The sequence below is a fragment of the Proteiniphilum sp. genome, assembly GCF_034927365.1.
Classification (GTDB): domain Bacteria; phylum Bacteroidota; class Bacteroidia; order Bacteroidales; family Dysgonomonadaceae; genus Proteiniphilum.
Genome location: NZ_JAYFQD010000005.1, coordinates 57,672 through 115,342 on the forward strand (window position 1 = coordinate 57,672; position 57,671 = coordinate 115,342).

Below are 57,671 nucleotides of genomic sequence, written 5' to 3' on the forward strand. Positions count from 1 at the left end.
GAAAAAGTCCAACTTAGCTGCTTTTAAACTCCATGCTGCCGACTCTATATTTTTTACGGCAACCAGCAAATCGCTGTTTCTTAAAAATGCCGTATCAAGCAATGCTAACAAGCCTATATTCCTGAAGAAGCCGTGGGGAGGGTGGATAACGGTATCTTTTTCCATTTCCACCAAGGCATTGTTCCTGAATGTGCCGGGTAAGTCCAGGTTGGGACGCTGATAGTTCTTCCCTATAGAACAGGAAAAAAATACTCCGGTAAGGAAGATATAAATAACATATTTGAGTTTCATCGATCAATCATTATTAGTTGCCAAAATTTTACCGCCGTGATGTTTACTTCCTGCAATTTTTTCATGCAATTGTCGGAATAAAATAAACAAAACAGGTATAAATATTAAACCAATCACGACTCCCACGAGCAGGCCAAAAATTGCCGTAAAACCGATGGAGTGGTTTCCTACGGCAGTCGGGCCGGACACAAATAACAGAGGGATCAGTCCTATAATTGAAGCTAAAGAAGTCATCAGGATCGGCCTGAACCTTTGTTTTGCCCCTTCGAATGCAGCCTGGGTAATTGACATGCCTTTTTTACGTGCCTGAAGGGCAAATTCAACAATCAGGATGGCATTTTTGGACAACAGCCCTATCAACATAATTAATCCGATTTGCACATAAATATTGTTGGATATACTTGCTAACCCTATTGCCGAATATACGCCCAACAAACCGGTAGGAACAGAAAAGATCACAGCCAGGGGGAGTATATAACTCTCATATTGGGCGGATAGTAATAAATAGACAAACAGGATACTAAGTGCCAAAACAAAAAGTATCTGGTTGGATGATTCCTTCTCTTCCTTACTCAATCCCGTCCATTCATACCCAAACCCGGTGGGTAGCGTTTTAGCAATTTCTTCCGCCGCATCCATCGATTGGCCGTTACTATAGCCGATCGCCGGAAGTATATTCACCGAGATACTGTTATACAAATTATAACGTCGTACGGATTCGGGACCATATACTTTCATTAATTTGACTAATGTACCGACGGGAATCATATCTCCCTGCGCACTTTTCACAAACACCTGGCTCAATGATTCTTCATCCATGCGGAATTGCCCTTCGGCCTTTATATTGACACGATAAAATTTCCCGAACCGGGTGAAATCGCTAGCCTGGCTACCGCCGTAAAATAACTGCAGGGTATTTAATACATCCCGTGGCGTCGTACCCAACTGATAGGTCTTGTCCTCATCTACCTCCACCTCAAATTGAGGGTAATCGGTTTTAAATGAAGTAAATGATACGGATATAGCCGGATCGGCATTCAATTTTGAAATAAGTTCCTGGGTTATCTGGCTGAACTGGTCTAATTCCCCTCCCAATTTATCCTGCACAATCATCTCAGAGCCGGTAACATTCCCAAATCCTTCAACGGGAGGCTGGCGGAACAGGAAAAGCTCGCCTATCCTCACAGGTTCCAACCGCCTGTACATGGCTTCAATTATCCTGTTCATATCCTTTATCTCTCCTCTTTCCTTAGGGGATTTCAGGCGTATGAAGCCTGTACCGTAAGAAGAACCTGAGTTACCGCTCAACATGCCGAATCCGGATACACTGGTTACGATATCTACTTCGGGCATCTCTTTTAAAACGCTGTCAATCCTCGTTATGACATCTGTTGTGTATTGCAGGTTTGTGCCGGAAGGAAGCGTTAAAGCATAGACCATGAAGCCGTCGTCTTCCCCGGGGATAAAGTCTTTAGGCGCCCTGTTCATCAACCAGAACGCTACCGCTATTATGGCGACAAGCGCCAGCATCATTCCGGTTTTATGTTTGGAGGTGAAGATTACCAGTGTACTGTATTTATTCCTTAATGCTTCAAAATTCACATTGAATACGCGAAAAATATTATCCTTTATTTTATAGTATCCGCTCCGTTCTACCTTGTTGCCTTTCAAAACCAATGCACTCATTGCCGGGCTTAACGTCAATGCATTAAAGGCAGAGATGATAATTGCCGCAAGCAGCGTAAAGGCGAATTGTTTATAAAAGACACCGGATGTTCCTCCCATGAATCCGATCGGCAAAAACACGGCAACCATAACCAAAGTGGTAGAGACAATCACTCCCGTAATTTCACGCATGGCCTCTTTGGTTGCGGTCTTGCCGTCCATTCCCCTTTCAACTTTACTATATACTGCTTCCACCACGACTATTGCGTCATCAACTACAATGACAACCGCAAGGATCAAAGCAAAAAGTGTCAGCACGTTGATGGAAAATCCGAATAAGAACAAGAAGAAAAAAGAACCGATGACCGATACGGGGATTGCAATAGTGGGGATCAGGGTAGAACGGAAATCCTGGAGGAAGACAAAGATAACCAAGACAACCAGTAAGAACGTTTCCAACAATGTCCTGATAAACTGGGAGGTTGCACTGTCCAACCGATCTTTGGTGCTTTGCATTATGTAATAGTCCATACCTTCGGGAAAATCTTTGCTCATTGTTGTCAACAAACCCCGTATTTCCGTTTCGATGGCATTCGCATTGGAGCCGCTTGTTTGTTGAATGGCAATGGTTGTCGCAGGCATCCCGTTTTCTTTATTATCGCTATCATAAAACGACGCTCCGAATTCGACCCGGGCAATATCCCTTACGCGAAGTGTAGCACCGTCTGAATTCGATTTGATCACAATTTTTTCAAATTGTTCCGCCGTGTTGAATTTCCCTTTATATTTAATGGTATATTGCATGGGGGCATTCGATTCCGCCCCTAACTTACCCGGGGAAGCTTCAAAACTGGCATTTTGTATTGCCGCCTCGACATCGCCTGGTGTAAGATTATTCACCGTTAATTTCTGAGGATTCAGCCAAACACGTATCGCGTAATTTTTCACACCGAAAACCATCACATTACCCACACCCTTTACCCTCTTTAAGGCGGGTATTATGTTTATCTGTGCATAGTTCTGAAGGAAAAGTTCATCATACTTCGTCTCATCATTACTTTTGAGGTTGAACATCATTATATTGCTGTTCTGACGCTTAACCGTAGTAATGCCGGCTTGCAATACTTCCGAAGGCATTTGGCTGTTTGCCTGCGCCACACGGTTCTGGACATTTACGGCTGCCTGGTCGGGATCTGTGCCGAGCTTGAATATAATTTCAATGGTAAAGCTACCGTCGCTTGATGCCGATGAGGAAATATAATCCATTCCTTCCACCCCGTTTATCGCTTCTTCCAAAGGTATGATAACCGAACGCGTTACGCTTTCACTGTTTCCTCCGGGATAAGAACCGAACACAAACACTGTCGGCGGCGCTACATCCGGGAATAACGAACTTGGAAGCCTGTTAAGCCCTAGAAGGCCCAATAGTATGATAATGATAGATGCAACTGTGGCAAGAACCGGTCTGTTTATTATTTTTTGTAACATGTTTAGTTCATCTTAGGGGTTATTACTTCTCCCTCTACAATTGTGCCGATTTCTTGAGAAACAATTTTATCGCCTTCTTTCAATCCTGTCCTCACAATATAATAATCGCCTTCTTTGCCTGCGATGTTCAACGGGATACGCTCTGCGCGATTGTCTTGGGTTAAACGGATTGCAAATATTTTGCCTTGCACATCCATAGTAGAAAGTACCGGGATAGCGAAAACATTATTTTCGATCCTCGGGACAATAATACGTCCCGTATTACCCGTACGCAAAAGCAAGCTAGGGTTGTCGAATGTCGCACGGATACTGATTGCCCCCGTATTGACATCAAACTCTCCGTTTATCATTTCTATCTTTCCGGGTTGAGGATATATGCTTCCGTCTGCCAAAACAAGTGTTACCTGCGACATGTTTTTAATTTTCTCTTCTATGGTTTTACCCTGGTACAACTGGTTAAAAGCCAGAAAATCCGTTTCACTCATTGAGAAATAGGCATATACCTGGCTGATGTCCGACAAAGTAGTCAAGGGTTGTACATCACCACGTGATACAAGATTCCCTATACGTTTGGGTATTCTCCCGATATAGCCGCTGACAGGCGATTTCACTAATGTGAAACCGAGATTTATCTTTGCGGTTTCCACCGCCGCTTTTTGTTGTTCAACATTGGCTAAAGCGCTTTCATATTGTGCCTGGGCTGTACGTAACTGGAAATCGGAAGTCACATTGCTACTGCTCAACAGGCTGTATTTTTCCACTTCCAGCCGGGCATTGCTTAAAGCTGCATTTGCCGCCCTCAGATTGGCTTCTGCCGTATTTAACTGTTCCAGATATGTACGGTCGTCTATTTTAAACAGATTTGCGCCAGCTTTTACAAAAGCGCCCTCTTCCACATAGATCTTGCTGATATACCCTTCTACCTGCGCGCGAATATCCACGTTTACTTTCCCTTCAATACGCGCGGGATAATCGGTGTTTATGATCATTGAATCCCGTTGAAGAGTAATAACCGGCAATTCCTTTGTCCCGGCATGCTCCTGATTTGCTTTGGGATTACAACTGTAAAACCCAACAAAAAGAAGCAATAATATGTTGTAAATTAGTTTCTTTAAGTTCATATTCTGTTAACTTTTGATTGTAAATATCTTAAAATTAAACCTATGGTTTTCTAACTTTTTCTCACTCAACTCTTTGTCCCGACACAAAACGTTTTACCAATAAACCGATAATCGAAAATTTTATCGATCTGAGAACCTCTTTTTTACGACGCAAAGTTAGTCCCAATAAAATTTTCAGGCCAAACCACCACAAAGGATTATTACTGAAACGGATAAATTGGGCATTGAAGTGTTGACAGGAGGTATCTGAATCGTCAAATCATAATAAGTGATAAATCTCAAATAAAATATCCCCATTTTTAGGTATTGACTTAAAAAAAAGTATCCTTTATATTTGTCGACCAAAATTCGCTTTTAATTTAATGAATGAAAATATAATTCCATTACATACATTCAGTAATGATGATTTTGTCCATATTTTAAGAATTGAAGATGCGGAAGAGTTTTATTTTGAATCTTTTCATCGCCATGATTTTTATCAAATCCTTCTATTTGACAATATCGCAGAAAACGGACAAATATTTATTGATACAAAGCAATTTCCAATTCTCGAAGAGAGGGTTTATATAATTTTACCGGGACAAATCCATTCAATGCGTCCTGCAAACAAAAAAGGATGGGGAATATCCCTTTCTAAAGATTTCTTCTTTTCAACAAGTACGCCTAAACTCCAAAGAGCGCCATTCGTTCCCATGAGTTCTTCCCTTAATTCAACCGTAATGCAGGCGATCAGTGGTTTGGTTCAATTGATTGTGAACGAATATCGGAATAAAAACCGATATCAATTAATGGATATATATTTGAAAGCATTCTTTTTCCAGGTATGTCCGTTTATGGTTATAAATGAATCGAAAAACGTAAATGATCTCCGCATCTTACAGTTACTCGACTTGATAGAGCAGCATTATGTCGAACATAAAGATTGTGCTTTTTATGCGGATTGTTTGTCTGTTTCAAAAAAAAGGGTAAATGAACTCACAAAAACTTCTGTGGGGAAAACAGTGAAGCAATTGCTGCAGGAACGGTTAGTTTCCGAAATCAAGAGGGAAATAATGTTCGGCCAATGTTCTTTAAAAGAAATCTCTTATCAATTAGGATTTAATGAGCCATCCTATTTTACACGGTTTTTTAAAAAACATACTTGTCTAACCCCTGAAGAATACAAATCGTCTAAAACATAAAAAGAGAATTATACCCAAAAGCATATAATATACATTTCTAAATGATTTAAATGATAATCCTGTCTTTAAAAAAATTCAGTGATTTAACCGAATAACAATCTATTGACTTTTGATATATTTTTTTTAAAATAAATATATTGTAAAACAAAGTAATAAGATAGCTGAGGATTCCCCCTTAATAAAAACACAGATATTGAACAAAACCCATTTTGTTAAAGTGAAGGTGTAAATAGTATAAGTAAACCATATTTTCTAACAGATACCTTTGTACTGTTTTTTTAATTCAAGTAAAATTTAAATTATGAGTAATAGAATAATTATGTGTTTATTTTTACTGTTAGTAAGCGGACATTTTTTCGCACAAGAAAGTGTGTCCAGTATTTCGGGAGCAGTAAAAGACATAGATAACCAGCCGGTTACCGGCGCAGTCGTCTTTTTAGACAAAATTGATCTCACCATAACAACAAAGCCTGACGGGACTTTTGCATTCAAATCCGTTCCCTATGGTGATTATACAATTACAGTATCTTCGCTTGGATACAAAAATAACAGCGTATCCGTTTCGGTTAGACAGAAAAAACCTGAATATGTGAATATTATACTTCAGTCGAAAACGATCTCCCTTCAGGAAGTAGAAGTGTTCGGTGTAAGGGGTAAACAACCCGAAGGACTTGAGTTTATCACCCGTATGCCTTTGCTGCCGAAGGAGCAGATTCAGACAATTTCCGTCATTTCCGACAAGTTGATCAAGCAGCAGGATAACCAGACACTGATCGAGGCAACCAGAAATGTTCCCGGGGTATATACCTATGCCACTTATGGGAATACGTCTCAAAGTATTTCATCAAGGGGTTTCAGGGGGATACCTATTTACAAAAACGGGGTGCGCCTGCATAGCGATCAACGGGGCTACGGATTTATAAACGACATGCAGAGCGTGGAAAGCATACAGGTGCTGAAGGGTTCCAGTGCCGTTACGATGGGAGCTGCCACCGACCTGGGAAGTCCCGGCGGTATTATCAATGTAGTATCCAAAACGCCTCATTTCGAAAATAAGGGGGAAGTAGCGTTCCGTATCGGTTCATTCGGGCAATACCGGCCTACTTTCGACGTCCAGCAAGTACTTAACAGGAATACGGCCATAAGGGTGAACGGCGGTTATGACAATTCGAGAGACTACCGCAGGATTCAGAATATAGGGATTGAGAAATTCTTCATCAATCCGTCCCTGGCATGGCAACCGGACAGTAAAACGTCTATCATACTGGAATTGGACTATCTGGATGACAGCCGGACAGCCGATGTAGGTACGGTGAACCTGGATCCGACCAATGAAACCAACCGCATATACGAGATGCCAAAGGATAAATTCCTTGGATTTGACACGGACCGGCAATTTGTGAAAACATTGAGTTACGGAGTAAGGATCAAACGCGATTTGACGGATAAATTATATTTGAGGGCTGCTTTTGTCACGAATAAACTGGATGTTTCGGGAGTAGCCAGCCAATTGAGTCCGGTGCGGGATCATCCCGACAACAGAGATACAAATAACATCTTCGCGCGCGCCATCGGAAGTTCGGGTGAACGAACCGAAAAAAACAATACAATCCAGTTAGACCTGATCGGCAAAGATCTGGCGACAGGCGCACTGAAACACACATTCATGATCGGTATGGATTACAGCCGGTTGAACATGAGTGCCAAAAGCGCTCCCAGACGGGGGCCGGGAGCGTCAATCGCCATCGATACGATCGATATACGGAAACCGGTATCAAATAAACTGGCATTACCAGGGCGGACAAGCCCTAATTTTACCCTTGACCTCCTCTCCAACCGTACGACAAGAAACTTCGGCATCATCGTGCAGGATGTGATCAGCCTTACCGATTGGGCCAAAATTTACGGTGCATTGCGCCTTACGCGGGTGGAAAGCACAAGTGAAGCAACAACCGGCGCCAATGATTACCGCTCAACTTTCATAAACCCGTTAGCCGGATTCATGATTTCCGCCACACGCAATATCAATATTTTCGGGTCATACACGAATAATACACATTCGGCCTGGAAATTTGGGCGGAACGGTTTGGACAAGGATGGAAACGAATTGGACGACGAGCACAGCAACCAGTTCGAAGTAGGTATCAAATCGGAATGGTTCGACCACCGTTTGCGTTTTAACGTTACCGGATACCTGATCAATAATAAAAACATGATCATGCAGGCCGTCGAACGGAATCCCGAAACTGGCTTCCTCGAATACAAAGACTATAACATCCAGGGAGGTAACGATGAACGAAAAGGCATAGAAGTCGAATTGTCAGGACGGATATTGGAAAACCTGGAGATAATAACCGGTTATGCTTATATTGATGCGAAATACAAAGAAAGTACTACTTTCGTCGAAAATTCGTCACCTAACAATACTCCAAAACATACATTCAATGCATGGGCGAATTATATTGTCGACTCAGGGTCACTGAAGGGATTGAGTATCGGCGCAGGGGTTTATCACTTAGGAAAACGGCCCTATAATGATTGGACAAAAGAAGGCTCAGATTTTCACGATATCCAACCGATGTTGAAACCCTGGTATAACAAAGCATATACTATTGTAAACGCCCAATTGGCTTATCCGGTTAAAGACAAATGGAATTTACAACTTCTGTTCAACAATATATTCGATGCAAAAGGATATGATGCTTACAGGACGGTCAATATTGACCGGATTACCCCATTCAATTTTGCCGGTATTGTAACCTATAAATTCTGATAAACATTATTTATTACGTACAGATTTCTAAAGAAAGGGGCCGGTCATGTTTTATCATGATCGCTCCTTCGCTTATTTAAACTTTTATTTAGGAAACTCAGGTCGTATTCATATTAAATTCAAGAGTTATGGTGAGATTATTAATAGATCTTTTGAACCTTTTGATGGATTATATACCATTAATAACATCGGTAACCGTTTTTACCGTAATATCTGTTCTGTTATCCAAATCAATAAAGAAACACGCCGAAACCTATTATATCGTCTTCGGTATTCCTTTCTTTTTGTGTGTTATTGATTTTATCTTAACGGCATTCGGGATTCAATTTGTCGAACTTTATATGTCAGTGTCTATGTCGTAACCTCTGTCGTAAAGCCAAATATAAAAGGCTTCCTGTTCGTTTCCGTTCAAATATGAAACAGCTTCAATCACATCGAGAATGTGGTCAGAAATCCAACTTTCACCGATTAATCCTGACGGAATATTTTCCCAATCCTGAAACATATATTCGGCATCCGTTTCGTCGCCATGTAATTCCTGGCAAGTTTCGTAAAATTCTTCTTTATCGGAATAATCCGAAAGATCTAACCACTTCCCGGAAAGGGAACCGTTGTTATATTTGGAGTAAGTACCTACATAAACCAATGCTTCTGATAAATTTTCCATAATCTGACTTTTTTTGCCAGCACTTCCGCCGGTTATTTAATTTTTTAAGGGCTTTTCGCTGCAGGGAATAGGGTAGTCAAGTTTTCCCCCAATAAAATACGCTCGCCCGGATAAACTGGTAAGGGAAATAGGAAGATTTTCTTTCAAACGCAAAGCACTTGACCTTGGATGGTTTCAACAGAAATTACCTTTGCACACGAAAAAATCAAAATGTACCCCGACTTCAGTACGCTTTGATAAAAAGGGAAGAAATTATGGAAATTCGATTCGGCTTTCCGTTTGTTTTAAACAAAATGGAACGGAGAGGAATGGAGCTTTAAAACAAACGATATGCCGTGACCAGAATAAAAACAAAGATGGTTGGTAAAAATTGTTCGAACTTGTTCGCAATTCTGCCATCGGTCTTTGGATAAATCGTATTGAGTTTTCTTGTAATTAACATCACGATTGCTTCAATTTTGTGGGAAAATTTTATTTTCGAGTGGCTAAAAGACGGCAGATTAGTTAAAAAAAATAATTCTGAGACCTTTTATTTTTGCAGATGTGGGGAAAATATGGGGAAATTTTCAAAAGAAAAGCCCTAACTGATTAGTTTTCAGTTAGAGCTTGAATTGACGAGTACCCAGAGCCGGGATCGAACCGGCATGGAAGTGAATCCACTGGTGTTTGAGACCAGCGCGTCTACCAATTCCGCCATCTGGGCATTTCCAAAAAGTGAATGCAAAAGTACATATATTTTTGGTATTTTAAAATAAGTTGCCATTCTTTTTTGCGGAATTTGTGCAGTTCTGCACTTTTTCTCTCTAAGGTGATGAAGATGGGGATGTTTCCGATCACTTTCGATGCTGTTTCAGTTTTGTTTTGTATCTTTAAGGACGAAATTGCGGGGATCATAAACAAATTGTTGAGAAGGGATGTTATTTAACTAATAAGCACTTCTAAAATGGCAGGTATGAACCAACTTGAATTTTATTTAATATACATATATAATCTTAGTAATGAGAAACAATCATAATTATTGCGTCATCATGAGCGGTGGAGTAGGAAGCCGCTTCTGGCCCTTCAGTAAGGAGGGAAAACCCAAACAGTTTCTTGATTTCTTTGGGACGGGACGGTCGTTATTGCAGAGCACTTTCGACCGGTTTAAACAGATCGTTCCGGTAGAGAACATATACATTGTGACTAACGATGCATATGCTGAAATGACAAAGAGGCAGTTGCCCGAACTGAAAGATAAACAGCTACTGCTGGAGCCGATCAGGCGAAATACCGCTCCTGCCATTGCTTATGCTTCTTTCAGGATAAATGCGATCGACCCGGATGCTAATATAGTCGTGGCTCCTTCGGATCACCTGATCGTGAATACGGATGAGTTCGTGGCGGATATTCAGAAGGGTTTGGATTTTGTGAACAGAAATCCAGTCTTATTGACGCTGGGAATTAAACCGAGTCGCCCCGAAACAGGCTATGGTTATATTCAGGTGAGTGAGGAGGAGACAAACGGGATTCACAAAGTAAAGGCGTTTACTGAAAAACCCAATCTGGAACTGGCCCGGAAATTTGTCGATAGTGGCGAGTTCGTGTGGAATTCCGGTATCTTCCTATGGAATGTCAATACCATTTTGGATGCTTTCAGGAAGTATCTTCCGGATATCAACCAGAAATTCAGCGAGGGAAAAGATCTGTTCAACACGCCCGAAGAGAAAAAATTCGTCGATGCCAGTTTTCCGTTCTGTCCCAATATTTCCATCGATTACGGTATCCTGGAAAAAGCGGATAACGTCTATGTGAATATCTCCAATTTCGGATGGAGCGATTTGGGAGCCTGGGGCGCCCTACATGAAGTATCGGATAAGGATGGGGAAGATAATGCCAGTCTGCACTGCAAAACCCTGTTCGTGGAGAGTACCGATAATGTCGTTGCGATGAGTGAGGACAAACTGGTCGTCTTACAAGGCCTCGATGGTTATATAGTGGCTGAGTCGGATAATGTGTTGATGATCTGTAAGAAAAGCGAAGAACAGCGGATCAAACATTTCGTGACGGATGTGAAATTCCGTTACGGTGATGAATATGTTTAATCCGCATTTAGTATAAAGCCGGGTTTCCCAAATGCTTAATGCACCTGCAGATACCCGTGTTCATGTACCTGGCCGACCGCTCTACCTGAGGGGTCGGCATTTTTTTTGAATTGTTCATCCCATTCCAAAGCGACAGGCGTGCTGCATGCAACCGACGGTACCGATGGCACACACTTTGCCGCGCTGTCCGATGGGAAGAGGTCAGAATAGATACAGCGGTACATATATTCCTCTTTTGTCAATGGCGGATTGATGGGAAAACGATGATGCACGTTGGCCATCTGCTCGTCCGTCACTTCGTGTGCAGCCATCTCTTTTAATGTATCAATCCAGCTATACCCCACGCCGTCGGAGAATTGCTCTTTCTGCCGCCAGGCTACTTCTTCGGGAAGATACTCTGCAAACGCCTGCCGCAGGATATACTTTTCAATTTTTCCGTTCCCTGCCATCTTATCTTTCGGATTGAGACGCATGGCTACATCCATAAATTCCTTGTCTAGGAAAGGCACACGTCCTTCCACTCCCCACGATGCGAGCGATTTGTTGGCACGGAGGCAGTCGTATTGGTGCAGTTTACTTAGTTTCCGGACGGTTTCCTTATGGAACTCTTCTGCATTGGGGGCTTTGTGGAAATAAAGGTATCCTCCGAAGATCTCATCGGCGCCTTCGCCGGAAAGTACCATCTTCACCCCCATCGACTTGATAAAGCGGGCAATGAGATACATTGGCGTACTGGCGCGAACTGTCGTCACGTCATAGGTCTCGATATGATAGATCACATCGCGGATGGCATCGATCCCTTCCTGGATGGTGTAATGGAGCTCGTGATGTACCGACCCGATATGGTTTGCGACTTTCCTTGCTGCTACCAGGTCGGGTGATCCTTCCAGGCCGATGGCGAAGGAATGTAGTTGGGGCCACCAGGCATCCTCACTATTGTCGCTTTCCACCCTTTTCGCAGCGAATTTCTTGGCGATGGCGGAGATGATGGAGGAGTCGAGACCCCCTGAAAGCAGTACCCCGTAAGGTACATCACTCATCATCTGGCGTTGTACTGCGTCTTCCAGCGCTTGTTTCAGCACTTGTATATCCGACACATTCTCTTTCACATTGTCATATTCTGTCCATTCACGGGTGTACCATTGATACGGTTGATCATCGGCGCTGTAATAATAATGTCCGGCCGGGAATTCTTCAATGGTGTTACAATATCCCTCCAATGCTTTCAATTCGGATGCCACATAATAGGCACCGTCCCGATCCCATCCCTGATAGAGAGGGATAATCCCGATATGGTCCCGTCCGATGAGAAAAACATCTCTTTCGGTGTCGTACAGGGCAAAGGCAAAGATACCGTTCAGGTCATCCAAAAAGGCGGTTCCCTTGTCCCGATACAATGCCAGGATCACTTCGCAATCAGACTGGGTAAGGAATTCATACTTGCCTTCATATTGTTTCCGGATCTCGCGGTGGTTGTATATTTCGCCGTTCACTGCCAGCACCAGTTTACCATCCTTACTGTAAAGCGGTTGTTTCCCCGATGCGGGATCGATAATTGATAGGCGTTCATGTGCCATGATCGCTTTGTCGGAGGAGAAGATACCCGACCAGTCAGGTCCACGATGACGCAATTTACGCGACATTTTCAGTAATTGGGGGCGCAACTGTTCTTCCGGTCTCTTTATATTGAATGTACAGACTATTCCACACATATTGTTCGCTGTTTTTGATGATTGAATAATGGATGTTATCTTGATAGGAGGGAGGCTTGGGATGATACGGTGAAGAGACGGTTCTCTTGCGGCATAAGCATCTTATGTATATTCTCCGCGGTCTTTCTGCCCGAAGCGATGGCTTTTACCACTAGGCTTGCGCCCATCACGGCGTCGCCGGTGGCGAAGACTTTGTCGATGGAGCTTTGATGCTGTTTGTCGACAGCCACATTCCCGCGTACATCGTAATTGACGCCCAATTCATTGAGCAATCCTTCCTGGACGGGGTGGACAAAGCCGAGCGCGAGTAATACCAGATCAGCCTTTAAAACCTCTTGCTTGCCGGTGGGAACCATACTGAAACGACCGTTCGCATCTTTTTCCCAACTTACTTCTTCTACCAGCGCCTCTTTTACCTGCCCGTTTTCCCCGCTGAACTTCAGTGTGTTGAGAAGCCATCGGCGTTCGCAGCCTTCTTCGTGGGAAGAGGACGTTTTTAATACCTGCGGATAGGGACTCGGCCAAGGAGTTGCCGGGTTATGCCCCTTAGGTGGTTTGGGCATGATCTCGATCTGGGTCACACTCAAAGCGCCCTGCCGTACCGATGTACCCACGCAGTCGGATCCGGTATCACCGCCACCGATTACCAGCACATGTTTTCCTTTTGCAGAAATTATTTCGGCAGTCTCAGATTCTTCTTTCTGCAGGATACGGATTTGTTGTGACAGGAAATCCATGGCAAAATAGATTCCTTTCAAATCACGTCCTTCCGGTGTGATATTCCTCGGTTTTCCCGCACCTACGGCCAGACAGATAGCATCGTATTCCCTCATGATCTCTGCTCCGGAGATATCCTTTCCTACTTCCGTATTGGTCTTGAATTCAATGCCTTCTTCGATCAACAACGCCAGTCGCCGGTCGATCACCTGTTTGGCCAGTTTGAAGTTTGGAATACCGTACCGGAGCAATCCGCCCGGGGTATGATCCTTCTCGAAGACGGTGACAGAATGTCCTTTCCGGTTCAACTGCTGTGCTGCAGCCAGTCCTGCCGGACCGGAGCCGATAACAGCTACTTTTTTACCGGTTCTTCGCTTCGGCGGATGGGCCTTGATCATTCCTTCCCTGAATGCTACTTCGGTGACCGATGCCTCGTTTTCACGTATGGTTACCGGCGCCTCGTGAAGCGCCAGTACGCACGATTTTTCGCAGGGTGCGGGGCAAACCCGACCGGTAAATTCGGGGAAGTTGTTGGTCTCCATCAATACGTCGACACCCTTCTTCCAGTCGCCTTTGTAGATAAAATCCTGCCATTCGGGCATCTTGTTGCCGAGGGGACAAGACCAGTGGCAGAAAGGGATACCGCAGTCCATGCACCGTGATGCCTGTAACTTACGGTCTTCCCGGTTGAGGGTCTGTTCTACTTCGCTGTAATCATATATTCTGTCGCTTACGGGACGATAGCCGGCATCTTTCCGGGGGATCGTCATAAATGCTTTTGGATTTCCCATCTTGTTTTCTGTTTGCATCCAAATCATGGAAAGTTCGCAATATGCTCTTTCCGATTTGGCGTAGAGTTTTAATAATCTCTTTCGACTACGGCGATCTTTTCGTTCAATGCCGCCATCTTCTTTTCCTGTAGCACTTTCTTGTATTCAATAGGTACTACTTTGATGAATTTAGTCACGTAAAGTTCCCAGTTATCGAGGATACGTTTGGCAATCTCGCTGTTGGTATATTGGGCATGTTTGGAGATGAGGTTTTTCAACTCCCTGACGTCGGACATCTCTTCCAAGAGCGTCAGCTCCACCATTTCCATATTACAGTAAAAGTCGAAATCGCCTTTCTCGTCCAGTACATAGGCCACGCCGCCGCTCATCCCGGCTGCGAAATTCCTTCCGGTGCTGCCCAATACGACCGTGCATCCGCCAGTCATATATTCGCAGCAATGGTCGCCGGCTCCTTCCACCACAGCAGTAGCCCCCGAGTTCCTTACACAGAAGCGCTCGCCCGCGATGCCGCTGATAAACACTTCGCCCGCAGTGGCGCCATAGAGTGAGGTGTTACCGCAGATAATATTTTCTTCCGGCCGGAAGTTACTTCCTTTATGCGGTGCGACGATGATACGTCCTCCTGACAAACCTTTACCGAGGTAATCGTTACAATCGCCATGAAGATAGAAAGTAATACCTCCTGCCAAAAAGGCACCGAAACTCTGTCCTGCCGATCCTTCAAAATAGGCCGAGATAGTATGCTCCGGCAACCCTTTTTGTCCGTACCGCATGGCAATAGTGCCTGAAAGCATGGCGCCGACCGCTCTGTCGGTATTTTTGATGGTCGCCTTGACGCCGACCGACTGTTGGTGTTCAATGGCCGGAAGCGCTTCGGAAATCAACATACGATCCAGTACATCATCGATCTTGTGATGTTGGATAGTCATTTTTCTAATCGGAAGCTGGGTTGCTTCTTTCGGGAAGTAGGTGATCTTTGCCAGATCCACCTTTTCGGTCTTGGGCAGTTCCGGATAATGTTTGCGCTTGAGCAGGTCGGACCGACCGATTACTTCGTCGAGCGACTTGAATCCCATTGCTGCCAGTTGTTCGCGGGTGTCTTCTGCCAGGAAGCGGAAGAAGTTGACGAGGTATTCATGTCGTCCCACGAACCGCCGCCGCAATTCTTCGTTTTGGGTGGCAACTCCCACCGGACAGGTGTTAAGGTGGCATTTGCGCATCATCACACATCCCAGTACGATCAATGCGCTGGTGGCGAAACCGAATTCTTCGGCACCGAGCAGTGCAGCCATGATAATATCGCGCCCGGTTTTCAGTTGACCGTCGGTCTGCAAGGTGACCACTCCGCGCAGGTTATTTGCTACCAATGTCTGCTGGGTTTCCGCCAGACCGATTTCTAACGGCAATCCCGCGTGTTTGATAGAACTTGAAGGACTTGCGCCGGTGCCACCTTCGGCACCGCTAATCACGATCAGGTCGGCTTTGGCTTTCGCTACGCCGGCAGCGATCGTACCTACACCGCTTTCAGATACCAGTTTCACGCTGATCTTGGCATTCGGGTTTACGTTCTTGAGGTCGAAGACAAGCTGTGCCAGGTCCTCAATGGAGTAAATATCGTGGTGGGGCGGGGGAGAGATCAGGGTGATGCCCGGGATGGAATGACGTGTGCGTGCGATAATTTCGTCCACCTTAAATCCGGGTAACTGTCCTCCTTCGCCAGGTTTTGCTCCCTGAGCGATTTTGATCTGTAGTTCATCCGCATTGACGAGGTATTCTGTAGTGACACCGAACCGTCCGGAAGCGATTTGTTTGATAGCACTCCGACGCGACAGACCATCCGCCTGTGGGTGGAACCGTTCCGGATCTTCACCTCCTTCACCGGTATTGCTGCGCCCGCCGATGGTATTCATCGCGATCGCCATTGCTTCATGAGCTTCCTTACTGATAGAGCCATAGGACATGGCTCCGGTACAGAACCGTTTCATGATGTTTTCTGCCGGTTCCACTTCGGAAATATCGATGGGATTGCGTTCGTAATCGAGCAGGTCGCGGATAAAAGCAGGTTTTTCCTTGTCGTTCACCAACGCTGTATAATCCTTGAACACAGAGTAGTTGTTTGTCCGGGTGGCTATCTGCAACCGTGCGATAGTTTCCGGGTTCCAGGCGTGATACACCCCATCGTTCCTGTATGCATAATTGCCGAGATTTTGGAGGTGGAAGGGTTCACTGCCGTCGTTATAAAACGCTTCGAAGAATGGTTGCAGTACCTCCAAGGCGACATCTTCAATATCGATCCCCTCTATTTTTGAAGAAGTCCCTTCAAAGTAGGTGTTCAACAAGGAAGAGGAAATACCGATCGCTTCGAAGATATGTGCGCCGCGGTAGCTTCTCAAAGTGGAATTACCCATCTTGGAAAGCACTTTCAGTAAACCTTTATTGACCGATTTGATATAGTTCTTCTTGGCAGTGGCGAGATCGAGTGCGATCTCTCCCGCTTTTATTTTCTCTGCGATGATGGCGAAAACCATATAGGGATTGATGGCGTTGGCGCCAAAACCGAACAGCAGGGCGAAATGCATCACTTCGCGTGGTTCGGCACTCTCTACCACGATATCGATCTGCATCCTTTTGCGTTTCTCCACCAGGTAGTGATGTACAGCCGAAGTGGCGAGTAGCGAGGGGATAGGAGCATGATCCACATCCACGCCTCTGTCGCTTAGTACGATATAATTCTTGCCTTCATCGACTGCTTTTTCAATTGAAACGCACATCTGTTCAATCGCCTTTTTCATCCCTTCCGCACCGTTTTTCGGGTCGAATAGCATCGGGATAATAGCGGAGGAAAATCCTTTGTACCTCAGGTTCAACAGGATGTCGAACTGGGTGTTGGTCAGTATCGGGCTTTTTACCTTCACGATCCCCGATAGTGCTGGTATGTCTTGAAGGATATTTTGGTGTACTGCGCCCAAGTAGCCGGTCAGCGACATCACCAGTTCTTCCCGGATCGGGTCGATCGGAGGATTGGTCACCTGTGCGAACTGCTGCCGGAAATAGTTGAAAAGCCGTTGTGGCTTGTCGGATAACGCTGCCAGCGTCACATCGTTGCCCATGGAGGAAACCGGTTCTTTCCCTTCTAGCGCCATCGGCCTGATCAGGATATCGATATCTTCCACTGAATAACCAAATGCTTTCAACAGATTTTCGTAGTTGGCTACATTGTTGTTCACGCTTCGTCCTGAAGAGATATCATCCAGTTTGAGGCAGTTTCTACTCAACCATTCACGGTAGGGGAAAGCATCTGCCAATGTTCCTTTTAACTCTGCATCGGAATAGATGGTGCCGGTGAGCGTGTCGATCATCATCATCTTTCCCGGTTTGAGCCGGCCCATCTGTTTGATATCGGATGGGTCGAAAGAGAGGGTTCCTGTCTCGGAAGCCATGATCATCATGCCGCTGTGGGTGATGGTATAGCGTGCCGGCCGCAATCCGTTACGGTCGAGCATTCCTCCCGCATACCGCCCGTCACTGAAGATAAGTGTCGCCGGACCGTCCCAAGGTTCCATCAACATGCTGTGATATTCATAGAATGCTTTTACTCCGTCTGGAATTGGGTTCTTCTCATTGAAACTTTCCGGAACCAGCATCGCCATGGCGTGCGGGAGTGATTTGCCAGACATCACCAGAAATTCCAGTACATTGTCGATGGAGGCACTGTCGCTCATATTAGGCTGTACTACAGGATAGAGTTCCTTCATATCGGGGAACAGGTCCGATTGTAATACGCTTTCACGGCTCTGCATCCACTGGCGGTTACCACGGATAGTGTTAATTTCGCCGTTATGCGCCAGCATCCGGAACGGTTGTGCCAGATCCCATGTAGGGAAGGTGTTGGTGCTGAACCGGGAGTGAACTAATGCCACGCGACTGGTGAAATTGGGATTGGTGAGATCCGGAAAATATTGACGGAGTTGTATCGAAGACAACATCCCCTTGTAGATCATCTGCCGGGTGGAGAGGCTTACGATGTAAAAACTCCTTTCTTCGGCTATTTCAGAAGCATAGATCGTTTTTTCCACTCTTTTCCGCAGGATATAAAGTTTTCTCTCCAGTTCATTGGGCGGAAAATGGCCGGAGACAAACAACTGTTTGATCACAGGTTCGTTGGTAAGGGCAATCTCTCCGAGGCAACTACTGTTGACCGGCAGATCACGGACATGGAAGAGCGAGAGATCCTCTTCATAGGCTTTTTCCTTGATTACGGAGAGGCAGTATTCCATTTTCTCGTCTTCCCTCGGCAGGAAGACGAGTCCTGTGCCATACCTTCCTTCTGCCGGAACCGCAATTCCCTGCAGAAGAATAAACTCATGCGGGATCTGTACCAGTATCCCTGCCCCGTCTCCGGTGATATTGTCGGAGCTTTCGGCACCCCGGTGTACCATGTTCTCTAGCACTTGCAGCCCTTTTTCCACAATGTCGTGCGATTTCTCGCCCGTCAATGTCATTGCGAGGCCGACTCCACAAGCATCATGCTCGTTCTGAAAGGAGTAGAGCGACTCCTTTTCGAATTGCCGGAGGTTCCGGAATATATTTTCTTGTCCCATTTTATGTCGTTTTAGTTTTGAGCCAAAAAAATAGCAGATAATCACTTACCTGCTATTCAAATAAATGTGAAAATTACATTTGAAGTTGTGAGGCTTAACTTATGAATAACAGTTCTCTGTATTTCGGCAGGGTCCACATCTGATTATCCACGATCAGTTCCAGTTTATCTACATGATAGCGGATCACATTGAAATAGACCTCCACCTTGTCGTGGTAAGCGACGGCTTTCTCGCGGGCATCCTCTAATCTATTAGCCGCTTTCCGGGCTTCCACCATATCGTCTACATTCGTCTTTATCGCCGAGATATGGTCTGCGATCTCCTCAATGAGCGCAGCATCTTCCTTCGACAGCCTGTCGGCTTTTTCCTTGTCGAAGACGGCGTACATTTTATATATATTGTCGAGCAACATCGACTGGTATTCGGTAGCGACCGGGATGATATGGTTCATACAGAGGTCGCCCAGCACACGTGCTTCTATCTGCAGTTTCTTGGTGTAGGTCTCCCATTTCACCTCGTTGCGGGCATGCAGTTCCTTTTCGCTCAGTACACCAATGCTTTCGAACATTTCAACTGAAGTTTCCGATGTATATCTGTCGAAGATTACCGGAACGCTGGTCTCGCAGTCGAGTCCACGTCTTTGGGCTTCCTCTTTCCACTCATCGCTATAACCGTTACCGTTGAAACGGATGGGTTTCGACTCCTTGATATAGAGACGGAGTGTATCGAAAATGGCCTCTTCCTTCTTCATTCCCTTTTTCATTTTCGTATCGATCTCTTTCTTGAAATCGATCAACTGGGCAGCCATCGCAGAGTTCAGTGCAGTCATTGCCGATGAACAGTTGGCCAATGATCCCACTGCCCTGTATTCAAAACGGTTGCCGGTAAAGGCGAACGGTGATGTACGATTCCTGTCGGTGTTGTCTATCAACACTTCGGGAATATGAGCGATACCCAACTTCATCTGTTTCAATTCGTCCACAGTGATATCGTCATCCTCGGAGCTCTGTTCGAGTTTGTCGAGCACAGCCGAAATCTCTGTTCCCAGGAAGATGGAAATGATGGCGGGCGGCGCTTCGTTGGCTCCCAGGCGATGAGCGTTGGTGGCCGACATGATGGAGGCTTTCAGCAAGCCATTATGTTTGTATACTGCCATTAACGTGTTCACCAGGAAGGTGACGAACAGCAGGTTCTCATTGGCGGTTTTTCCCGGGGTGAACAGTCCTATTCCCGTATCTGTACCCAGTGACCAGTTATTGTGTTTGCCTGACCCGTTTATGCCGGCAAACGGTTTCTCGTGCAGCAGCAGTTTAAAATGATGTTTGGCGGCAATCTTATGCATCAGCGTCATGATCAGCAGGTTCTGGTCGACTGCCAGGTTGGTCTCGCCATAAATGGGGGCCAATTCGAACTGATTGGGTGCCACCTCGTTATGACGGGTTTTTAACGGGATACCATATTTATAAGCCTCCAGTTCCACCTCGCGCATAAAAGATGCCACACGTGGGGGAATTGCCCCGAAGTAGTGGTCTTCCAACTGCTGGTTCTTGGCACTCTCATGTCCCATAAGGGTGCGTTCTGTCAGGCTCAGGTCGGGCCGGGCGGCGTAAAGTGCCTGGTCTACCAGAAAATATTCCTGTTCCCATCCAAGGTATGAGTATACCTTTTTTACATCGGGATGGAATAGTTTGCAAACATCTACTGCGGCTTTGTCGACTGCCAAAAGCGATTTCAATAGTGGTGTCTTATAATCCAGCGCCTCTCCCGTATAGGAGATAAAAACTGTAGGAATACATAATGTGTCGTCAATAATAAAAGCGGGAGAGGAAGGATCCCATGCAGTATATCCCCTTGCTTCGAAGGTATTGCGGATACCGCCACTGGGAAAACTCGACGCATCGGGTTCCTGTTGTGCCAGCAGTTTGCCGGAGAACCTTTCGATAATGCCTCCGTCAGGTCCGTCTACGTAATCAATAAATGAGTCATGTTTCTCGGCAGTGCCCTCGGTCAAAGGTTGGAACCAGTGTGTATAATGGGTGGCACCCATCTCCATGGCCCACATTTTCATGCCGGCCGCCACGTGATCGGCAATCCCCCTGTGCAACGTAGTGCCCCGGTCGATCGCTTCCAGTACGATATTCATTGTCTCTTTGGAGAGATACTTGGACATCTGTGTCCTGTTGAATACATATTTGCCATAATACTCCGAAGGGAGCTGCGATGGAGCCGGTACTTCTATGGGCGTTCTCTTTGATGCTTCTTCTACTGCTTTAAAACGTAATGTTGACATAATAGCGCTTAATTTGATAAATGGAGGTTTTTACACCCGCAATTTTATATTTGAGTAAATAATCTGGTGCAAAAATAATCAATTTGTTTTACAATCCAAACAAAATCGATAAAAAAGTTATATTTTTCGATAAAAATTAACTTTATGACGTTTTTATCAGCTTTTTAGTATCAAAAATATACAAAAGATGCTGTTTTGAATCCCGTTTTATATTGAATGACGGAAATTCATAGCAAAAGTAACCTTTTTGAAAATGAAATCAGGAAGAATAGGTATGGATACTTTGTTGTGCCGATGGCAGATAGTTGACGCCGTACCAACAAATCTGTAACAGGATGAATGCGATGATAAGGAGTATCATCGAAGTTTTGTCTGAAGAGCTTTTCTTTAACCGGTAATGGATATATAGCAGATATCCTATCCAGGTAGCGGCAGCCCATGTCTCTTTCGGGTCCCAACTCCAATAGTGCCCCCATGCTATCTTCGCCCAGATGGCTCCCATCAGCATGCCCAATGTAATGCAGGCGATACCGGCATATACCAGACTATCGGTCATTTCCATCAGTCGGACTTTGTGGGTGATCTTTTTTTCCCTGACCAGATAGTAGATGGCGACGAGTGTTGCAGCACCCAGAATGGCATACGAGAACATATAGATGATCACGTGGGGGGCGAACCAGGGACTTTGTAATGCCGGCATCAACACTTTGTTGTGGATATCGGGCTTTACGATATTCACAATGATAAAGACCGTAGAGAGGACAGTGGTGAATGAGAGTATCCATTTGTAGTTCCAGCGCAGGTAGGTGAGCAATCCGGCTATGGGGAGGAAGAAGGAGTACCAGAGCCGGGTTTCGCCCATCGTACGCAGAGGTGGGCGTTCGAGCGACATCCATAGTCCGGCAATGAAAATGGAGAATATAACCAGGCCGGTGGCAGTCAGTATTGCTGGCCATAACTTGCGTTTGCTGACATAGGCAAGGATTGCGCTGCTGCCCCAAAGCAGTACAGCGGTTATGGCAAAATATATAAATGAGTCCCAGGTCATGATGCTTTCCTTTTAGGTCCGGCAATAAACAGGAAGAGCGCCCCTGCAAGCAGCATAAAGATGCCAGCGTAGACTACGTTCAACCATGGATCGCGGACCAGTTCAAAGACGGATGTGTCGGAATATTTACCTTTTGTATCGTCGTAACTGTATTGATAGATCATCCAGTCTTCCACCTGCAACGGTTTATTGACTTCAATCACCGCCTCTTTTGTCATTCCGGCCTTCGTGAAAACGGTCACATGCGAGCTATATTTTTTTACTTCCTGCATCGGCATGGCTATACTGATCTCTTCATCGATCTCCAAAAAGATATGCGGAAAGAGGTAACTCCCATTGCTAATCCATCCCTCTACAGGTTGATCGAGGCCCGGTTTGTGGGCCTTCACCTTGATGGCGGTAGTGGCACCCTCCATCATCATGGGAACCACATTCATGAAAGTGGAATCCCTGAAGATGGCCGCGTGTGGCAGCCAATCGGTTATCTCCAGGGTTATACCTGCCAATTGGGTGGTTTTTCCTACTCCTTCAAACATATAAGTTTCGGGACGGGAAACGGGTAACATCTTTCCCGTTTTGTTTTCGATAATGGCTAATTTTGGTTCATATTCCTCTATCATAAAGCTGTCCAATTGGATGGCTACCGGCAGTTCCTTTATTTCTCCTGTCTTTCCGGCTCCACGCCATTCTACCTGTCCCTCCTGGACGCTTATTGTGAACCGTTCCATATCGGCGCTACCCAGTATTCCACCTAAAAGGGCGATAAATAGTCCGAGATGGTTCAGGTAAAATCCGATATCGCGCCAACTCTGCTTTCTGGTTGTTCTTCTCAATGTGGTAAGTCCGAGAATGGTCAGATTGTAAAAACAAAGCAGTACGAACGACCATGAAATAGTCATCCGATTCCAGCCGAGAGAAGTGAAAGGATGGTGTGGCAGTTGCTCTCGGGCTGTACCGGAGGCAAATTGGGGGATTAATCCCAGTATGATAGTGAGCAGGAGTAGGACGGATAGCGCCGGAATGGTAGCATATACACTCGACATCCATCTGGTTACTCTCCCTTTTCCCGATATAAAATGGACAAGAGGAAGCCCTGTAATGAACAAGGCTCCAATGATAGTATTGACAGGAAAAGCAAAAAGGGCGGTTTCGATATTTCCGGAGGAAAGTTGCAGGAGTATTCCCGACAACAGAACGCCTGCCGCGACGATGAGACCCTCTGCATATCCCCATGGGTGCTCCCAAATCTTACGGGAAGTACTCTTCATCAATTCAGGCTGACGAGACGGTTATTGGCTCTTGCTGTTTCAAGCCATTTGGGGACGACAGTCTCTTGAAAATTCTTTTTGTTGGCCCTTTCCTTTTGCATGTCGAGTCCGATATAAGCTTGTGCTTTTTCCTTGGTGGAGATATCCGGCAGGGGAACATCACCTGTAAAACCGAGCTGTGCTAATACTTTGGATATCTCGAAGCGGGCTTTGTATGCTCGATCCAGTCCCATGGAGAGGATACGCTGGAACTCTACCGGCGAGTGGAATGATCCTCCGTGCGAAGCGACTGCATAGTCCCACCGCCATTGAGCCTGGCGGATCAATTGGAGTGCCTGCTTCATTTGTCTTTCGGTAGCACCTTTGCCCCATGCGAATTGTGCTTCGAGATGAGCTTTCGCCAGCTCTTCTTCTACCAGGTTTCGAATTTGGTTTGCACTGCGTTGCCTTTCATAAACGGCGTTCCTGAGATCTTCTTCCGACTCCCTGTGACATACCTGGCAGGTGTTGTTGATATTGGCAAGAGGACTGATGATATGGTGGTCGCTGTATTTTACACCTCCTTCGGAGATATAAGGCATATGGCAATCGGCACATGATACGCCTCTTTGAGCATGTATGCCTGTCTTGTATATTTCGTAATCGGGGTGTTGTGCCTTGATGATAGGTGCTTTGCTCAATGCATGAGTATAATCGGCAAACCCGATGTTATCGTAATATTGTTCTGCTCCTTCCATGGTGAGCCCGTTATGCCAGGGGAAGATAAGGTACTTGCCTTCGGGTGTGAAATAATATTCCACGTGGCATTGCGCACAAGCCAGTGAACGCATATCCTGATGAGTGGCGTCCTTGATATCCAGTCCCATGTTCGCATATCCCTCTATGAGTCCTGGCCGGCTGATCTTCAGATCCATGGTTTCTGCATCGTGACAATCAGCGCAGCCAATAGGATTGACCACCTCATGACCCCAATGAGCCCAGGTCTGTTTATAGAATTCGGCAATGCCCACCGAATCCATCAGACGGGGTACGTCCGGACTTTTACAGGTCCAGCAGGTAGCGGGCTGTGGCCCTTCGTCGGCAGTCATGGGGGAGCCGGTACGGAGTGTGTGACGTACATCTTCCACCGCGTGTTTGTGACCTCTCGGTGTGCTATAGTCTTTTGCAAAAGCGTAACCAGCCCATAAAATCACCATTTCAGGGCGTTGAGCGAGTACATCTACCGCACTGCTTCCGTTAAATTCACTTTTAAAGGTGGTGTCGGCAGTTTGTTCCCATGTTTTGTATTCACGTGGATAATTCACGGCGAACAGTTCATTTCTCGACTCAATACCTTTGATCTCCACTTTTCTGTTGTTCATCACATTTGCTATTTCAGCCCTTCGTTGAGTGATGGACGCTGCAAGCATCCCTAAAAGGAATACAACCCCCAGAGTAGAGAAAAATAGTAACCATCCTACCCAAGGTTTCATCTTATTATCGTTTTTGTTTTTCATATATATATATGCATTACTAATTATCAATTAAAAATTAAAAATGATACCAGAGCCAATAGCCAAGACTTTTAGAGTAAATAATTAAAAGTGAACAGTGAAAAATGACAACTTCTCAACTTCAGACTTCTAATTTCAAACTTCTATCTTCTTATTATTCTTATTATGACATCTGCAAATCATCACATCAATCTTCCTTCATCATCTTTTGCAACCAGTCCGGGACATTGCTTTTCGGCATTGGTATCCGTGCATTGGGTGTGGCCGAAAGTGATCTGCTACGTGTGTGCGGAACATCCCTGTGGCAATCCCAACAAGCCTTTCCTCCCATTTCTTTTGTATCTTTGAAGCCCATGCGACCAGTCTTTATAAATTCGGTATTGAGTTGTGTATGGCAGCGGATACAGTTATTCATGATTACTTCCGAACTTGCCTCGATGGCCTGAATAGCCTGGGATTCGCCCCTTATCGTGAAAATAGCCGAATGGCGTAATCCATCGACAGCCTTGAAATAATATCCTTTCACTTTGTTTTCCTGAGGAACATGGCAATCGTTGCAGGTCGCGTTTCGTCCGTGGGAACTGTGCATCCAGGTAGCATAATAGGGACCCATGATATGGCAGTTCACACAGGTGGCTGGATCATTGGAGAGATAGCTGTAAGCACGTGATGCGAAGAAAGAATAGATAAACAGGCCTACGAAAGCGCCACTGACAATGAAGGCCGGATATTTCCATCCTCCGCGAGGCCGTATTTCATTCCAGAAGTTTCGAAGTATGCCCATGGCTGCGCTTATTAAAGATATTCAGAACAAAGTAATAGATAAAAAATCGGAAAAAGTGTAATAATTATGACAATTGATAAAAAAAGACTATATTCGGGGCTCAATTACATAAAATATGGAAAGACAGCATTTTGATAACCATCATGCCGGGATGATTTTTCAATGTCCTTTGTGCAGTTCTGTGCCGGATGATCAGCGTGAAGAGTTTATGCGTGACGTACGCTTTTCAGTGAAAAACTATCAGAAAGGTGATGTGATCGTTACTCAAGGAGCTCTTTATGAGTCGCTTTATATCCTGATCCGGGGAGAGATCGTTACAGAGATGGCTGATGAGAAGGGGGATTTCATGCAAGTGGACCAGATTAGTGCACCCAATCCGTTGGCTACTGGTTTCCTGTTTGCCAGCAACAATCGGTCGCCCGTCTCCGCGATATGTAAAATACCCTGTTCGACAGTAGTCATCCCGAAAGAGAATGTCTATTTCCTGATGCGGAAGTATGAATCGTTTATGTTGGCTTTTCTATCTTACATCTCAAATAGGGTGTCCACTCTTTCCGAAAAGTTACGGCTTGTCTCGCTACGTACCATTCGCGCAAAACTGGCCTACTATCTGTTGAAAGAGTCGGCTGGAGAACAATCATTCCGGTTGGAATCTTCCAAAGAGGAGATTGCCCGTCTTTTCAGCGTTTCCCGTCCCGCGCTGGTAAAAGTGATGATGGAGATGGCAACGGAGGGGATTATCGACGTGGATCGGCGGGATATTCTTATCAGAGACAGGGTCGCACTCCAAAGAATGTTTTGAATGTAGATTTCTTTTTATATGACTAAAATATTTATTTTCAAAGGTGTCATATGGAACTCTTCGCATTAGTCATGATCTTGTGTGATAATGATTATTATGCTCGTTTCAGAAGAAAAGCATGAATCGGGTTTCTTTTGTCTTTTCTTATCCCTATTTTTGTAAAAAAAAATAGACAAATAAATGAATACTCAGGAAAGACTGGACTTTACCCGAATTGCCGAAGCGATTACTTATATCCGGCAGAATTTCAAAAGACAACCCGGCTTGGAACAGATAGCGGAAAAAGTAGGATTGAGCCCATCGCATTTTCAGCGCCTGTTTACTAACTGGGCTGCTGTTAGTCCGAAGAAATTTCTGCAATACACCACCATCGAATATGCCAAAAAGATGCTGAAAGAGGGGAAAGCTTCCCTGTTTGATACGGCGCATGAGACAGGCTTATCGGGAACCGGACGTTTACACGACCTGTTTATCAGTATAGAGGGGATGACTCCCGGCGAATACAAGAACGGAGGAGAGAATCTTTCGATCAATTATAGCTTTGCCGGCACCCTGTTTGGTAAGATTATCGTGGCAGCCACACCAAAAGGCCTTTGTTATATGGCTTTTGCCGATGACGAACAGGAAGCCTTCGATGCGCTTCGGTTGATGTTTCCTAAAGCTGCTTATCAGCAACAAGCGGATGAGATGCAGAAAAAGGCATTATCCTTTTTCTCCCGGGATTGGAATGAGCATGACCCAATTAAGTGTCATTTAAAAGGTACCGATTTTCAGCTAAAGGTATGGGATACATTGTTGAAGATACCGATGGGGCAGTTGACGACCTACGGAGATATTGCTGCCCTGATCGATAATCCCAAAGCTTCACGTGCGGTGGGTTCCGCAGTCGGCGACAATCCCGTTTCCGTCCTGATACCATGTCATCGGGTGATCCGTTCATCCGGTGAGTTGGGAGGGTATCATTGGGGACTTACCCGAAAAACCGCCATCATAGGATGGGAGGCTGCAAGGATGGAATGCGCAGAATAAAATATTTTATACAATCTTGGTGCTGTAATTACTTTATTTGTAAATATGGATATTATTCAATTAAAAGGGGAAGAGAAGCAACTTTATTCTTTGGTGGCACATCTTGTGATGAACGAGGAGGTGATCAGTTATAACCTGAACTATCCTTATAAGACATCACCCGATTATATGTGGTTTGTGGCGACGGATAACGGCGTTACCCTTGGCTTCATACCAGTCAAATTGGAAGAAGAGGGTAAGGTCAAAATAAATAACTATTATGTGGCGGACGATGATAGTGCTGTTTTCTCCGCATTGTTGAAGGAGATTGTGAGGGTATTTGCAGGTGATCATGAGATTGAATCAGTCACTCAAATACGACATATCCCCGAATTTGAAAAGGGAGGATTTGCTGTTGTGCTTTATTGGAAAAGGTATGTAAAAATGAAGGTATTCAGGGATGAGAAAGAATGTGTATGAACTTGCTATACTGCGGATAAAGATATTATTCAATGAATTTGATAATATCTATGTCTCTTTTTCCGGTGGCAAGGATAGTGGTGTAATGTTGAACCTTTGTATACAATATATACGGGAAAACAATCTAAACCGGAAGATCGGTCTATTCTTCATGGACTATGAAATACAATACAGTGAGACGATTGCTTATGTCGAAAGGGTATTGAAGGAGAATGCAGACATCTTGGAAGTATACCGGGTATGCGTACCTTTCAAGGTGACTACTTGTACCTCTATGCATCAGGTTTACTGGCGTCCCTGGGATGAAGAATGCAAGGAATTCTGGGTAAGGGAAATGCCGGAAAGCTGTTACAGGAAAGATGATTTTCCATTTTATCATCCTGGCCTATGGGATTCGGAATTTTATATTCTCTTCTCCCAATGGTACCATTTGCATAAAAGTGCAAAGAAGACCTGTTGCCTGGTAGGGATACGTACCCAGGAAAGCTCGCATCGGTGGAGAACGATCTATGGTAAGAGAAAGCACCATGTCTATCGTAATCTGAAATGGACAAGACAACTATCGCCGGATATCTATAATGCTTATGTAATACATGATTGGCAGACAACAGACGTATGGACCGCTAATGGTCGTTTCGGTTGGGATTATAACCGATTGTACGATTTATATTACCTGGCAGGCGTTCCCCTGGACAAACAGCGTGTAGCCAGTCCTTTTCTTCTGGCAGCACAGGAAAGCCTGCATCTCTACAGAGCTATTGATCCCGATATGTGGGGGAAAATGATATGCCGGGTGAACGGGATCAATTTCACATCCCTATATGGTCATAGCACTGCTGTTGCGCAGAGAAAAATCGCTCTGCCGGAAGGACATACATGGGAAAGCTATATGCACTTTCTGCTATCTACCTTGCCTGAAGAGATACGTCAGAATTATCTGGACAAACTCTCGGTAAGTATCAACTTTTGGAGAAAACGGGGAGGTTGCCTGCCGGAAACCACAATACGACAGTTGCAAGAAATCGGTATAGAGATAGAGGTACTGGAGCATACAAACTATAAGACAGATAAGCGTCCTGTGAAGATGGAATACCACGATGACCTCGATATTCCCGGATTCAAGTATCTTCCCACTTTCAAGCGGATGTGTATATGTATCCTCAGGAACGATCACCTTTGTAAGTATATGGGATTTGCGATGACGAAAAAAGAGGTTGCACTCAGGAATAAAGTAATGGATTTTTATCAAGGTATACATAATACATGAAGGACGAACAGAAATACACAAGCCCTGTTTATGCAGTAAAGGCTGTGCCGATAGAGAAGATAGAGGCAAATGCATATAATCCTAATATTGTCGCACCACCGGAGATGGAACTTCTCGAATTGTCGATATGGGAAGACGGTTACACGATGCCTTGCGTCTGTTACTATCTTCCGGAAGAGGACAAGTATGAGCTGGTAGACGGATTTCACAGATATCTGGTGATGAAAACATCAACCCGTATCTATGAGCGGGAAAAAGGATGTTTACCTGTAACGGTAATTGATAAGGACCTGTCCAACCGCATGGCTTCGACGATCAGGCACAATCGTGCCCGTGGTACTCATAACATTGAACTGATGACTAATATTGTGACAGAACTCAAGAAAGCGGGGATGAGTGATGCATGGATCATGAAAAATATTGGGATGGATAAAGATGAATTACTCCGTTTCAAGCAAATTTCGGGATTGGCAGCACTGTTTGCCGATAAGAATTTTAGCATACCGGAGCAAATCTGAACCTGGCAAAATACCTTGTGGTGATAAACTAATTTGCTAATAATAAACGGGTTGATGGATCGGTTTTGTTTTTACAACATAATGAAAATTAATCAGATGAAATGTAGCAGGTCTCTTTTAATGTTTTTGGTGGCTATGGGTAGTTTGACAGGGCTATCTGCCCAGGTGGGTATCATGAAAATGGATACGGTATCATCAAAAGATACCCTCCACCATATTTCGAGAGGATGGGTTCTTTATAGTGATTTCAGTGCTATAGGTGATGGGAAAATTGACGATCTGGGAGCTATTGTTGCTACACATGCGTTCGCAAACAGGCATGGTTTGACGGTCAAAGCTGATAAAGGAGCGGTCTATTATATTGGAGGGAAAAATATAACGGCAGAGGTTCAGACCAATACCGATTTTGGAGATGCATCTTTTATCATTGATGATACCGATGTAGAAAATAGAAACAGAGCTGTTTTTTCAATTAACTCGACTCAGAAACCATTGCCTCTTCATAATATCAGTTTATTGAGAAAAGAACAAGGTAAAATAGATGTTTCACTGCCGGTATCTTGTATTGTTACCGTTACCGACGCGAATATCAAGCGCTATATACGGTATGGGCCGAACCAAAATAGCGGTTCTTCACAGACAGATATTTTTATTGTGGATAAAGAGGGAAATGTGGATAAAAATACACCGATTATTTGGGATTTTGATCAGATCACGGAAATCAATTATCTTCCTATTGATGAGACGGTGCTGACTATTTCCGGGGGGCTTTTTACTACCGTTGCAAACAGGGCGGAGTCGAAATATACTTATTACAGTCGCGGTATGAATATCAGGCGATCTAATGTCGTTATCGATGGACTGGAACACCATGTGACCGGTGAAGGAGAGACAGGTGCACCCTACGGAGGTTTTATCAATATCAACAACTGTGCAAATGTGATCGTGAGAAATACCATTCTGACCGGACATAAAACCTATCAGACCATCGGATCGGCAGATGTTCCGGTTTCCATGGGGAGTTATGATGTTTCTGTCAACCGGGCACTTAATGTTACTTTCGAGAACTGTAGTCAGACCAATGATATCCACGATCGCACCTATTGGGGTATTATCGGGTCTAACTACTGTAAAAATCTACTATATGATAACTGCACCTTTTCCCGCTTCGATGCACATATGGGGGTAGCCAATGCTACAATTCGTAATTCAACGCTGGGGCATCAGGGAATAAATGCTATTGGCAGTGGTGTTTTTATCCTCGAGAATTCTACCATACACAGCAGAAATCTCATCAATTTACGTTCCGATTACGGGAGTACATGGGAGGGTGAGTTTATCATTCGTGACTGTATTTTTGTGCCGACTGGTTTAGGCTCTGGTAATGTAACCCTGATAGGGGGAGCTAATTCCGGACAGCATGATTTTGGCTATACTTGCTACATGCCTGAACGCATCACGATCGAAAACTTGAGGATCAAGGACGCCAACCACCCTGAGAAGTATATAGGGGCAGCCATTTTTGCTGATTTCAACGGACAAATGAAGGATGATAACTATGTGGAAAAGTTCCCATACATTATCACGAAAGAGATTATTCTTCGGAAAATTAAAACGGATAGTGGTAAGCCTGTAAGGATCAGTGATAATGTCTATATGTTCAGAAATGTGCAAACACCAACGGAATGAGTTTATTGCTTGTGGTTGATTTTTTGTGGAGGATATACTACATTTTCTACCTTCTCGGCAGAAAATCTGAGATTATTGAAGACAGGAAACTTCATACTCTCCCGGTATATTGTGGTAAACGTTCTTTTGGGCATAATAGCTGTGGGAATAGTTGAAACAAAGGTACAAGAATAGCGTATTTTATTTTTGCGGTCTTTTATTGCGAACCTGTATTGTGTGACTCTTTTTTCTTCGTATCTATGATTTTACGAAGATTTTCAATCTCAATCCTGAGTAACCTGTTTTCCTCAAGCGTCTCAAGATATTTATTTTTATATTTTACAGCATCATCTTCTTCCTCTATCACGATGACTTGTTCCGCAGGGTCTGATAGAGTTGGAGGACCTATCATTTTCCCTTTTCCTGTGATAAGCCAATCAAGGTTTAAATCGGGGAAGACTTCTACTATATTGGACAGTTTATCCGCACCAATCGAAGTTTTTACCTTACTAATATATCCACGTGAAAAACCAACCAACTCTTCAAATTTGGTTTGTCCTAGTCCTTTGGATTTTATAAATAATTTTAATCTTTCTATGAATTCCATATTTTATTCTGTTTTTCAATTATTTATCAATTTTTATTATTTAGAATGATTATAATTTACACTATAATTACGTAATATCTTGTTTTTACTGATTATATGTAGTATTTTTGTGTTGTCAATATATTACATTGCTACAATGCAATAAATCTAAATATCCCGTAAAGATATGAATAAACAGGTAAATACCATAAGGCCCATTACTAAGATATCAATCCCAGCAACCTTGTTGGCTATCAAAGTAGGTGAAACCGTCATAATCCCTTCCAAAACGATCAGGCCCGGCTCTATCAGGGCTGCTGTATCCCGTTTGGAGCGTGCTAAAAAAGCTCAATTTGCTGTGACAGAGCAAGGTTTCATAGGAGGAACGCAAGTAACTAGGCTAAACTGAAAAGCTGAAGAGTGTATTAACTTAAATAACTACAGGTGTATGAAGAAAAACAATTTAAATGAAAAAGTACCTATTAAACGTTTTTTATGTATTATGCGCATGACGATTATTCTGTTACTTACCGGGCTTTTTTATCTCCCGGCAGAATCAAGCGAAGCCTCCCTGAAAACAGTGTTGGCATCTCCCCAACAACAGGCTTTCAAGGTTACCGGCACTGTCTCAGATAACTACGGATTATCGATGCCCGGGGTTACTGTGGTGATCAGGGGTACATCTCAAGGTACCGCAACCGATATTAATGGCGAATTCTCGCTCACCGTCCCCAGCGATACTACCGTATTGCAGTTTCGGTTTGTGGGCTACCAGTCGCAGGAAGTGCTCGTGGGCAACCGACGTATTATCTCCATCACCATGAAGGAGGCAACATCCGAACTCGAAGAGGTAACGATCGTTGCATTTGGTAAACAAAAAAAAACCAGTTTGGTAAGTTCCATCGAATCAGTAAAAGTCTCCGAACTGAAACAACCCTCATCCAATCTCACCACAACTTTTGCAGGTAGGATACCGGGCTTGATTTCCTATCAAATAAGCGGTGAACCGGGTGCCGATAACGCCCAGTTCTTTGTTCGCGGGGTTACTACCTTTGGTTACAAAACATCTCCGCTGATCTTGATTGACGGGTTTGAAGCCACATCCGACGATCTGGCTCGTATACAACCCGACGACATCGAAAGTTTTTCCATTCTGAAAGACGCTTCGGCCACCGTACTCTATGGAGCACGTGGAGCCAACGGCATCATTATGGTTAATACTAAGTCAGGAAACGATGGAGACGTAAAAATTAATTTTAGGGTGGACAGGAATGTGTCTTCTCCCACCAAGATACCGGATGTGGTGGATGGTGTAACATACATGAGACTCTATAATCAGGCGCTCGTTTCAAGAAATCCCCAACTGGAGCCTTTTTACAGCGAACAAAAGATACAATCGACCATTAGAAACGAAAATCCGATGATCTATCCCAATATAGATTGGTACGAAACACTTTTCAATAAACAAACCTATAATACCAAGGCCAACATGAATGTATCAGGAGGCGGCAAAGTGGCAACCTACTATGTAGCTCTCGGATATGACAACGAAAGCGGCCTGTTGAAGGTGGACAACCGCAACAATTTTAACAGCAATATAAATATCGACCGTATCCATATCCGTAACAATGTGATATTCAATATGGGCAGGAGCACTAAATTGGATGTCAGGCTGCAAGGCCGTTTTGAAAAATATACAGGTCCCTACCGGTCGGCCAGCGATATTTTCAAGATGGTGATGAATTCAAACCCGGTAGATTTTCCCGCCATATATGAAGCGGATGCTGCTAATGAATTCACCACGCATACGCTTTACGGAAGTACGTATGTGAATAGTTCCGTAAAGCAAAATCCTTATGCCGAAATGGTAAGGGGATACGAGAGTCGGGATGAAAGCACAATGACGGCCATGGCCACATTGTCACACGATTTCGACAATTTGGTGAGAGGTTTGAAATTCCAGGGCAAAGCCTCCGTCAATACTTGGAGCAGATATTCCAGCCGGCGAACATACACTCCCTATTATTATGCCGTGGATACGTACAATCAAATTACCGGCGAATATACGCTCTATAACCTGAACCCGACATCGGGGCAATCTTATCTGGGCGATGTGGAACCTGGGCGCGATGCCAGCGCCCATTATAATATCGAGGCCCGATTTAATTGGGACAGGGTATTTGATAAGCATAACATCGGTTTGATGACCGTGTTTCTGGCAGATGAAAACCTGCTCACATCGGGTAACAGCAGGTCTATTTATGCCACGCTTCCAGAAAGGAATTTAGGAAATTCTGGCAGGTTTACATACGGCTACGACGACCGTTACTTCTTTGAATTTGCCTACGGCTATAATGGATCCGAGAAATTCACGGGCGAAAAGCAATATGGCTTTTTCCCATCGTTCGGTACGGCATGGCTTATTTCCAACGAATCGTTTATGAAAAATACCAAAAACATAATCGATATGCTGAAGCTGAAATTCACATTTGGACTGGTTGGTAACGATGCTATATCCGACCGTGAAGGGCGATTCTTCTTCCTGTCGAATATTGTGAAGGGTGGAAGCGGCAACGGTTATGCGTGGGGAGAAACTTTCACCAGCGACTACGGTGGGTATTATACTGCCCGGTATGCCAATCCGGATATCAGTTGGGAGGTGTCGCAGAAATACAATCTGGGACTGGAGTTTGCCCTGTTCAAGGGCGGTCCTTTGAAATTTCAAATCGATCTTTACAAGGACATCAGGGATAAAATCTACATGGAGCGGCAAAACTTCCCGGCTACATCCGGTCTGGAAGCCCCCATCAGTGGCAATGTAGGAAAAGTGGCATCGAAAGGGATCGATACCTCGCTCGACTTTCAGCATTTTTTCAACAAAGACTTCTGGGTCACCAGCCGCGCCAATTTTACTTACGCTACCAATAAATATGTAGAAGTGGACGAAAAAAATTATCCCTACGATTATTTGTATAAGAAAGGGAGAAACATCAATCAGTTAAGAGGCTTGATTGGCGAACGGCTTTTCGTGGACGAGTATGAAATACAAAACTCCCCGCTGCAATATTATGGCTCCTATCAGGCCGGCGATATCAAATACCAGGATGTGAATAATGACGGAGTGATTGACGATAATGACCGGGTTTTCATGGGCTATCCCACGGTTCCCGAAATTCAGTATGGTTTTGGCGCATCGGCGGGTTACAAGAATTTCGATTTTTCTTTCTTTTTTCAGGGAAATACCCGTGTCTCCTTTTTCATCAATGCCGGCACCAGTGGAATTGCGCCGTTTCATAACAGACGGAATGCGCTTACCATTGTAGCCGAGAATTCATGGAGCGAAACCAACCCCGATGTACATGCATTTTGGCCCCGCCTCTCCACCGACCCCACTGATAACAACCTGCAACAGTCGTCGTGGTGGTTGCGCGACAATTCCTTCCTGCGTTTAAAAAGCGCTGAAATGGGGTATAGTTTCCAAGGAATTAAAAAATTACACATACAAAATTTGAGGATATATCTGACTGCTGAAAATTTGCTTTGTTTTAGTGCGTTCAAACTGTGGGATCCTGAAGTGGGAAGCAACGGATTGGGCTACCCGATCAGCAAGAGATTCAATGTCGGTGCTCAATTGTCTTTTTGATTTAAAGAAAGAAAAGGTAATTGAAATTGAAAATAAATATTATAATCATATGAAAACCAAATTATTCAATTTTACTCTGATTAATTCCCGTTCGGGAAAGATAATGATATTACTCATATTATGTACGGGATTATTTTTCACGTCGTGCAGAGATTATCTGGATGTGGTTCCCGACAATACCCTAACGCTGGATGATATTTTTTCTGTGAAGGAGGAAGCGTATAATGCACTGGCTAAAGTGTATAGTTATATGCCACGTGAAGATCGTGCCGATTTTTCCTCGTATATGTTGGGCGATGATTTTGTAGGCCGTCTCCGATACAATACCCGTACCGACAGGCTCAGGGGGATTGCTATCATGAGAGGATTGCAATCGGTAGGTGACCCCCGTTTGGGGCGTTGGTGCGATAATTCCACCGAAGGTACCAAGAGCCTTTATCAGGCTATCAGCGTGTGCAATATATTCATCGACAAGATTGATATGGTACACGATATGGATGATCTCGAAAAAGCCGATTGGAAAGCGCAGGCCAAATTCATGAAGGCGTATTATCACTTCCTGTTGCTGCAGAAATATGGCCCTATCGTTATTTCTGACAAGCAGATCAGTGCCGAAGCAACGAGTGAAGAACTGTTTCCTTTCCGATCCAAAGTGGATGACTGTTTTGACTATATTGTCAGGGTAATGGATGAAGCCATTCCCGATTTACTGGAACGCAGGACGAGTATCGACTTCGGACAGGTGGACAAGATGGTTGCCTCCGCCATCAAAGCCCGGGTCCTGGTTTTCAGGGCAAGTCCCTTTTATAGCGGAAACAGAGAATTTTACGAAGATTTTCTGGATCGCGACGGGAAGCCGTTTTTCCCCGTCGATGATGATGCCGCCAAAACAAAAGCCAAATGGAAAGACGCCGTGGACGCTATCGACGAAGCCATAGAAATCTGCGAAAAGAACGGAAAAGGGTTGTATACTTTTGACAAGGCTGTATATCCTTATGACGAAGAGGATTTCGAATTAAACGAAGAAACATTGAAGACCTACTACGATCTGAGAATGGTTGTGGTGGATCCCTGGAACAAAGAATTGATCTGGGGATATTCCAGCCTGAATATCACCAGTATTGGGTCCAACTTCCCGTTCCAAAACGTGTGCAACATCCAGTTGCCTGTGGGTTATACGCCCGGGACCACCAATGAAAACACCGGCTCGGAAATGTGGATGGCAGCAACCTTCAAGATGCTCGACCGGTATTACACCGCCAACGGATTACCACTCGAGGAAGACCGGACTTTCAACAGGAATACGCGGTACAATCTGGTATTTACTCCCGCGGAAGATTCACCCGAATACCAATCCATGCGCGGGATCATGCAACCCGATGTAGAGACCATTAATCTTTACCTGAACCGCGAACTCCGTTTCTATGCCAATCTTGGTCTTACAGGAGGCTACTGGCGGAGTCACGCACACCGGATAAAAACGACGATGTATGCCTATCAGGCCGGCGGATATAAGACTGATGAATATAATCTGTGCACCGGAATAGGCGTGCAGAAGCTGGTTCATCCCGAAAGCAAATCGGGTGACTGGAGACGGTTTGTGAGATTTCCCTATCCGATCATCCGCATGGCCGATTTGTACCTGATGAAAGCAGAAGCGATGAACGAATATCTCGACGTGCCCAATGAACAGGTGTGGGATCCCATCAACAAAGTGCGTTTCAGGGCCGGTATCCCAGGTGTACAAGCGGCGTGGGGGAGTTCGGGCTTCGTAAGACCCGAGTATGTCAATAAGCACACCACCAAATCGGGCATGAGGGATATTATCCTCAAAGAGAGAAGCATAGAATTGGCTTTCGAAGGTATCAGATTTTGGGATATGGTACGCCATAAGCGGGCAACAGCCGAATTTTCGACGCCCATCTTCGGATGGTCGGTAATGAAAGAAACCGGCAGCGATTTCTTCGTCGTGGAAATGAAGGAAGACCGTTCATTCCAGGATACATACTATCTATGGCCCATCGACCTGAATGAGTTGAATACCAATTCGAACCTCGTTCAAAATCCCGGATACTAAAATAGGGTTATACATTAAAAAACAGATTCATCTAATAAATAAAACGCAAATGAAAATACTATCCAAATACTGTTTATTGCTATGGACGGCGCTGCTCCTTGTCGCTTTCGGTGCTTGCAAAGAACAGGATCGTTTTACGATCAATTCTGATAATATGGCACCGCCGTCACCGCCTGTATTCCTCAGTTATAAACCTCTCTCCGGAGGCGCAAGGTTGTTTTACCAGATCCCCAACGATGAGGATGTGCTCAGTATCGATGCCGAATACAAAGCAACCAACGGTAACCTCGTAAGGTTTTCGGCTTCTTATTTTGTAGATTCATTAGACGTGTATGGATTTGCCAACACCGAAACCCAAACCGTAAAATTGTTTGCCACCAACAGATCCGGCGTCAGATCAACACCTGTGGAAGTGGAAGTAACGCCTTTGGAATCGGCATTACCCAAGGTGGTCGGTAACATTTCGGTAAAACCGGCCGTTCGTTCGTTTATTATCGATTGGGAAAACGAACTGAAACAGACGCTCAATGTATATGTCTCATTCAAATATAACGACAAGGGAACAGAACATTCCTTCACCACTGTGTTTTCGTCGAACAATGCTACCGAACGAAAGTTTATCAACGACCTCGACCTTGAAGAGAACGTGCCCATTTCAGTGAATGTGTGGATCGAAGATTTGTACGGAAACAAAACAGAATCCATAGACAAGGGGCAAATCATTTTGCTTCACGATTATGAAGTACCTAAGTCCGATTGGGTGTTTCCCGCTCCCGGAACAGAAATGGGCGGCGTTATCATGTGCAACGGAAATATGGTGGAAGGGCGGATTACCTATCTCAATGACGGTATCATCAATACCGGCAACGAAATGAATTTTATCCACACCGGTCAAAATGCGCCGTGGAATATCCTGATCGATTTGGGCGATTATTACGAGTTGACCCGTATCGCTACTTGGCAACGGCGCTTCAGCGGATCGGCTGATCCTTATATTAAGGGATCACTCTACGAGGGCGAAAATGTAGGCGAGTACAGTATGTACCGGTGGGATGATGAAACCGGTAGTTGGGAGTTCTTGTCCACACACAGAATCCCGATCCCAACAGGAATTGGAGAGATGGAAATAATCAAAATGCACAACAGGTACGGCAACGAAGCCTATATTCTCCCCGACGAACCGAAGTTCACCAAACCCACCCGGTGGTTCAGATATGAAGCATTGAGCGCCTTCGGAAGCAATTATACCTCGAAAGGTTGTGCGAATATCTCGGAAATGACCCTTTGGGGCCGAAAATATAACCGTTAAAACAGATAAAATAATGAAACGTATATTATACTCTCTATCCGTTTTTTTTGCATTGTTCTTTCTTTTATGCTGTAATGGTCAGTATGATGATATCAGAGAACATGCTTTGAGCGAAAAAGTGTATCCCGGAAAATACGATACTGTTTCAGTACAGGTAGGTATCGAGCGAGTAGAGATTGACCTTTTGAAAGCCGGGCGTATTCCTGCTTCAGAAATCAGATTGGGGAAAGCGAAAAAGACCCTCGTAGAATGGGATAATGAGTCGTTGGTAATCGACAGCGTTTGTTCGTGGGTAAACATCGAAGGATTGTCGCGTTCCAAACTGTACCGGTTCAAAGTTTATACTCTGGATGAGTATGGAAATAAATCCATACCGGTGGAAACAAGCGCAATACCTTACTTTTTGAGCGATCTTGAAAGATTGACCGTCCCTGACCCGAGGGTAGTTAACACTTCGGCAGGTGTACAGGTGGGATGGCCAAAAGAATTGCTCTCCGTGATGATGGATCATTACGGCATGAGCTATCGCTATACCGACAAAGACGGCATCGTGCACGAAGGAGAAGGAGGCCCCAACGCCAGTTTGTTGATTGAAAATGTGGCAACGGGAGATGAGGTAACCATTGATTTGGTGCACCGCATTGTTCCCAAGATAAATGAGAAGCCGATCCTTGATACCGTTGAGATTGCACAACAAGTAACGATGATTGTCCCGCAACTGAGTGTAAGGGTAAATGTAGCTCGTGGTAAACCTACAAGGGTAAGCGATTACAGAAATTCGGGTGAAGACGGCTCCAAAGTGGTGGATGGCGTCAAAGCCGGTGGCGGTCGCTGGGTAACGAACGGAGGCGACCACTGGCTCGAAATAGATTTGGGTGCAGGCTATTCTATTGACGGATTCCAGATGTGGACGGGAAATGGGACTCAATACACGCAACCGCTGACCAATTTCGAATTCCAGGCATTGGTGCTGGGATCCTGGGTAACACTGGATGCCCAAACGGCCAATGCAAATCCGACCTATTTTGCCAACTTCAGCACTGTAACCACCACCAGCAAAGTACGCCTCAACGTCAAGAATCTGGAGGTAAGGCTTTTCGAAATAGAAGTGTATGTTACGGTAACCAAGCCCGAACTACGGGTGAATGTCGCCTTACAGAGAGATACCAGATGGAGCGACAGTAGAAATAATAATACCGAAGGGGGAGACAAAGCGGTGGATGGAAGCAAAGCTGCGAATTCTTCGCGATGGGTTACGGCAAATAGTGCCATCAGTCCTCACTGGCTGGAAATAGATTTCATCGGGCCGGTGGCAATCGATGGATTCCAGATGTGGACGGGGGCTGATCCGCCCGCCTACAAACAACCGTTTGCCAATTTCACCTTCTCCGCATGGAGTGTTGAACAGAATAAATGGGTAAGCGTTGTTGTACGAACCGGAAACACAGACCCGACGCTTGCTGTCACCTTCCCTCCCGTTACCACAAGCAAAGTAAGGCTGGAAGTAATTGGACAGGACGTACGACTGTTTGAATTGGAAGTATATTCCACCATAACATTATTCGAATAAAACGGGCCTGAGAGTAAAGTACATTTTGATGATCGGGTGGAGAGAATGGTCAAAAATCACCGTTTACGCCTGAGAATTGAAATGTGGAATAGAAATCAGTTTTTCCTTTCGACACTTGAGGCTGCCTGATTTCCCAGGCAGCCTCAATATGTGAAATGTTTTGCTTATGGAATCCGGAAAATATTTCGGATTCGACTCTTATCGGGAATCCCTTGCTGCCACTATGGGAAAATTAAACCAGACAGTAGTGATATCCTATGTGAAATTTTGTAGTAACAGAGGAAATTCTAAAAAAGGTTTTTATCGTAAAATTTGATGAACCTCACGCTGAGTACCAAGACAGTGGCTATATCCGAAAGTCTTATGCAATTACTTTGTATAAACCAATATGGTATATGAATAGGGTTTTTGCGTTTCTCACAGGCAGTAATGACTGAAAGCACAAAAAGAGTTGTAATTGAAAGCAGCACTGTTTTCTTCATAATTATTTTGTCGTGTCAATAGGCAAAAGTAAATCATTTTTGTCTTATTTATTTAATAATGCTTTACATGTTTGGCGGACTATGTAAGATAGATATAGAAATAATTTATAACAGCGATTGTTGAAGAAAGAGAATCTTATCCCTATTTTTGTAGTAAATGCAGCATTGATGAATAGATGCAAAAAAGAATAGATAATAAACAATCGGATGAATTGTAAGGGTATAATTTTTGATCTTGACGGTACATTGGTCGACTCAATCGAGGATATAGCGAACGCAATGAACAGGGTGTTGGCAGAGAATGGCTTTCCCGAACATTCCTTGGCTGCCTATAAAATATTTGTCGGACGGGGACTTTTGAATCTCACCCGCCGTGCTTTGCCGGAGACGGTACAGGACGAAGGGACGGTCAAGGCATGTTATCAGCGCATGACCGAAGTGTATAACGATCATTGTATCGAAAAGACGAAGCCGTATGACGGCATCATGCCGTTACTGGACGAGTTGCAATCACGGGGATTCAAATTGGCTGTTTTTTCAAACAAAGCAGATCAATTCACGAAAAAGATCGTGCAGGTGTTGATGCCAGGCTACTTCGATAGGGTTGCCGGGATGACCGTGGAAGAACTCAAAAAGCCCAATCCCGCGTGTGCTTTGCAGATAAGTGAAGATATGGGTGTGAGTCCCGGTGAGATACTATATCTGGGAGATACCGGGATAGATATGGAGACAGCGAGCAACGCCGGGATGTATGCTGTGGGTGTGCTTTGGGGCTTCCGCTCGGAAAGTGAGCTTGTCGACGCGGGGGCGAAGTCCATCTTGCACCATCCCCTGGATTTGATCAGACTGCTCTCTTCACCTGATCTTCAATCCATTTAATGAATCCTTGACTTCGGGCGTTATCCGGAAGCTCTCGCGGGCTTTCTGGATCGCTTTGTTATGCACGAACTTGGTATATTTCTTTTGTGCGAGATAGGGTAGGGTCTTGTCGTAGAACTTGACAAGCCCCACACTGAGGGTCCAGGCAATCGCCATATCCACATAATATTGACCTTGCGGTACTTCTGATAGATGTTGCAAGGCGATATCGATATATTTTTCCTCCATGTAGAAGCATAAAAGCAGGATCACGAAAAAACGCTTTGTGAATTCTCCCTCATCACTCTTCAGCGGAAGATAATGTTCTAATACCTTATTCGGATATTTCTTGAAAACCTTGAAAGAAGAGGTAATCGTATCTACATGTGCCCAATTATCAAATCGTAGGATTAACGGATCCAGATAACCGAATACTGTTTCCATAGGAAGTTTAGATAAGTTACCCAATACTAACCCATAGAGCAATACATGTTCGTAGGTGGTGAATTCCGCGTATTTCAGATAATCCTCGATATCTGGCTCCTTCGATAGCTCCTTCGCCAATTTCTTTAGTGCTGGCATACGGATTCCTCGAATTTCATAATTGGTGGGGATCAACTTTTCATTGAAAGCCTTGTAATCAGTCTCTGATAACTCTTGAAGCCTTTGGTTTATTTTTGCGTTTTGAATCATAAGTGTAATAAATAACGAAACATCTAAGCAAGGATAGTTAAATGATTTGGCTCCTATGCAGTGAGAATACTGTCTGTCAATACCATCAGACAAAGGAACAACAATATCTACCGGTGAAATTTTGTCTGTCTCATGATCTAATCGAAAAAGATACCGCTCAAGGCTGCATTTCGTCCCCTCACATGATTAATTCTTAACCGTACAGGTTGACTAAATGTATATGTTACATATTTACCCTCTTCATAATCGCGCACCATATAGACTGGTAGAATCATCTCCTTCGACTCTAAGTCAAATGCCTCAATAGCTGTACGTCTGTCTTGTTTATCCCAGTCTACAAAATAGAGAGAAACATTGTATTCCTGTTCTTCAGCAGTTTTTATATCAACAGTGATCGTTTGTTGACAAACTAACGGATCCCGGGTGATCACCGCTCCTATAGATCTCTGTTCGGCTCCGGCTACCGGAGACTCCAATGCTCTTATATCCGGTACACGCTGCGCCCAATGTTGATCGCCGGACCGGCTAATCCGGAACTCTTCCACAAAATCGGGTAACTTCTGATAATATTGGCCGGGTCCTTCATAATTGTACAGAGCAAACCCTTTTGTGCCGTACTTTCCTCTCCAGTTACCCTGTGTCTGCCGATCTTCACTGGGGGTAATCTGTACGGTATAGAAAAACTCTTCTGTAGGTGTCTGCATGAACTCTCCCACATATTCCACTTTCGCGGTATAACTACCTTCCAAGAGGCAGAAATATAGAAAATCGGCATCCTCTTCGATAGATTGCCAGGAAGATTTTCCAAATCGGATATTCTTAATTTCCCGGCCCGACTTCGGAATTCCGACAATAGCCTCAACTCCCTGTGGAACTTCCACCTCACATTGGCCGGTAATGCTATCGAAAAAGACTTTTATTTTTCCTCGAAGGGTAGGTACACTTCCTCTTACCCATGTCACCCTGTCTGATAACCTCGGTTTTATCATACAACTGGTAAAACCCGGTGCGGTCGGCTTAATCCCCAGAATCTCCTCGGTTAACCACTTGGTTACACCGGCACTCCAAGGGTGAGTAAGACTGGTATAGCCGCATTGATTATTGATCGGGGCATCATTGGGTGATGAGACATCATTCCACGAAGGACGAAAAACCTCGAAGAAAGTAGTTGCTCCATAGTCCAACTGTCCTCCCCAACAATCACGGACAGTATTTAAAGCTTCGGGGAACCGCTCCATTCGGGCAAGAGCCTGCATGATAAAATATTGGTTAAAAGGAGAGTAGGATAATCTTCGTTGCCGGTCGGCAAAAGCGATCTCCCATAATTCACGCTGTTCGCGATCATTGGTAAATCCTGTATTCACAGCGTCAGCCGCCGAATGAACGCCTAAGTGAGATGTCCAATTCGGGTCTTCACGAAGTGCTTCCAGCTTCTCAAGGACATACCTCTTATAGGTTACAGCTAGTTCAGGATAGCCCATCTGTAGCATCATATCTCCAAACTCATTCCACGTCCTGATCGAAAGCATTTTATATAATTGCTGTGCCTCTTCGTTAGGACTTTCAAATCCGGCGCCTAACCGTTCATCCCACCCACAAAATGCAATCGGAGGATTCTTCCCGTAGTGTTGATAAGCAATATCCAGTTTATTACGGGCATTTTCCAATAACTCTTCTACTAATTGTCTATCACCGGTATAATTATAATAATCGATCAAACTCAACACCCAATAGAGTGAGTAGCTTGCAATACCGTTAGACTGGGTAGATGTGTACAGGATATTGGTTTTGACAAAATCATAATTCCCAAAAGCTACCATCGATGCGGCTTGAGAGGTATGAGCATCACCGGTCCATGAGTGGCGATCGCTTCGTTCCATCAGAATAGCGCCAAAATGATCTTTAAGCAGATTCAATTTAACCGTATATGCGCCGGTATACCAGATGCGTGTCAACGTGGTATCACTACAGGCAAAACTCCCTTCGTAATTGGTCGGTTTAATCTGGCATACCAAACGAACAGCAGAGATGGTTAATGGTTTATTGAGTTCTTTAAAATGAATCCATGCAAAGCGCACTCCTTCATAGAGTTCTTCATTTAATTCCAGTCTATAGGTATTTCCATATTTTACAGGTTTGGCAGTTTTAACAGGATGTTGTGATCCAACATTAAATACTGCAGGTTCATTAAATTCACTGATACTCATCTCTATATCGCCATCGATATCCTCTGCTTCAAATTCAAACCAGGCGGCACTGACCACTCCGAAATCGAACATAAGGTCGCATGGACCCTGCACAGTCATATGGGTGTTACTCTTTATTTGTACACACTGTGGATCGTCGATCTTTACACTTACCGGGGTAAGGGTATATACCTGCAGACTATCATCCCACTGTGTATCTTCCCATCGGAAAGCAACCAACGGATCGGGAGAATGAGGTACCCGCTCTCCGGAAAATGTCCCGCTTGCCTTCTTATAAGGAGCGTCGATATCTGGCATATCATACCCTTTATGCGTATTACTACAGGCAGGAGCCATTATAAGGATGGAGATAACCAATAACAGTCTATAATTCGTCATATTCTTACCCTATCGTTTATAGCAACTTCACTGGTCCCAGCATTCCCATACGGTGCCACTGCTGCCCTCTGGTCCAGTTTTGCCCGATTTGATTCTCTTTCGATGCCTTCAAGTAATTGCCTACCGTAGTGATAATTTTCACCTGAAGTGTAAGATTATTTTTCCGGGAGAGGTGGGCGGGTATACGATACAGATGCCGCCCATACCATTTGGTTCCCAGTTTTTCACCTCCCAATATCACTTCAGAAATACCAACGACAAGACCTAAATCAATATAGCTGTAGGGGGAGACCGTGCCTTCAATTTTCTTTTCGTAGAAGAGATTCCCTGCAAAAGAACGTGTATCTTCCTGTTTCGACCAGTCCACCATCTCTTCAATAGTCCGCACTTCGGTATCTCCATTGATATGCTCCATCCTCACTTTCCAATTCTTTAATTCCTTGTAATCGGGACGTTCCTGCGGTGATACCGGAATTTTTTTTCCTTTGTCATATCGCTCGAATACAAGCAATTTGGAGCCGGCAGGTTCCATTTCAAAAGAGACGGAGATTGAACCGCCTTTCGATACAGCCGGACAAATGAAACGCTCTCCTGTCTCCGGGTTCCACCACCAGGGAGTCATTCCCTTATCCGGGAAAGTGAAAGTAACCGGAAAACTTTTTGAGATGTGACTGTTGGTAAAGAAGAAAATATCTTTTCCTTCTCCCGTATGCCGTATCTGGCTTATAAACGGATCAGGTTTTTCCATCTTTACATAAGGTTCCAGGCCACACCTTTGTTGCACGATAGCAAACCATGCATGCATATCACCCTCGGGAGCAGGAACAAGGAAAATACGAGAAGCATAGTGCTGTTTCATTGAAGATACGATATCCTTAACCTCTTTATCCCTTTGTGTATAATCTTTTAAACCGGGTGACTTATGGGGTTCCTTAGCTATCAAAATCAATTTACCGCCTCCGGCCATAAAACGTTCCAATGCTCTCGCCGTTTCGGGTTCCATCGATTCCACCTCAATCAGGATAAGCGTGTGGTATTTTCTACTGTGATACCTGAGGTAGCCATCTCTCATCTCACTTTGCTGTATTACACTCTCACAGGTGTAATCACAACTACAACCATTTTGATGGATTGCCTCCCACACCCGGTATTGATAGGGGGGATAGTGAAGAGCCGGGAATGGATCCCGTTGTGGACCATGGATAGTCCACATATCAGCCAACGGATGCATCACTGCGATGTCGGCGTATGGCTCTGTCTCCTGCAAGAGGACAGATAACCGCGCTTTGTATGCCGACCAGAATTTAAAATAGGGCCACCATGTATTTCGTTCGTTGAAGAATGTGCCATAACGGACCCATCCCGGGAATGGAGCCTCTACCGGGCTATAATTGAATCCATGCAAAATGGAGTGAGTGACTCCCGAGAGATTACTCTGATCACCACCCAATTTTACTGTCTGCAATGGAGTATTGAAGACATCATTGGTATTTGTAACCTCTTCACAACTGATAATCTTCTTTCCTGACAGACGTGTAGCAGAAGCAACAAATTTATTTACATTGGTATAGGCTGTACGGCCGGTAAACGGTCGCTCTTCGTCGGTTCCTCCCTGAAACAACCATGTTTCACATTCGGGAATATCTACGTTGAAAGAACCTTCCAACGGATGAAACTCCCGCCCATAAGGTTGCATCCTCGACTGGAAACCATGCTCGTTACACCATGCAGTATATGGTTTTACAAAATTATCACGGATTATCTCCATACAGGTCACATAGAAATCATACTTGACCCTGGCAACCTCTTCCTTCGCGCTCCCTGTTAATTCGGTGGCGGCTCCACCTTCTACCGCATGCCCCATATGTCCTACCTTATACAGGATAAAAGGAAGATAAGGTGTCACATCATACCCTCTGCGTTGTATGTACTGCTCTTTGAAATCCTTGCACCAGTTCGCACCTTCCAGCTCCATACTGTCACAAAACATTGCCCTGAATCCTTTCAGCCCTTTCAGCTCAGGAAACAGATTATCGGACATCCGGTTCAAAAAAGTCTGTACCGCGTCCCTGTCAAAATGGTTTAATACCGGTCCTGCCGCACCGGGAGAACCATTTATGACCGCCTGAAATCCCGATACCTTCACCAGCACATATAAAATATATTCACCTTCCGGTATTTCAAATTTCTGCACATCGGCCTTTGTGTCTACCGGTATCTCCTCAGGTGCAATGAAATGGTCCAACTTCATCGGTGCCAAATAAGCGGAATATACTTCGTAAAGAGGATTGTTATAAGGTGAATGGATCACTGGAGCCGCTTCCTTAAATATTTCTTCATTAGGAATGCTCTTCACTCCTCCCCCATTCACATGATAACCAACTATTGTCATCAACTGGCTACGCTCTTCGGTTTTCAGGAACTCGCCTCCAAAAGGCCAACCCGAACCGACGATAATATCACACACCATACCTCGTTCTTCAGCCCCTTTCAAGGCTACTTTCACCATCTCAATCCATTCAGGGCTGAGCCATCGCAACGAAGGGATACCCAAATCGTCTCCTCCCGGAAAAGCGATAGGGTTTATCTCTACTCCTCCGATACCCGCTTCATGCATGATATCCAATTCTCTCAATATCTCTTTGCCAGTCAACTTATTTCCGTTCCACCACCAACGAACAAAGGGTTTCGCCGTCACTGGAGGATTTTTAAACAAATCAAATAAATTATCTTTTACTTCGGCCGAATTCTCATATGCAAACAGTGAAGAGGAATGTATAAAAGGTAACGAAGTCAAGGCAAGCCCCGATTTTATAAATGATCGTCTGGAAAGGGAATGATAGTTCTTATTCATGTTATTTCGATATCTTGAGTTTGTTGTTTATGCAGGTAATTACTAATGTAAAAAAGATGCAATATACGTCTATTTTAACGATTATCGACTCTGATTTTTGATTTTTCTACTTCAAATTTTGCTCTTCCATAAGTGTATTACTATTCATCCTCTCATTTAACATAAAATATCTATTTACCCCCACTTTGGAAAATCCCCGAGAAGCATACGCCACTGGCAACCCGAGTAGTGATTTTTTATTGAAATTTGTCTCTTTCTCGCTTGAATTTGTCAATAGCCTTGAATTATCCAACCTTTTTACAAGCGTAAAGAGTAATCCATCGGTTCAATGTCCGGCGAAAGAAGCAAACAGGTTGCTAGCAATCTATGTCGACCTGCAGGAAAAGAACAATAGGGATGATTTCCCTTATAAGAAGGAGATTGTTCAATTTAACTTGATGGCGGCTATTTTTGAGTTCTATGCAATCTACGAGCAGAAAGAGCTCTCTTCGGGGCGGGCAGAGAGAAATAAGGATATGGAGTTTCAGGCCGCTTTCTTTGATTTGATATATGCCCATTACCGAAAGCAGCACCAGATGGAATTCTATGCGGAGAAGTTATTTTTGACTCCTAAGTATCTTTTTATTTCTATCCATCTGAACAGGACCCAGTTGCTTTCCAAACAATTTTAATACCTGGTTGACCTTGTCCATTTTCAGGGTTTCCTTTCCTTGTTCCAGTTCACGTAAGAAACGAAGTTCCACACCCGCCTTCAGTGTGAGCTCTTCGCGTGATAATCCAAGCGATTTCCGTTGGGTCTTCACCCAATCGGATATTTTTTTGATTTTTGTTATGTCTGTTTACCCTTGTTTCAAGAAGTCATAAGCTTTTGGATATTTAAAACCGATATATCAAAAACTTTTTCTATTTTTGCGGTGTGATCAAAAAGGGAATGGGACTTCCCTGTTATAAACCGCTAATATAAATAGCTGATAGTTCCTGCGTAATTAATCGTTTATAGATTATGGGTAGGAATTTTGCATTTATAGACTTCTCTGTGAGCGGGATAATTTCCAACAACAAAAAACATAAAATTGCTCATGTACTAAATACATGGGCTGGACTTGTTTGTCTATATATATGCTATATTGGTCACATTGGTAAATCGGTTCTTATTCCTGGTTCTGAAAAACTTAGCCATGGATGTCTTGATTCTAAAAGTCTTGATTCTAAAAATCTATTAAATATTTATCTTATGAAGATTACAAAAGTAGAAGCAATCGAAATTCTCGATTCAAGGGGAAATCCGACCGTAGAGGCGGATATCACATTGGAAGACGGGACACAGGCCTGGGCAATGGTTCCCAGCGGAGCATCCACGGGAGAGCGGGAAGCGGCTGAACTGCGTGATGGTGATAAAAATCGGTATGGAGGTAAGGGTGTGCTAAAAGCAGTTGACAATATAAATAATCTTATTGCGAAGGAGATTATTGGTAAGTGTTTTGTCAGTCAGCGGGAGTTTGATTATCTGATGATCGATTTGGATGGAACCCCCGACAAATCGAAACTTGGTGCGAATGCTATTCTCGCCCTGTCGATGGCATATGCCCGTGCAAAGGCATCGAGCATGAAGCAACCCCTCTATCAATATTTGGGAGGAAGCAATGGCTGCGTATTGCCGGTACCGTGTATGAACGTAATCAATGGTGGAAAGCATGCCGATAACAATGTGGATTTTCAGGAATTCATGATTGCCCCGCACAATGCACCTTCGTTCCGTGAAGCCATCCGTATGGGTGAAGAGGTGTTCCATACGCTTAAATCGATATTGAATGGCAAGGGATACAGTACAGGAGTAGGGGACGAAGGTGGGTTTGCACCCAATCTGAAATCGAATGAAGAAGCAGTGGAAGTGATCCTTGAAGCCATTATCAAAGCCGGTTATGTCCCGGGAAGTGATGTGAGTATTTGTCTTGACCCCGCTACCAGTGAATTGTGGGAAGATGGTAAATATAAGATGTTCAAGAGTACCGGCAAATTGTTTACCAGTGAGGAAATGATAAGGATGTGGGAAGATTGGACATCCCAATATCCTATTGTATTGCTGGAAGACGGACTGGCTGAAAATGATTGGGACGGCTGGAAAGCATTGACATCCACATTGGGCCAAAAGATAGAGTTGGTGGGCGACGACCTGTTTTGTACCAATAAAAAGATATTACAGGAAGGGATCGATAAGGGAATTGCCAATTCAATACTAGTCAAACTCAATCAGATCGGTACCGTGACGGAAACGTTGGAGACAATGGAATTGGCTCGTAATAACGGTTATAACTGTTTTGTCTCACATCGAAGCGGTGAAACCGTCGATACCTTTATTGCCGATCTGACCGTCGGATTGAATGCCGGCCATATCAAGACGGGTAGTGGATGCCGTGGTGAACGTATTGAGAAGTTCAATCAATTTCTGCGTATAGAGCATCAACTGAAAGGGAACTCCCTTTTCGCCGGCAAAAAAACATTTAAAAACGTTCAATAGTTTATGTGGAAACAAATTGCATTGGTAGCTCTGGGAGGAGGTGCGGGGAGCGTGCTGAGATACCTTATTTCGGTATGGTCCTCCAGACAATTTCCCTCTGCTTTTCCCTGGGGAACTTTTATTATTAATATTACGGGATGTTTTATTATAGGACTCCTGATCGGAATTATATCCCGTTTCGGCTCACTTGAAAACGAAATGAGGTTATTGTTTGTTATTGGGTTTTGTGGCGGATATACCACTTTCTCTACTTTCTCTGCTGAAAACCTGAGACTGTTAGAGACAGGGAACTATATCATACTCTCTCTGTATATTGTGTCAAGCGTCATTTTGGGTGTGATGGCCGTATGGGGAGGAAACAGTTTATCTAAAATGATTGTATAATGAACTACAAAAAGATTTTAATTGCCGTTGATAGTAGGGAAAGTGCTATTGACGTATCCCGGAAAGGGTTTGCCTTGGCAGATCAGCTACAGGCAGAGGTGGCGCTTATTTTTGTAGTGGATAAATCCAAGTCGATTGGTAGTCCTGATTCGGGCATTATGCCGAACGAAGCGCTGATGGTGTTAAAAAAAGAAGCCCAGGATACTTTGGAGCAATTGATCCATTTAAATAACAGGGATAAGTCTACGATTAAGTTTATGCCGGAAGGATTTCCCAAAGAGAGTATCCTTGCCACAGCGGGATTGTGGGGCGCCGATCTGATTGTGATGGGTACGCAGGGAAAGAGTGGTTTTTCGCTTTGGGCAATGGGGAGTATCACCCAGCATGTCATCCTTCATTCGAAAGTTCCGGTGATGGTCGTCTCAGCTTCTTCCCAGAAGAAGTAATTCAAAACAAAAGACACAAGAATCGTGTTTAGCTTTAGTGTTTAAATATCGAAAACAGGAATCTTGAGTGAGACATATAGTAGTTATATTCGTCATCGGATGATGGCGAAATATACCAAGCCTGAAGTGGACAATATGGAGAATCTCTCCGTGGCTATCGAGTTCCCTACCTTTGAACCGGGACGTTGGCGGTGGATACGGTATGCCGCATCGGGACTGTTCGACAATGATAAAAAGTTGAAAGATTATACCGAAGAGGAATGGAACACGTTATTGTATGTTGATGGTAACCTCGACATCATATTGCGGGCCGATTATATTATCGATATGGGACCCGGCACGGGAAGCAAGGGCGGAAAGATCGCTGCACAAGGAACGCCTGAACAGATTAAGAAAAGCAAGCATTCAATTACCGGAAAATATCTGGCTAGATATTATGGCGCAGAAGAAAAATGAAATATATGTATACAATCCAAGATGATATACTACACTTTTACCCGGGCAGTTTGCCGTATGGTGATAAATGATTGTAACACTACCGAGATAAGGATTAACATCAATCCGATATAGAACGACAAATTAACCTCTTTGCTCTCCCCGAAAAATAGGAATGCTATTATAATAGCATAAATAGGTTCAAGGTTAAATGTCAGGTTTAACGTAAAGGCGGGTATCTTCTTTAATATTTCAGATACCAATACATACAATCCGACTGTACAAAATAATGACAAGAGGATCAAATAAAAAGTATTCCTCATATCAGGGACTATATTCTCTGTCGGGAAAAAATGGAGATAGACCGGAAGCAGAACTCCCAAGCCTAATGTTCCTCCGATCATCTGATAATAGTTTATAGTTTTCGTGTCGTGATGTCGTACCAGTCGCTCGTTGAAGATCGTATAAAGTGCTGCGAAAGCTGATGATACAACTCCTAAGACGATGCCTAACCGGTATGAGGTGTCAAAATGGAAGATCAGACTTATCCCCAGTAATGTCAGTAAGCTTAACAGTAGTTCTGATATACGTACCATTTTGTGATTTATCGCCGGTTTGAAAATGGCGGTAAAGAGACTGGTCAGACAATAGCAAACTACGCCGATAGAGATATTTGAATACTTGATACTTGCATAAAAGAACACCCAATGTATTGTGATGAGCATTCCGATCTTTGCCATATCCAGTTTATTGGCGAAAGAGATTGATTTATTTGTCCTTGATAGTCTGGTGATGATAAACAGAAAGATAGAGGAGAAGAGAACTCTGTACCATACAAGTAGCCCTTCGTTAAGAGTGATCAGTTTCCCGAATACACCGGTAAAGCCGGCAAGTATAACAGCTATATGTAATAGTATGTATATTTTGTTCATAAAAAGAATTAATTTCCCCGCCCCTACAAATTGGGCAGTCTTCCATCAATTGATCGCTTGCGTAATTATCTGCTCTGTCTTTTCGAAGAGCTCAGGGAACGGAGTTCCTGCTACCGGGATGGGATCATGCACGATCAGCTCGATCTTATTGCCGATACCTAAAGGGAAAGACCCCCATTGGGTTATTTTCCAGGTGTTGTTGATGGTGACGGGGACGACATAAGCGGAGGTAGCGTATTTGCAGAGAATTTTTAATCCGTTTTCGGCAAAGGGTCCGGGTATGCCTGTAATGCTTCGGGTTCCTTCGGGAAATATAACCGCTGAACGTTTGTGCTTCTCTATATATTCGGATAATTTACGGATCGCACCCAATGCTTGCTTCCCATCTTTCCGGTCGATCAAAGCCGATCCACCGTGTCTCAGGAAGTAAGATATGCTGGGAATTCCTCTCCCCAGTTCAATCTTGCTGACATATTTAGGGTCGATTTTCCGTAAGAACCAGCCGATAGTCGTGATGTCATACCAGCTCTGGTGGTTGGCGGCGACAATCAGTGGTATGTTTGCCGGAAGTTTTTCCCTCCCAATGATCTTATATCTTGTACCCAGCACATATGTGTTCAGTACAAGGAAGAAACAGAGCACATCCACACTTTTTTTATGGGCGTTATATCCGAACAGATTGAAGCATATCCATTGAACTACTTCAAAGATGACCAATGTAGCTCCAAACAGCAGATAATAAATGGCTGAGAGAGGGTATGCGATTAGCTTTTTCATAATGTTTCTGAGCTTACCGATTAAAATTGACCATTAAAATTTGAATAATCCGTTTTCATCCAGATCGACAGGAAGCATGGCCGAATTGGAGGCGTATTCTTTGGGTATCGCCTGCTCGATACGTTGCAGATCCTCTTCGGAAAGTGGAATATCGATAGCCTTCACGGTATCCAGAAGCTGTCCGACTGTGCGTGAACCGACCAATGCGAGGATGTCATCACCTTGTGCCAATACCCATGCGATGGCCAATTGTGATACGGTGACGTTCTTCTCGTCCGCAATCTCTTTCAACTGATCCAATCTTGAAACAGCCTGTTTCAATTTCTCAACGGCTTGCGGGGACATCCTACGACTTAATCCCGCTACTTTTTCATCAGGGTTGCTACCTCCAATCACACCATGGAACAGATTGGCAAAAGTGACAATCCCGATACCGAGTTCGCGTGCGGTAGGGATTAGGCTTTCTTCAATCTCCCGGTCGAGCAGCGAGTAGCGTAACTCCACTAAACTGATGGGATGTACCGCATGTGCCCGGCGCAGTGTGTTGGCATCTATCTCGGTAATCCCGACATTCCTCACATATCCCGCCTTTATCATATCGGCTATGGAATCGATGGTTTCTTCCACAGGAATATACGGATTGATACGGGCAGGTTGATAGAGATCGACATAATCTGTTCCCAACCGTTTCAGGGTATAAGCCAGATAGTTTTGTATGCTTTGGGGGCGTACATCGATACCATAAAACCGTCCCTCAGGGGTCAGCATCCCGCCGAACTTCACCGATATGAAGACATCTTCACGCCTGCGGGTTTTCAATGCCTCACGTATAAGCATTTCACTTTCTCCGTGACCATAGAAATCGCCTGTATTCAGGTAGGTTATTCCGCTGTCCAGGGCGGCATGAATAGTGTCGATGCCTTGTTGTATGTCTGCCATTCTCATGGCTCCAAGTCCCAGACGGGATATGGCAATATTATTTTTTGTGCGACAATTGATTGTTTTCATTCTGTTTCCTGTATTCTGCGTGATAAGCCTCGTTTGCTGTATTTGGCGGGGTATATAGCAGCACATATAAGTAACAAAGATATATCTTCTGTTGTTTTGTTCGACAAATATTCGTTGACTCTTTTTTGGAATTGCAATATCAGGAAGGACTTTTTTATTTTTTTTTCTTTTAAATAACGTCTGATAACCAGAAAATAAATAGAAATGGCCAATATGCTTATCAGAAATCCTACCAGACCGACATACTGTGTACCTGCATGGGTGCTTACGGTGCCGCCGACCAGTGCTCCGCTACCTATCCCCACATTATATATCCCAGAATAAATAGACACAGCCACTGCCGTTGCGTCTGGAGCGACTTTCATGACGGTATCCTGCAATACTAGGTTGAGGATCATAAAAGTTATACCCCAGAATATACATAACAGGAATATGGTATAGGTGTTGATCCCCAGCGAATACATCAATGAGAGCGAAATGGAAACACAGATCAGGCTCGTGCCCATCAGGAACAGCGATCGTTTTTCGTTATAGCGGGAGAATAGCAAACTACCGCCGATTCCGGCAGCACCGAAGATAAGTAGTACGATCGTCGCCACTTTTTCATCAAGACCGGCGATGTTGATCATAAAAGGTTCGATATAGGTGTATCCGGTAAAATGAGCCGTGATCATGATAACTGTCAGTAGGTATATCCCCATTAGTGCCGGACGTTTGACCAATTTCGGTAGACTTTTGAGTGATCCTGCGTTCTTGCTTTTCAGGACCGGTAATACAAACATAAGAAATATCAATACTACGAAACCAATCTTTCAATTTGGGTCGATCCGTTGTGCTCGCAATCTGATTATGGGAGTCCTGAATGTTTGTTCTGTCTTTAGTCACTGCTGCTGCAATTTTTTCGGCTGCAAAATTATAGAATAAATGCTCATTTGAGGCTGATATATCAGAAAAAACAGTAAACTTGCAGTTTTATATCTTTTATCTACTGGTAGTGAGCTTTGTTTTTTAATTGCAAAGCATCAATTAAATGATGAAAATTATGAAAGATAGAGTAGAGGGAAATATAGTAGATGTTTTTGAGAGAGAAATATTTGAAGGGTCTGTCGAAATAGAAAATGGCTTTATTACCGCCATCAACCGACACTCTACAGAACGAAAAGACTATATTATGCCCGGTTTTATCGACGCTCACATGCACATTGAGAGTTCGATGCTTACACCCGAGAATTTTGGCAATGTGGTTATTCGCGAAGGAACCGTTGCTGTGGTTACCGATCCGCATGAAATCGCCAATGTAATGGGGGTGGGTGGTGTTGACTTTATGGTCGAAAACAGCCGGAGATCTCCCCTGAAGACATTCTTTACTATTCCGTCATGTGTGCCGGCTACTCCTTTTGATTGTTCCGGCGGAGTCATTTCATCGGAAGATGTGGAAAAACTGGCGGCTTCCGGACGATTTGTGGGACTCTCAGAGATGATGGATATACCGGGCGTATTATCCGAAAATAAAGAGGTGATGGACAAACTTGACGTGGCCAAAAAATATCGATTGCCGATTGACGGACATGCTCCTCTGTTGTCAGGAAAGGCTTTGGCTACTTATGCAAGTCGTGGTATCTCTACCGATCACGAAAGCTCATCTCTGGCGGAAGTAGAGGAGAAAATGACATTGGGCCTGAAAATATTGATTCGCGAAGGAAGTGCTGCCCGTAACTATGAAGCGTTGAAATCACTTATCCGTACTCATCCGGATATCGTCATGTTTTGTACCGACGATTCCCACGTGTATGAACTACTGACTATAGGTCACATAGGAAAACTGGTTGCCCGTTCTGTGGCAAACGGATTCGATCTGTTCGACGTTCTCCGGATAGCATCCATCAACCCGATTCATCATTACCATCTCGATGTCGGTCAATTGAGGGTGGGTGATAAAGCCGATTTTATTGTAGTGGATAATACGGAAACATTTGATGTGAAGGAGGTTTATATTGATGGAGTAGAACGGTTACACATCGATCCTCCCACGGTCCTTCCTGTCACGCTTAATTATTTTAATCTTGATAAAATAGCGGTGTCATCACTACGAAAAGCGGTCGACCAACCGATTAAAGTGATATCTCTTGTCGAAGGTGAACTTTTGACTACTGTGGACGTCTACTCTCCCAAAATTCCTGTAGAAAACTTTGAAAACGACTCCCATGAAGATATTTCCAAAATTGTGTATATCAATCGATATAATAATGGCTCTCCTCAAGTCGCTTTTTGTAAGGGATTTCACCTTGAGAAAGGTGCTTTTGCCAGCTCTATAGCACATGATTCGCATAATATTATTGCTGTCGGCAATTCGGACAAGGACCTTGCCGATGCCATCAATGCCGTCATTGAAAGTAAGGGAGGCCTTTCGGTATGTTGTAACGGGAAAATAGATTTATTACCCCTGCCGGTTGGGGGAATTATGAGTGACCGTCCCGCGGAGGAAGTCGGCGATGCCTACTATAAACTTGATGCGCAGGTTAAGCAGCTCGGCTGCAAGCTCGATGCCCCATTTATGACACTCTCTTTCCTTTCATTGGTGGTTATCCCTGAAATAAAAATAGGAGAGAAAGGGCTTTTCAGCTATACCGATTTTGATTGGGTAGTGCAGTAATTAAATACTTGTAAGTGAGTTTATTTATCCAAAAGATCAGATGCAGGTATCATCTTGATTATCATATCATCTTTTTCAAAGGTATCATATCTTCGAGATTTTAAATTTAAACTTCTTTCAGTGTAAGATATCTTTCAATATGATGAA

At 44.2% G+C, this 57,671-nt stretch carries 40 protein-coding genes, 1 tRNA gene, 1 pseudogene and 1 riboswitch (1 of these 43 only partly in view); of the genes and pseudogenes, 21 read left to right on the forward strand and 21 right to left on the reverse strand.

All coding sequences use genetic code 11. The features are described from left to right. The 3 genes in view from VB073_RS02325 to VB073_RS02335 are tightly spaced (at most 3 nt apart) and all read right to left on the reverse strand, a layout consistent with a single transcriptional unit that may run on beyond the window. A protein-coding gene (locus VB073_RS02325) for a TolC family protein (protein WP_323402535.1) crosses the window boundary here: on the reverse strand, positions 1 to 291 show its start. 1,104 nt of this gene lie to the left of the window's left edge; 291 of the gene's 1,395 nt are visible here — the first part of the coding sequence; the start codon lies at positions 289 to 291; the stop codon falls past the left edge of the window. Positions 292 to 294: 3 nt separating this feature from the next. Further along, positions 295 to 3,444: an efflux RND transporter permease subunit gene (locus VB073_RS02330; RefSeq protein ID WP_323402536.1), complete on the reverse strand. Its 3,150-nt coding sequence runs from the start codon at positions 3,442 to 3,444 to the stop codon at positions 295 to 297. A 2-nt stretch (positions 3,445 to 3,446) separates the two neighbouring features. After that, positions 3,447 to 4,565 carry an efflux RND transporter periplasmic adaptor subunit gene (locus VB073_RS02335; protein WP_323402537.1) on the reverse strand — a complete coding sequence of 373 codons (1,119 nt, stop codon included), beginning with the start codon at positions 4,563 to 4,565 and terminating at the stop codon, positions 3,447 to 3,449. A gap of 362 nt (positions 4,566 to 4,927) precedes the next feature. Between VB073_RS02335 and VB073_RS02340 the strand changes: the two genes are divergently transcribed. Beyond that, positions 4,928 to 5,746, forward strand: coding sequence for an AraC family transcriptional regulator (locus VB073_RS02340; protein ID WP_323402538.1), 819 nt, complete (start codon positions 4,928 to 4,930; stop codon positions 5,744 to 5,746). 319 nt (positions 5,747 to 6,065) lie between these two features. Then, a complete protein-coding gene (locus VB073_RS02345) occupies positions 6,066 to 8,519 on the forward strand; it encodes a TonB-dependent receptor (protein WP_323402539.1) in 2,454 nt (817 codons plus the stop codon). 343 nt (positions 8,520 to 8,862) lie between these two features. Here VB073_RS02345 and VB073_RS02350 read toward each other — a convergent pair. After that, positions 8,863 to 9,186 (reverse strand): annotated as a pseudogene (locus VB073_RS02350) (antirestriction protein ArdA); the annotation flags it as partial. Between the two features lie 619 nt (positions 9,187 to 9,805). After that, positions 9,806 to 9,889, reverse strand: a tRNA-Leu gene (locus VB073_RS02355). A gap of 295 nt (positions 9,890 to 10,184) precedes the next feature. Between VB073_RS02355 and VB073_RS02360 the strand changes: the two genes are divergently transcribed. Next, a complete protein-coding gene (locus VB073_RS02360; protein WP_323402540.1) occupies positions 10,185 to 11,267 on the forward strand; it encodes a mannose-1-phosphate guanylyltransferase in 1,083 nt (360 codons plus the stop codon). 35 nt (positions 11,268 to 11,302) lie between these two features. On the opposite strand, the gene asnB is transcribed toward VB073_RS02360, so the two are convergent. The 8 genes from asnB to nrfH all read right to left on the reverse strand — a co-directional run bounded on the left by asnB (position 11,303) and on the right by nrfH (position 25,971). Then, positions 11,303 to 12,979: an asparagine synthase B gene (gene asnB / locus VB073_RS02365; RefSeq protein ID WP_323402541.1), complete on the reverse strand. Its 1,677-nt coding sequence runs from the start codon at positions 12,977 to 12,979 to the stop codon at positions 11,303 to 11,305. Positions 12,980 to 13,014: 35 nt separating this feature from the next. Beyond that, positions 13,015 to 14,487: a glutamate synthase subunit beta gene (locus VB073_RS02370; protein ID WP_323402542.1), complete on the reverse strand. Its 1,473-nt coding sequence runs from the start codon at positions 14,485 to 14,487 to the stop codon at positions 13,015 to 13,017. Positions 14,488 to 14,555: 68 nt separating this feature from the next. Further along, a complete protein-coding gene (gene gltB, locus VB073_RS02375; RefSeq protein ID WP_323402543.1) occupies positions 14,556 to 19,088 on the reverse strand; it encodes a glutamate synthase large subunit in 4,533 nt (1,510 codons plus the stop codon). 94 nt (positions 19,089 to 19,182) lie between these two features. Then, positions 19,183 to 21,378 carry a glutamine synthetase III gene (locus VB073_RS02380; RefSeq protein WP_323402544.1) on the reverse strand — a complete coding sequence of 732 codons (2,196 nt, stop codon included), beginning with the start codon at positions 21,376 to 21,378 and terminating at the stop codon, positions 19,183 to 19,185. A gap of 259 nt (positions 21,379 to 21,637) precedes the next feature. Then, the gene (gene ccsA, locus VB073_RS02385; protein ID WP_323402545.1) at positions 21,638 to 22,426 is read right to left on the reverse strand and encodes a cytochrome c biogenesis protein CcsA; all 789 of its coding nucleotides are present in this window, start codon (positions 22,424 to 22,426) and stop codon (positions 21,638 to 21,640) included. After that, entirely contained in the window at positions 22,423 to 23,694 is a 1,272-nt protein-coding gene (locus tag VB073_RS02390; protein ID WP_323402546.1) for a cytochrome c biogenesis protein ResB, read from the reverse strand. The genes ccsA and VB073_RS02390 overlap by 4 nt, the downstream gene beginning before the upstream one ends. Continuing rightward, positions 23,694 to 25,190, reverse strand: coding sequence for an ammonia-forming cytochrome c nitrite reductase (gene nrfA / locus VB073_RS02395; RefSeq protein WP_323402547.1), 1,497 nt, complete (start codon positions 25,188 to 25,190; stop codon positions 23,694 to 23,696). The genes VB073_RS02390 and nrfA overlap by 1 nt, the downstream gene beginning before the upstream one ends. A gap of 184 nt (positions 25,191 to 25,374) precedes the next feature. Next, positions 25,375 to 25,971 carry a cytochrome c nitrite reductase small subunit gene (gene nrfH / locus VB073_RS02400; protein ID WP_323402548.1) on the reverse strand — a complete coding sequence of 199 codons (597 nt, stop codon included), beginning with the start codon at positions 25,969 to 25,971 and terminating at the stop codon, positions 25,375 to 25,377. 115 nt (positions 25,972 to 26,086) lie between these two features. Between nrfH and VB073_RS02405 the strand changes: the two genes are divergently transcribed. From VB073_RS02405 to VB073_RS02435, 7 genes are all read left to right on the forward strand, one after another. Continuing rightward, the gene (locus VB073_RS02405; RefSeq protein ID WP_323402549.1) at positions 26,087 to 26,773 is read left to right on the forward strand and encodes a Crp/Fnr family transcriptional regulator; all 687 of its coding nucleotides are present in this window, start codon (positions 26,087 to 26,089) and stop codon (positions 26,771 to 26,773) included. 180 nt (positions 26,774 to 26,953) lie between these two features. Further along, on the forward strand, positions 26,954 to 27,802 hold the full coding sequence (locus tag VB073_RS02410) for a methylated-DNA--[protein]-cysteine S-methyltransferase (RefSeq protein ID WP_323402550.1): 849 nt from the start codon (positions 26,954 to 26,956) through the stop codon (positions 27,800 to 27,802). Between the two features lie 45 nt (positions 27,803 to 27,847). Then, positions 27,848 to 28,261 (forward strand): hypothetical protein, encoded by a 414-nt coding sequence (locus VB073_RS02415; RefSeq protein ID WP_323402551.1) that lies wholly within the window; start codon positions 27,848 to 27,850, stop codon positions 28,259 to 28,261. Next, on the forward strand, positions 28,242 to 29,528 hold the full coding sequence (locus tag VB073_RS02420; protein WP_323402552.1) for a DUF3440 domain-containing protein: 1,287 nt from the start codon (positions 28,242 to 28,244) through the stop codon (positions 29,526 to 29,528). The genes VB073_RS02415 and VB073_RS02420 overlap by 20 nt, the downstream gene beginning before the upstream one ends. Then, positions 29,525 to 30,046 (forward strand): ParB/RepB/Spo0J family partition protein, encoded by a 522-nt coding sequence (locus tag VB073_RS02425; RefSeq protein WP_323402553.1) that lies wholly within the window; start codon positions 29,525 to 29,527, stop codon positions 30,044 to 30,046. The genes VB073_RS02420 and VB073_RS02425 overlap by 4 nt, the downstream gene beginning before the upstream one ends. Before the next feature lie 81 nt (positions 30,047 to 30,127). Then, positions 30,128 to 31,735: a hypothetical protein gene (locus VB073_RS02430; RefSeq protein ID WP_323402554.1), complete on the forward strand. Its 1,608-nt coding sequence runs from the start codon at positions 30,128 to 30,130 to the stop codon at positions 31,733 to 31,735. Positions 31,736 to 31,750: 15 nt separating this feature from the next. Next, positions 31,751 to 31,909, forward strand: a complete 159-nt coding sequence (locus VB073_RS02435; protein WP_323402709.1) for a CrcB family protein — start codon at positions 31,751 to 31,753, stop codon at positions 31,907 to 31,909. Between the two features lie 22 nt (positions 31,910 to 31,931). On the opposite strand, the gene VB073_RS02440 is transcribed toward VB073_RS02435, so the two are convergent. Continuing rightward, positions 31,932 to 32,321 (reverse strand): helix-turn-helix transcriptional regulator, encoded by a 390-nt coding sequence (locus VB073_RS02440; protein WP_323402555.1) that lies wholly within the window; start codon positions 32,319 to 32,321, stop codon positions 31,932 to 31,934. Between the two features lie 427 nt (positions 32,322 to 32,748). Between VB073_RS02440 and VB073_RS02445 the strand changes: the two genes are divergently transcribed. The 5 genes from VB073_RS02445 to VB073_RS02465 all read left to right on the forward strand — a co-directional run bounded on the left by VB073_RS02445 (position 32,749) and on the right by VB073_RS02465 (position 42,260). Then, positions 32,749 to 35,943, forward strand: a complete 3,195-nt coding sequence (locus VB073_RS02445) for a TonB-dependent receptor (RefSeq protein ID WP_323402556.1) — start codon at positions 32,749 to 32,751, stop codon at positions 35,941 to 35,943. A 49-nt stretch (positions 35,944 to 35,992) separates the two neighbouring features. Continuing rightward, positions 35,993 to 38,020: a RagB/SusD family nutrient uptake outer membrane protein gene (locus VB073_RS02450; RefSeq protein WP_323402557.1), complete on the forward strand. Its 2,028-nt coding sequence runs from the start codon at positions 35,993 to 35,995 to the stop codon at positions 38,018 to 38,020. Positions 38,021 to 38,069: 49 nt separating this feature from the next. Continuing rightward, positions 38,070 to 39,329, forward strand: a complete 1,260-nt coding sequence (locus VB073_RS02455) for a DUF4959 domain-containing protein (protein WP_323402558.1) — start codon at positions 38,070 to 38,072, stop codon at positions 39,327 to 39,329. Between the two features lie 13 nt (positions 39,330 to 39,342). Next, positions 39,343 to 40,899, forward strand: coding sequence for a discoidin domain-containing protein (locus VB073_RS02460; protein ID WP_323402559.1), 1,557 nt, complete (start codon positions 39,343 to 39,345; stop codon positions 40,897 to 40,899). Between the two features lie 689 nt (positions 40,900 to 41,588). Continuing rightward, on the forward strand, positions 41,589 to 42,260 hold the full coding sequence (locus VB073_RS02465; protein ID WP_323402560.1) for an HAD family hydrolase: 672 nt from the start codon (positions 41,589 to 41,591) through the stop codon (positions 42,258 to 42,260). Here VB073_RS02465 and VB073_RS02470 read toward each other — a convergent pair. The 3 genes from VB073_RS02470 to VB073_RS02480 form a co-directional block, all read right to left on the reverse strand. Further along, positions 42,237 to 42,932, reverse strand: coding sequence for a DNA alkylation repair protein (locus VB073_RS02470; protein ID WP_323402561.1), 696 nt, complete (start codon positions 42,930 to 42,932; stop codon positions 42,237 to 42,239). The two genes, VB073_RS02465 and VB073_RS02470, sit on opposite strands and share 24 nt — an antisense overlap. 137 nt (positions 42,933 to 43,069) lie before the next feature. Continuing rightward, entirely contained in the window at positions 43,070 to 45,517 is a 2,448-nt protein-coding gene (locus tag VB073_RS02475; RefSeq protein ID WP_323402562.1) for an alpha-L-rhamnosidase C-terminal domain-containing protein, read from the reverse strand. 16 nt (positions 45,518 to 45,533) lie between these two features. After that, on the reverse strand, positions 45,534 to 48,371 hold the full coding sequence (locus VB073_RS02480) for a glycosyl hydrolase (protein ID WP_323402563.1): 2,838 nt from the start codon (positions 48,369 to 48,371) through the stop codon (positions 45,534 to 45,536). A gap of 185 nt (positions 48,372 to 48,556) precedes the next feature. On the opposite strand from VB073_RS02480, the gene VB073_RS02485 reads away from it, so the two are divergent. The 5 genes from VB073_RS02485 to VB073_RS02505 all read left to right on the forward strand — a co-directional run bounded on the left by VB073_RS02485 (position 48,557) and on the right by VB073_RS02505 (position 52,175). Beyond that, a complete protein-coding gene (locus tag VB073_RS02485; RefSeq protein WP_323402564.1) occupies positions 48,557 to 49,042 on the forward strand; it encodes a hypothetical protein in 486 nt (161 codons plus the stop codon). Between the two features lie 247 nt (positions 49,043 to 49,289). Next, a riboswitch (Fluoride riboswitch) is annotated at positions 49,290 to 49,359 on the forward strand. A 246-nt stretch (positions 49,360 to 49,605) separates the two neighbouring features. Continuing rightward, the gene (gene eno, locus VB073_RS02490) at positions 49,606 to 50,889 is read left to right on the forward strand and encodes a phosphopyruvate hydratase (protein ID WP_323402565.1); all 1,284 of its coding nucleotides are present in this window, start codon (positions 49,606 to 49,608) and stop codon (positions 50,887 to 50,889) included. Between the two features lie 3 nt (positions 50,890 to 50,892). Continuing rightward, positions 50,893 to 51,273, forward strand: coding sequence for a fluoride efflux transporter CrcB (crcB, locus tag VB073_RS02495; RefSeq protein WP_323402566.1), 381 nt, complete (start codon positions 50,893 to 50,895; stop codon positions 51,271 to 51,273). Then, complete coding sequence (locus VB073_RS02500) at positions 51,273 to 51,719, forward strand: universal stress protein (RefSeq protein WP_323402567.1); 447 nt, start codon at positions 51,273 to 51,275, stop codon at positions 51,717 to 51,719. Before crcB ends, VB073_RS02500 begins: the two co-directional genes overlap by 1 nt. A gap of 63 nt (positions 51,720 to 51,782) precedes the next feature. Beyond that, a complete protein-coding gene (locus VB073_RS02505; protein ID WP_323402568.1) occupies positions 51,783 to 52,175 on the forward strand; it encodes a hypothetical protein in 393 nt (130 codons plus the stop codon). A 29-nt stretch (positions 52,176 to 52,204) separates the two neighbouring features. Here VB073_RS02505 and VB073_RS02510 read toward each other — a convergent pair whose 3' ends face one another. Genes VB073_RS02510 through VB073_RS02525 form a run of 4 tightly spaced genes read right to left on the reverse strand, consistent with a single transcriptional unit; the run spans position 52,205 to position 55,665 of the window. Then, on the reverse strand, positions 52,205 to 53,086 hold the full coding sequence (locus VB073_RS02510; protein WP_323402569.1) for a DMT family transporter: 882 nt from the start codon (positions 53,084 to 53,086) through the stop codon (positions 52,205 to 52,207). A 45-nt stretch (positions 53,087 to 53,131) separates the two neighbouring features. Next, on the reverse strand, positions 53,132 to 53,863 hold the full coding sequence (locus VB073_RS02515) for a lysophospholipid acyltransferase family protein (RefSeq protein WP_323402570.1): 732 nt from the start codon (positions 53,861 to 53,863) through the stop codon (positions 53,132 to 53,134). Between the two features lie 33 nt (positions 53,864 to 53,896). After that, positions 53,897 to 54,871 (reverse strand): aldo/keto reductase, encoded by a 975-nt coding sequence (locus VB073_RS02520; RefSeq protein WP_323402571.1) that lies wholly within the window; start codon positions 54,869 to 54,871, stop codon positions 53,897 to 53,899. After that, positions 54,868 to 55,665 (reverse strand): MFS transporter, encoded by a 798-nt coding sequence (locus VB073_RS02525; protein ID WP_323402572.1) that lies wholly within the window; start codon positions 55,663 to 55,665, stop codon positions 54,868 to 54,870. Before VB073_RS02525 ends, VB073_RS02520 begins: the two co-directional genes overlap by 4 nt. Positions 55,666 to 55,913: 248 nt before the next feature. Between VB073_RS02525 and ade the strand changes: the two genes are divergently transcribed. After that, positions 55,914 to 57,524 (forward strand): adenine deaminase, encoded by a 1,611-nt coding sequence (gene ade / locus VB073_RS02530; RefSeq protein ID WP_323402573.1) that lies wholly within the window; start codon positions 55,914 to 55,916, stop codon positions 57,522 to 57,524. Positions 57,525 to 57,671: the final 147 nt, after the last annotated feature.

Coding starts and splice junctions, on each gene's coding strand:
- VB073_RS02370 (WP_323402542.1), bottom strand. CDS start 14,487: ATGGGAAATCCAAAAGCATTTATGACGATCCCCCGGAAAGATGCCGGC.
- VB073_RS02480 (WP_323402563.1), bottom strand. CDS start 48,371: ATGAATAAGAACTATCATTCCCTTTCCAGACGATCATTTATAAAATCG.
- ade (WP_323402573.1), top strand. CDS start 55,914: ATGAAAGATAGAGTAGAGGGAAATATAGTAGATGTTTTTGAGAGAGAA.
- VB073_RS02345 (WP_323402539.1), top strand. CDS start 6,066: ATGTGTTTATTTTTACTGTTAGTAAGCGGACATTTTTTCGCACAAGAA.
- VB073_RS02340 (WP_323402538.1), top strand. CDS start 4,928: ATGAATGAAAATATAATTCCATTACATACATTCAGTAATGATGATTTT.
- ccsA (WP_323402545.1), bottom strand. CDS start 22,426: ATGACCTGGGACTCATTTATATATTTTGCCATAACCGCTGTACTGCTT.
- VB073_RS02460 (WP_323402559.1), top strand. CDS start 39,343: ATGAAACGTATATTATACTCTCTATCCGTTTTTTTTGCATTGTTCTTT.
- VB073_RS02500 (WP_323402567.1), top strand. CDS start 51,273: ATGAACTACAAAAAGATTTTAATTGCCGTTGATAGTAGGGAAAGTGCT.
- VB073_RS02390 (WP_323402546.1), bottom strand. CDS start 23,694: ATGAAGAGTACTTCCCGTAAGATTTGGGAGCACCCATGGGGATATGCA.
- VB073_RS02405 (WP_323402549.1), top strand. CDS start 26,087: ATGGAAAGACAGCATTTTGATAACCATCATGCCGGGATGATTTTTCAA.
- nrfH (WP_323402548.1), bottom strand. CDS start 25,971: ATGGGCATACTTCGAAACTTCTGGAATGAAATACGGCCTCGCGGAGGA.
- VB073_RS02420 (WP_323402552.1), top strand. CDS start 28,242: ATGAGAAAGAATGTGTATGAACTTGCTATACTGCGGATAAAGATATTA.
- VB073_RS02330 (WP_323402536.1), bottom strand. CDS start 3,444: ATGTTACAAAAAATAATAAACAGACCGGTTCTTGCCACAGTTGCATCT.
- crcB (WP_323402566.1), top strand. CDS start 50,893: ATGTGGAAACAAATTGCATTGGTAGCTCTGGGAGGAGGTGCGGGGAGC.
- VB073_RS02430 (WP_323402554.1), top strand. CDS start 30,128: ATGAAAATTAATCAGATGAAATGTAGCAGGTCTCTTTTAATGTTTTTG.
- VB073_RS02380 (WP_323402544.1), bottom strand. CDS start 21,378: ATGTCAACATTACGTTTTAAAGCAGTAGAAGAAGCATCAAAGAGAACG.
- asnB (WP_323402541.1), bottom strand. CDS start 12,979: ATGTGTGGAATAGTCTGTACATTCAATATAAAGAGACCGGAAGAACAG.
- VB073_RS02445 (WP_323402556.1), top strand. CDS start 32,749: ATGAAGAAAAACAATTTAAATGAAAAAGTACCTATTAAACGTTTTTTA.
- VB073_RS02415 (WP_323402551.1), top strand. CDS start 27,848: ATGGATATTATTCAATTAAAAGGGGAAGAGAAGCAACTTTATTCTTTG.
- VB073_RS02470 (WP_323402561.1), bottom strand. CDS start 42,932: ATGATTCAAAACGCAAAAATAAACCAAAGGCTTCAAGAGTTATCAGAG.
- VB073_RS02455 (WP_323402558.1), top strand. CDS start 38,070: ATGAAAATACTATCCAAATACTGTTTATTGCTATGGACGGCGCTGCTC.
- gltB (WP_323402543.1), bottom strand. CDS start 19,088: ATGGGACAAGAAAATATATTCCGGAACCTCCGGCAATTCGAAAAGGAG.
- VB073_RS02425 (WP_323402553.1), top strand. CDS start 29,525: ATGAAGGACGAACAGAAATACACAAGCCCTGTTTATGCAGTAAAGGCT.
- nrfA (WP_323402547.1), bottom strand. CDS start 25,190: ATGAAAAACAAAAACGATAATAAGATGAAACCTTGGGTAGGATGGTTA.
- VB073_RS02515 (WP_323402570.1), bottom strand. CDS start 53,863: ATGAAAAAGCTAATCGCATACCCTCTCTCAGCCATTTATTATCTGCTG.
- VB073_RS02520 (WP_323402571.1), bottom strand. CDS start 54,871: ATGAAAACAATCAATTGTCGCACAAAAAATAATATTGCCATATCCCGT.
- VB073_RS02475 (WP_323402562.1), bottom strand. CDS start 45,517: ATGACGAATTATAGACTGTTATTGGTTATCTCCATCCTTATAATGGCT.
- VB073_RS02450 (WP_323402557.1), top strand. CDS start 35,993: ATGAAAACCAAATTATTCAATTTTACTCTGATTAATTCCCGTTCGGGA.
- VB073_RS02465 (WP_323402560.1), top strand. CDS start 41,589: ATGAATTGTAAGGGTATAATTTTTGATCTTGACGGTACATTGGTCGAC.
- VB073_RS02410 (WP_323402550.1), top strand. CDS start 26,954: ATGAATACTCAGGAAAGACTGGACTTTACCCGAATTGCCGAAGCGATT.
- eno (WP_323402565.1), top strand. CDS start 49,606: ATGAAGATTACAAAAGTAGAAGCAATCGAAATTCTCGATTCAAGGGGA.
- VB073_RS02335 (WP_323402537.1), bottom strand. CDS start 4,565: ATGAACTTAAAGAAACTAATTTACAACATATTATTGCTTCTTTTTGTT.
- VB073_RS02440 (WP_323402555.1), bottom strand. CDS start 32,321: ATGGAATTCATAGAAAGATTAAAATTATTTATAAAATCCAAAGGACTA.
- VB073_RS02510 (WP_323402569.1), bottom strand. CDS start 53,086: ATGAACAAAATATACATACTATTACATATAGCTGTTATACTTGCCGGC.
- VB073_RS02360 (WP_323402540.1), top strand. CDS start 10,185: ATGAGAAACAATCATAATTATTGCGTCATCATGAGCGGTGGAGTAGGA.